46 protein-coding genes and 1 pseudogene are annotated in these 57,671 nt (G+C 71.3%); 14 read left to right on the forward strand and 33 right to left on the reverse strand.

The window, feature by feature from the left end:
- Nucleotides 1-549: 549 nt before the first annotated feature.
- Complete coding sequence (locus JS756_RS13815) at nucleotides 550-1,293, reverse strand: hypothetical protein (RefSeq protein ID WP_205383385.1); 744 nt, start codon at nucleotides 1,291-1,293, stop codon at nucleotides 550-552.
- Nucleotides 1,294-1,507: 214 nt separating this feature from the next.
- On the opposite strand from JS756_RS13815, the gene JS756_RS13820 reads away from it, so the two are divergent.
- From JS756_RS13820 to JS756_RS13830, 3 genes are read left to right on the forward strand one after another with little or no spacing between them, the layout of a single operon-like run.
- Complete coding sequence (locus JS756_RS13820) at nucleotides 1,508-2,797, forward strand: magnesium transporter MgtE N-terminal domain-containing protein (RefSeq protein ID WP_205383386.1); 1,290 nt, start codon at nucleotides 1,508-1,510, stop codon at nucleotides 2,795-2,797.
- Nucleotides 2,787-3,401, forward strand: a complete 615-nt coding sequence (locus JS756_RS13825; RefSeq protein WP_205383387.1) for a DUF1003 domain-containing protein — start codon at nucleotides 2,787-2,789, stop codon at nucleotides 3,399-3,401. Before JS756_RS13820 ends, JS756_RS13825 begins: the two co-directional genes overlap by 11 nt.
- Nucleotides 3,402-3,444: 43 nt before the next feature.
- Nucleotides 3,445-4,578 carry an Mrp/NBP35 family ATP-binding protein gene (locus JS756_RS13830; protein WP_205383388.1) on the forward strand — a complete coding sequence of 378 codons (1,134 nt, stop codon included), beginning with the start codon at nucleotides 3,445-3,447 and terminating at the stop codon, nucleotides 4,576-4,578.
- Between the two features lie 309 nt (nucleotides 4,579-4,887).
- On the opposite strand, the gene JS756_RS13835 is transcribed toward JS756_RS13830, so the two are convergent.
- The 5 genes from JS756_RS13835 to sigE all read right to left on the reverse strand — a co-directional run bounded on the left by JS756_RS13835 (nucleotide 4,888) and on the right by sigE (nucleotide 10,162).
- Nucleotides 4,888-5,598 (reverse strand): hypothetical protein, encoded by a 711-nt coding sequence (locus JS756_RS13835; protein ID WP_205383389.1) that lies wholly within the window; start codon nucleotides 5,596-5,598, stop codon nucleotides 4,888-4,890.
- Between the two features lie 190 nt (nucleotides 5,599-5,788).
- Nucleotides 5,789-6,226: a sec-independent translocase gene (locus tag JS756_RS13840; protein WP_205383390.1), complete on the reverse strand. Its 438-nt coding sequence runs from the start codon at nucleotides 6,224-6,226 to the stop codon at nucleotides 5,789-5,791.
- 193 nt (nucleotides 6,227-6,419) lie between these two features.
- Nucleotides 6,420-8,291, reverse strand: a complete 1,872-nt coding sequence (locus tag JS756_RS13845; protein WP_205383391.1) for a trypsin-like peptidase domain-containing protein — start codon at nucleotides 8,289-8,291, stop codon at nucleotides 6,420-6,422.
- Between the two features lie 135 nt (nucleotides 8,292-8,426).
- Nucleotides 8,427-9,398, reverse strand: a complete 972-nt coding sequence (locus JS756_RS13850) for an anti-sigma factor family protein (RefSeq protein WP_205383392.1) — start codon at nucleotides 9,396-9,398, stop codon at nucleotides 8,427-8,429.
- A complete protein-coding gene (sigE, locus tag JS756_RS13855) occupies nucleotides 9,395-10,162 on the reverse strand; it encodes an RNA polymerase sigma factor SigE (RefSeq protein WP_205383393.1) in 768 nt (255 codons plus the stop codon). The genes JS756_RS13850 and sigE overlap by 4 nt, the downstream gene beginning before the upstream one ends.
- Before the next feature lie 163 nt (nucleotides 10,163-10,325).
- Here sigE and JS756_RS13860 point away from each other — a divergent pair, with 163 nt between their 5' ends.
- Nucleotides 10,326-11,024, forward strand: a complete 699-nt coding sequence (locus JS756_RS13860) for an O-methyltransferase (protein ID WP_307790652.1) — start codon at nucleotides 10,326-10,328, stop codon at nucleotides 11,022-11,024.
- A gap of 814 nt (nucleotides 11,025-11,838) precedes the next feature.
- Here JS756_RS13860 and JS756_RS13865 read toward each other — a convergent pair.
- On the reverse strand, nucleotides 11,839-12,006 hold the full coding sequence (locus tag JS756_RS13865) for a DUF3117 domain-containing protein (protein WP_003966491.1): 168 nt from the start codon (nucleotides 12,004-12,006) through the stop codon (nucleotides 11,839-11,841).
- A 366-nt stretch (nucleotides 12,007-12,372) separates the two neighbouring features.
- Between JS756_RS13865 and chcB the strand changes: the two genes are divergently transcribed.
- A complete protein-coding gene (gene chcB, locus JS756_RS13870) occupies nucleotides 12,373-13,176 on the forward strand; it encodes a 2-cyclohexenylcarbonyl CoA isomerase (protein ID WP_205383394.1) in 804 nt (267 codons plus the stop codon).
- Between the two features lie 17 nt (nucleotides 13,177-13,193).
- On the opposite strand, the gene JS756_RS13875 is transcribed toward chcB, so the two are convergent.
- Together JS756_RS13875 and JS756_RS13880 are read right to left on the reverse strand one after the other, a co-directional pair.
- Nucleotides 13,194-13,781 carry a DNA-3-methyladenine glycosylase I gene (locus JS756_RS13875; RefSeq protein ID WP_205383395.1) on the reverse strand — a complete coding sequence of 196 codons (588 nt, stop codon included), beginning with the start codon at nucleotides 13,779-13,781 and terminating at the stop codon, nucleotides 13,194-13,196.
- Nucleotides 13,778-14,134, reverse strand: a complete 357-nt coding sequence (locus JS756_RS13880) for a DivIVA domain-containing protein (RefSeq protein ID WP_205383396.1) — start codon at nucleotides 14,132-14,134, stop codon at nucleotides 13,778-13,780. Before JS756_RS13880 ends, JS756_RS13875 begins: the two co-directional genes overlap by 4 nt.
- Before the next feature lie 127 nt (nucleotides 14,135-14,261).
- On the opposite strand from JS756_RS13880, the gene folP reads away from it, so the two are divergent.
- Nucleotides 14,262-15,122, forward strand: a complete 861-nt coding sequence (folP, locus tag JS756_RS13885; RefSeq protein WP_205383397.1) for a dihydropteroate synthase — start codon at nucleotides 14,262-14,264, stop codon at nucleotides 15,120-15,122.
- 208 nt (nucleotides 15,123-15,330) lie between these two features.
- Here the strand turns inward: folP and JS756_RS13890 are convergent, their stop codons facing one another.
- Together JS756_RS13890 and dapE are read right to left on the reverse strand one after the other, a co-directional pair.
- Complete coding sequence (locus JS756_RS13890; protein ID WP_205383398.1) at nucleotides 15,331-16,089, reverse strand: LOG family protein; 759 nt, start codon at nucleotides 16,087-16,089, stop codon at nucleotides 15,331-15,333.
- 239 nt (nucleotides 16,090-16,328) lie between these two features.
- On the reverse strand, nucleotides 16,329-17,408 hold the full coding sequence (dapE, locus tag JS756_RS13895) for a succinyl-diaminopimelate desuccinylase (protein WP_205383399.1): 1,080 nt from the start codon (nucleotides 17,406-17,408) through the stop codon (nucleotides 16,329-16,331).
- A gap of 147 nt (nucleotides 17,409-17,555) precedes the next feature.
- On the opposite strand from dapE, the gene JS756_RS13900 reads away from it, so the two are divergent.
- Together JS756_RS13900 and JS756_RS13905 are read left to right on the forward strand one after the other, a co-directional pair.
- Nucleotides 17,556-18,698, forward strand: coding sequence for a VldE C-terminal domain-containing protein (locus JS756_RS13900; RefSeq protein WP_438817314.1), 1,143 nt, complete (start codon nucleotides 17,556-17,558; stop codon nucleotides 18,696-18,698).
- Nucleotides 18,699-19,033: 335 nt separating this feature from the next.
- Nucleotides 19,034-19,483: an ATP-binding protein gene (locus JS756_RS13905; protein WP_205383400.1), complete on the forward strand. Its 450-nt coding sequence runs from the start codon at nucleotides 19,034-19,036 to the stop codon at nucleotides 19,481-19,483.
- Between the two features lie 201 nt (nucleotides 19,484-19,684).
- Here JS756_RS13905 and JS756_RS13910 read toward each other — a convergent pair whose 3' ends face one another.
- Nucleotides 19,685-20,776, reverse strand: a complete 1,092-nt coding sequence (locus JS756_RS13910; protein WP_205383577.1) for a bifunctional succinyldiaminopimelate transaminase/glutamate-prephenate aminotransferase — start codon at nucleotides 20,774-20,776, stop codon at nucleotides 19,685-19,687.
- Between the two features lie 180 nt (nucleotides 20,777-20,956).
- Nucleotides 20,957-21,277, reverse strand: coding sequence for a ferredoxin (gene fdxA, locus JS756_RS13915; RefSeq protein WP_205383401.1), 321 nt, complete (start codon nucleotides 21,275-21,277; stop codon nucleotides 20,957-20,959).
- A 141-nt stretch (nucleotides 21,278-21,418) separates the two neighbouring features.
- On the opposite strand from fdxA, the gene JS756_RS13920 reads away from it, so the two are divergent.
- A complete protein-coding gene (locus JS756_RS13920; protein WP_205383402.1) occupies nucleotides 21,419-22,450 on the forward strand; it encodes a GNAT family N-acetyltransferase in 1,032 nt (343 codons plus the stop codon).
- An 18-nt stretch (nucleotides 22,451-22,468) separates the two neighbouring features.
- Nucleotides 22,469-23,329 (forward strand): transglutaminase-like and tetratricopeptide repeat-containing protein, encoded by an 861-nt coding sequence (locus tag JS756_RS13925; RefSeq protein WP_205383403.1) that lies wholly within the window; start codon nucleotides 22,469-22,471, stop codon nucleotides 23,327-23,329.
- A 71-nt stretch (nucleotides 23,330-23,400) separates the two neighbouring features.
- Here JS756_RS13925 and JS756_RS38555 read toward each other — a convergent pair whose 3' ends face one another.
- Both JS756_RS38555 and JS756_RS36755 read right to left on the reverse strand, forming a co-directional pair.
- The gene (locus JS756_RS38555) at nucleotides 23,401-24,132 is read right to left on the reverse strand and encodes a helix-turn-helix domain-containing protein (protein ID WP_307790616.1); all 732 of its coding nucleotides are present in this window, start codon (nucleotides 24,130-24,132) and stop codon (nucleotides 23,401-23,403) included.
- A complete protein-coding gene (locus tag JS756_RS36755; RefSeq protein WP_240203735.1) occupies nucleotides 24,060-24,251 on the reverse strand; it encodes a hypothetical protein in 192 nt (63 codons plus the stop codon). The genes JS756_RS38555 and JS756_RS36755 overlap by 73 nt, the downstream gene beginning before the upstream one ends.
- Nucleotides 24,252-24,610: 359 nt before the next feature.
- On the opposite strand from JS756_RS36755, the pseudogene JS756_RS38560 reads away from it, so the two are divergent.
- Together JS756_RS38560 and JS756_RS13950 are read left to right on the forward strand one after the other, a co-directional pair.
- Nucleotides 24,611-25,686, forward strand: a pseudogene (locus tag JS756_RS38560) (IS630 family transposase).
- A gap of 214 nt (nucleotides 25,687-25,900) precedes the next feature.
- Nucleotides 25,901-26,158: a hypothetical protein gene (locus JS756_RS13950; RefSeq protein ID WP_205383406.1), complete on the forward strand. Its 258-nt coding sequence runs from the start codon at nucleotides 25,901-25,903 to the stop codon at nucleotides 26,156-26,158.
- Nucleotides 26,159-26,256: 98 nt separating this feature from the next.
- On the opposite strand, the gene JS756_RS13955 is transcribed toward JS756_RS13950, so the two are convergent.
- Both JS756_RS13955 and JS756_RS13960 read right to left on the reverse strand, forming a co-directional pair.
- Entirely contained in the window at nucleotides 26,257-33,243 is a 6,987-nt protein-coding gene (locus JS756_RS13955) for a polymorphic toxin-type HINT domain-containing protein (RefSeq protein ID WP_205383407.1), read from the reverse strand.
- A 119-nt stretch (nucleotides 33,244-33,362) separates the two neighbouring features.
- A complete protein-coding gene (locus JS756_RS13960; RefSeq protein ID WP_307790620.1) occupies nucleotides 33,363-37,013 on the reverse strand; it encodes a laminin G domain-containing protein in 3,651 nt (1,216 codons plus the stop codon).
- 793 nt (nucleotides 37,014-37,806) lie between these two features.
- Here JS756_RS13960 and JS756_RS13965 point away from each other — a divergent pair.
- The gene (locus JS756_RS13965; protein WP_205383408.1) at nucleotides 37,807-38,268 is read left to right on the forward strand and encodes a hypothetical protein; all 462 of its coding nucleotides are present in this window, start codon (nucleotides 37,807-37,809) and stop codon (nucleotides 38,266-38,268) included.
- A 153-nt stretch (nucleotides 38,269-38,421) separates the two neighbouring features.
- Here the strand turns inward: JS756_RS13965 and JS756_RS13970 are convergent, their stop codons facing one another.
- The 8 genes from JS756_RS13970 to JS756_RS14005 all read right to left on the reverse strand — a co-directional run bounded on the left by JS756_RS13970 (nucleotide 38,422) and on the right by JS756_RS14005 (nucleotide 46,861).
- Nucleotides 38,422-39,036, reverse strand: a complete 615-nt coding sequence (locus tag JS756_RS13970; protein ID WP_205383409.1) for a response regulator transcription factor — start codon at nucleotides 39,034-39,036, stop codon at nucleotides 38,422-38,424.
- Nucleotides 39,033-40,193 (reverse strand): sensor histidine kinase, encoded by a 1,161-nt coding sequence (locus JS756_RS13975; protein WP_205383410.1) that lies wholly within the window; start codon nucleotides 40,191-40,193, stop codon nucleotides 39,033-39,035. The genes JS756_RS13970 and JS756_RS13975 overlap by 4 nt, the downstream gene beginning before the upstream one ends.
- Nucleotides 40,190-40,930 (reverse strand): ABC transporter permease, encoded by a 741-nt coding sequence (locus JS756_RS13980; RefSeq protein ID WP_205383411.1) that lies wholly within the window; start codon nucleotides 40,928-40,930, stop codon nucleotides 40,190-40,192. Before JS756_RS13980 ends, JS756_RS13975 begins: the two co-directional genes overlap by 4 nt.
- Complete coding sequence (locus JS756_RS13985; protein WP_205383412.1) at nucleotides 40,927-41,838, reverse strand: ABC transporter ATP-binding protein; 912 nt, start codon at nucleotides 41,836-41,838, stop codon at nucleotides 40,927-40,929. Before JS756_RS13985 ends, JS756_RS13980 begins: the two co-directional genes overlap by 4 nt.
- Before the next feature lie 547 nt (nucleotides 41,839-42,385).
- Nucleotides 42,386-44,629 (reverse strand): hypothetical protein, encoded by a 2,244-nt coding sequence (locus JS756_RS13990; RefSeq protein ID WP_205383413.1) that lies wholly within the window; start codon nucleotides 44,627-44,629, stop codon nucleotides 42,386-42,388.
- A gap of 156 nt (nucleotides 44,630-44,785) precedes the next feature.
- On the reverse strand, nucleotides 44,786-45,199 hold the full coding sequence (locus JS756_RS13995; protein ID WP_205383414.1) for a DUF6113 family protein: 414 nt from the start codon (nucleotides 45,197-45,199) through the stop codon (nucleotides 44,786-44,788).
- Nucleotides 45,196-46,293 (reverse strand): N-acetyl-1-D-myo-inositol-2-amino-2-deoxy-alpha-D-glucopyranoside deacetylase, encoded by a 1,098-nt coding sequence (gene mshB, locus JS756_RS14000; protein WP_205383415.1) that lies wholly within the window; start codon nucleotides 46,291-46,293, stop codon nucleotides 45,196-45,198. The genes JS756_RS13995 and mshB overlap by 4 nt, the downstream gene beginning before the upstream one ends.
- A 373-nt stretch (nucleotides 46,294-46,666) precedes the next feature.
- Nucleotides 46,667-46,861 carry a hypothetical protein gene (locus JS756_RS14005; RefSeq protein ID WP_205383416.1) on the reverse strand — a complete coding sequence of 65 codons (195 nt, stop codon included), beginning with the start codon at nucleotides 46,859-46,861 and terminating at the stop codon, nucleotides 46,667-46,669.
- A gap of 156 nt (nucleotides 46,862-47,017) precedes the next feature.
- On the opposite strand from JS756_RS14005, the gene JS756_RS14010 reads away from it, so the two are divergent.
- On the forward strand, nucleotides 47,018-49,138 hold the full coding sequence (locus JS756_RS14010) for a S9 family peptidase (RefSeq protein WP_205383417.1): 2,121 nt from the start codon (nucleotides 47,018-47,020) through the stop codon (nucleotides 49,136-49,138).
- 142 nt (nucleotides 49,139-49,280) lie between these two features.
- Here JS756_RS14010 and JS756_RS14015 read toward each other — a convergent pair whose 3' ends face one another.
- The 8 genes from JS756_RS14015 to JS756_RS14050 all read right to left on the reverse strand — a co-directional run bounded on the left by JS756_RS14015 (nucleotide 49,281) and on the right by JS756_RS14050 (nucleotide 57,665).
- Nucleotides 49,281-50,333, reverse strand: coding sequence for a YHYH protein (locus JS756_RS14015; protein ID WP_205383418.1), 1,053 nt, complete (start codon nucleotides 50,331-50,333; stop codon nucleotides 49,281-49,283).
- Nucleotides 50,334-50,345: 12 nt separating this feature from the next.
- Complete coding sequence (locus JS756_RS14020) at nucleotides 50,346-50,972, reverse strand: YbhB/YbcL family Raf kinase inhibitor-like protein (protein WP_205383419.1); 627 nt, start codon at nucleotides 50,970-50,972, stop codon at nucleotides 50,346-50,348.
- Entirely contained in the window at nucleotides 50,969-51,688 is a 720-nt protein-coding gene (locus tag JS756_RS14025) for a hypothetical protein (RefSeq protein WP_205383420.1), read from the reverse strand. Before JS756_RS14025 ends, JS756_RS14020 begins: the two co-directional genes overlap by 4 nt.
- A gap of 421 nt (nucleotides 51,689-52,109) precedes the next feature.
- On the reverse strand, nucleotides 52,110-53,159 hold the full coding sequence (locus JS756_RS14030) for an ABC transporter ATP-binding protein (RefSeq protein ID WP_205383421.1): 1,050 nt from the start codon (nucleotides 53,157-53,159) through the stop codon (nucleotides 52,110-52,112).
- On the reverse strand, nucleotides 53,152-54,126 hold the full coding sequence (locus JS756_RS14035) for an ABC transporter ATP-binding protein (RefSeq protein WP_205383422.1): 975 nt from the start codon (nucleotides 54,124-54,126) through the stop codon (nucleotides 53,152-53,154). The genes JS756_RS14030 and JS756_RS14035 overlap by 8 nt, the downstream gene beginning before the upstream one ends.
- A gap of 10 nt (nucleotides 54,127-54,136) precedes the next feature.
- Complete coding sequence (locus JS756_RS14040; RefSeq protein ID WP_205383423.1) at nucleotides 54,137-55,117, reverse strand: ABC transporter permease; 981 nt, start codon at nucleotides 55,115-55,117, stop codon at nucleotides 54,137-54,139.
- On the reverse strand, nucleotides 55,110-56,033 hold the full coding sequence (locus tag JS756_RS14045; protein ID WP_205383424.1) for an ABC transporter permease: 924 nt from the start codon (nucleotides 56,031-56,033) through the stop codon (nucleotides 55,110-55,112). The genes JS756_RS14040 and JS756_RS14045 overlap by 8 nt, the downstream gene beginning before the upstream one ends.
- A gap of 6 nt (nucleotides 56,034-56,039) precedes the next feature.
- Nucleotides 56,040-57,665, reverse strand: coding sequence for a peptide ABC transporter substrate-binding protein (locus JS756_RS14050; protein ID WP_205383425.1), 1,626 nt, complete (start codon nucleotides 57,663-57,665; stop codon nucleotides 56,040-56,042).
- Nucleotides 57,666-57,671 lie beyond the last annotated feature (6 nt).

The following is a 57,671-nucleotide window of genomic DNA, read 5'->3' on the forward strand; positions in this document are numbered from 1 at the left end:
GCGCCGGCCTGAGCCTCTACCACGTCGTCCGCGAGCTGCAGACACTCCTCGCGACCTGGACCGGCGCCTGCCCCACCTGCCACCGCGACATACCCACCCACACACCAACCTGACCAAGCACTACTAGTGCCGCGGCAGGCAACGTTCGCCCGTCAAGGAGCGGCGTCCGGTGCGTGCTCTCGGTGTGCCGGCCGGAAGCCCTCGTACCGGGATGTACTCGGGCTTTCGTCCGGTGCAGCGAGAGTGGGTGCCGGGCGTCGCGACGGGGCGAACGTTGCCTGGTGCGGCACTAGCTTGCTCCTCGCGGCTCCTCGCAGCTCCTCGCTCCTTGCGACGTCGGGTGTCCGCCCGGCCTGCGGACGGCGCCGCCGTCGCGACCCGCCCGCCGTCGCGACCCGCCCGTCGTCGCGACACGCCCGCCGTCGCGACACGCCCCGCCGCCCGACCCGGTCCGGCCGGCGCCGGGACCCGACGGATCACCCCGCGCGAGCCCGGCGGCGCTCCGGCGTGCGGAGCCCGGCGTCGAAGTGGCCGGGCAGGGGCCGCAGGTCAGGCGTTCGGCAGCTGCTTGCCGTAGTCCACGGTGTCGTCCGGAGCCGGCTGCTCGATGGTGAAGTCCTTGCCCCAGTCGGAGAAGACCAGCGTCCCGGCCCCACTCCCGCGGACCAGGCGCAGCGGGTAGGGCCGGCCCTCCAGGGAGACGTCGAGGGTGCCCCCGGAGCCCTGGTCGCCGGTGATGCGGATGGTGCGGACGCCGGACTGCTCGTGGTGGCCGTCGGTGGCGAGGGTGCCGTGCAGGGTCAGCAGACCGTCGAGGAGGACGTCCTTGTCGGTGAACCCGCTGAACCGCTGGTACGCCGGGTCGGACCGGGGCACCTTGACGTACTTGCCCTCCAGCTTGTCGGCGGCGGCGGAGTCCGCGCTGCCGCCCTTGCCGTCCTCGTGGGTCCAGAAGTCCGCGCCTGCCTTCAGGTACAGGTGCTCGCCGACCCGCAGCAACTGGAAGGACTCCCCGTCCGAGGTGACCGAGCCGGAGCCGCCTCCGGACGTGAGGCGCATGTCGAGCTCGTAGGTGTGCGCGCCGGCGGCCACGGTGCCCGACAGGTGCACGGCGGTGCCGGAGGCCGCGGCCTGCCTGGTCCTGCTCTGGATCTGCCCCGCCGTCAACTTCCCGACCCCGTTGGTGCCCGCGTCCGGGTCCCCTCCGCATCCCGTCGCTCCCGCGGCGACCAGGGCGCACAGTGCGCCGGCCAGCGCAGCCCGACGGATACGGCCCAGGGAAATCACGGTCACAGGCGCAGCTGCCTTTCGGGTGGGGTCCACGGCGGCGTACGGCAGCGTACCGGTGCCGCCCGGCCGATACGGAGTCAGCACGTCCGGACCCCTCACCAGGGCGGACCCGATCGGGACGGGCTAGCCTGAAGCCCGACACGGCGGGCAATCGAGAAATGGCACACCAGGAACGCGACGCAGCAGGAAGCCCTCCGCACGAAAAGGAACGACCACCATGGCAGCCGGTGCCCCGCGGATCTTCGTCTCGCACCTCTCCGGCGTCGCCGTCTTCGATCCCAACGGCGACCAGGTGGGCCGCGTGCGCGACCTGGTCGTCATGCTCCGTGTGAGGCGGCGCCCGCCGCGGCTGCTCGGCCTGGTCGTCGAACTGTCCACGCGCCGCCGCATCTTCCTGCCGATGACCCGGGTCACCGGCATCGAGTCCGGCCAGGTCATCACCACCGGCGTGCTCAACGTCCGCCGCTTCGAGCAGCGGCCCACCGAGCGTCTCGTCTTCGGCGAGCTGCTCGACCGGCGCGTCACGCTGGAGGAAACGGGCGAGGAGGTCACCGTCCTGGACCTGTCGGTGCAGCAGCTGCCCGCCCGCCGCGACTGGGAGATCGACCGGATCTTCGTCCGCAAGGGGAGGAAGTCCGGACCGCTCAGGCGCAGCAAGGGGGAGACGATCACCGTCGAGTGGTCCCAGGTGACCGGCTTCTCGCTGGAGGAGCAGGGGCAGGGCGCCGAGAGCCTCCTCGCCACCTTCGAGCAGCTGCGCCCCGCCGACCTCGCCAACGTCCTGCACCATCTGTCCGCCAAGCGGCGCGCCGAGGTCGCCGCCGCCCTCGACGACGACCGCCTCGCCGACGTGCTGGAGGAGCTCCCGGAGGACGACCAGATCGAGATCCTCGGCAAGCTGAAGGAGGAGCGCGCCGCGGACGTCCTGGAGGCGATGGACCCCGACGACGCCGCCGACCTGCTCAGCGAGCTGCCCGAGGACGAGCAGGAGCGGCTGCTGAGCCTGATGCAGCCGGCCGACGCGGCCGACATGCGGCGCCTGATGTCGTACGAGGAGCACACCGCGGGCGGCCTGATGACGACCGAGCCGATCGTGCTGCGCCCCGACTCCACCGTCGCCGACGCGCTCGCCCGGGTCCGCAACGCCGACCTGTCCCCCGCGCTCGCCGCGCAGGTCTACGTGTGCCGGCCGCCCGACGAGACGCCGACCGGCAAGTACCTGGGCACGGTCCACTTCCAGCGCCTGCTGCGCGACCCGCCCTACACCCTGGTCTCCTCCCTGGTCGACCAGGACCTGCAGCCCCTCTCCCCGGACGACGCGCTGCCGGTCGTCGCCGGGTTCTTCGCCACGTACGACATGGTCGCGGCGCCCGTCGTCGACGAGTCGGGCTCCCTGCTGGGCGCGGTGACGGTCGACGACGTGCTGGACCACATGCTGCCCGACGACTGGCGCGAGACGGAGTTCCACCTCGACGAGGGCCAGGGGGTGGCGCCGCATGGCACCTGAGCGCGACGGCGGCCGGGAGGCCGCGCGGGAACGGAGCCCGGCCGGGGCCACCGCCGCCGGCCGGCCCCGCACCCGGCTCGACCAGCCGCGGTCGCCGCGGCGCCGGCTGCTGCCCGAGTGGGACCCTGAGGCCTTCGGCCGGCTCTCCGAGAAGATCGCCCGCTTCCTCGGCACGGGACGGTTCATCGTCTGGATGACCGTCGCCATCGTGCTGTGGGTGCTGTGGAACATCGCCGCGCCCCGCGACCTGCGCTTCGACCAGTACCCGTTCATCTTCCTGACGCTGATGCTGTCCCTCCAGGCCTCGTACGCGGCCCCGCTGATCCTGCTCGCGCAGAACCGGCAGGACGACCGCGACCGGGTCAACCTCGAACAGGACCGCAAGCAGAACGAACGCTCCATCGCCGACACCGAGTACCTCACCCGGGAGATCGCCGCCCTGCGCATCGGGCTCGGCGAGGTCGCCACCCGGGACTGGATCCGCTCCGAGCTCCAGGACCTGCTGAGAGACCTGGAAGGGCGGCACAACGGCCACCACGAGCCGGACGGATTCCACACAGTCCCGGCAGAACGGTCGCCGGGACGTGACGCAGAAGACCGCTGACGGGCTTTCCGGGGCACGGCTACCGAGCCGTACCATCGACCCTATGGCTAGCGAAGACGCGGTGCGCGAGGCACTGGCGACGGTGAACGACCCCGAGATCAACCGACCCATCACCGAGCTCGGGATGGTCAAATCGGTGGAGATCGGCGAGGACGGAGCGGTCGCGGTCACCGTGTACCTGACGGTCTCCGGCTGCCCCATGCGCGACACGATCACCCAGCGCGTCACTGACGCGGTCTCCCGGGTCGAGGGCGTCACCCGCGTGGACGTCACGCTCGACGTGATGAGCGACGAGCAGCGCAAGGAGCTGGCGGCGGCGCTGCGCGGCGGCCAGACCGAGCGCGAGGTCCCCTTCGCCAAGCCGGGCAGTCTCACCCGCGTCTACGCGGTCGCGTCCGGCAAGGGCGGCGTCGGCAAGTCGTCGGTGACGGTGAACCTGGCCGCGGCCATGGCGGCCGACGGCCTGAAGGTCGGCGTCGTCGACGCCGACATCTACGGCCACAGCGTGCCGCGCATGCTCGGCGCGGACGGCCGTCCCACCCAGGTCGAGAACATGATCATGCCGCCGTCGGCGAACGGTGTGAAGGTCATCTCCATCGGCATGTTCACCCCGGGCAACGCCCCGGTCGTCTGGCGCGGCCCGATGCTCCACCGTGCCCTCCAGCAGTTCCTGGCGGACGTCTACTGGGGCGACCTCGACGTGCTTCTGCTGGACCTCCCGCCCGGCACCGGCGACATCGCCATCTCCGTGGCGCAGCTGGTCCCCAACGCCGAGATCCTGGTCGTGACGACCCCGCAGCAGGCCGCCGCGGAGGTCGCCGAGCGGGCGGGCTCCATCGCCGTGCAGACCCACCAGAAGATCGTCGGCGTCGTCGAGAACATGTCCGGCCTGCCCTGCCCGCACTGCGGTGAGATGGTCGACGTCTTCGGCACCGGTGGCGGCCAGGTCGTCGCCGACGGCCTGACGCGCACCACGGGCGCGTCGGTGCCGGTCCTCGGCTCCATCCCGATCGACGTCCGCCTGCGCGAGGGCGGTGACGAGGGCAAGCCGGTCGTGCTGACGGACCCGGACTCGCCCGCGGGATCCGCCCTGCGGGCGATCGCGGGCAAGCTGGGCGGACGGCAGCGGGGCCTGTCGGGCCTGTCCCTGGGGATCACCCCGAAGAACAAGTTCTGATCAGGACGGGCCCGGTCCCTGCGGTTCGGCGGCGCCTCGAAGCGGCGCGGGGAACCGGGCGACCTGCCACGACGGCACCGCGGGCGACGGATGCCGTGTCGCGGTGCGTCCGGCGCGGAGCGCTCGGCCCCGCCGTACCCCGGTCGGGACGGACGGGTTCCGGTCCGCGTCGTTCCGGGGCGGCGCGCCCCTGCGGGCGCCGGGCCCCGGCGCCCGGGATGCCGCCCGGGGTGTCGCCCGGCCCGCAGCCGGGCCAGGGCCTCGGCCGGTACGGGAAAGGGGCGCCGCGACCGATCGGCGCCCCCGGTGTCATGCGTAGGCCGCGATGTCCTTGATCTGGGCGAAGCCCAGGCCGTAAGCGCTCATGCCTCTGCCATAGGCGCCGATGAGCACGCCCTGCCGGGTCGCCCCGGCGAGCACCCAGCCGAACTCGGACTCGCGGTAGTGGAACGGCGTCGGCACGCCGTCCACCGGCAGGGACAGCATCGACCAGTCCGAGCCGTCGAGGTCGTCGGCCAGCGCCCACGCCGTCTCCGTCTGCTGCTCCAGCCAGTCGTCCCGCAGACTGTGGTCCATCTGGCCCGGCCAGGTGAAGGACAGCAGCCCCACCCCGGCGAGCCACGCCGCCGAGGAGACCGTCGTGGCCTCCAGCAGCCCCGTGCCGTCGGCGCTGCGCCGGGACGGGTTCGCCGCGACGGTCACCACGACCGCGAACCGCTCCCGCTCCTCCGCCGTCGCCTCGGTGCGTACGGAGGGTTCGTCGCCGTGCCCGATGGACCCGTGCTCGACGGCCCCGTCGGCCGCCGTACCGACCTGCATCAGCCAGCGCGGCCCCGTGAACGCCTCGTCGAGGCCGTACCACGGGAAGGGCGCTCTCAGGTAGCCGTCGACCGTGCGCCGGGCGGAGGGGACCTGTTGTCCGCCCTCCGCGTCCGGCGCCTGCGCGACAGCCCCACTCGTCGTCTCCATGTGCCCGGACGCCTCCTCGCTCTCGTCGGACCGGCGCGGCCCGCCCCCCATCGGGCGTACTCCTCCGGTCCGCACAACAACTCGGCAGCATATCGACCCTGCTCCGGGCAGCACGGAAACCGCCCGGCGCGCGGGGCGTCCGGGCGGCGCGTTCAGGCCGTGCGAGGCTGCCGGAAGGTATGAAACACGTCACGTGGGGCGGGGGGTGCGCCCCGGTCCACGACTGCTGCGCGGTCCCGGCTCAGGTGGCGTCCGCGTCGAACGGGGGGCGATCGTCCTTGGCGGGGGCCTCGGGCTTCTTGGTCATGTCGACGCGCCCGGCCGAAGGGCCGGCGGCGGACGCCGGTGCCTCCGCTTCGCGGCTGTGGACGGCATCCGTGACCTCGGCCATCTCCTTCTTCAGGTCGAAGCCGTTGCGGATCTCCTTCAGCCCCAGCTCTTCGTTGTCCAGCTGCTTGCGGATGAAGGTCTTGGGGTTGAGGTCCTCGAACTCGAAGTCCTTGAACTCCGGGCCCAGCTCGCTGCGGATGTCCTGCTTGGCACTCTCGGAGAACTCGCGGATCTTCCGGATCGTGCGGGTCACGTCCTGGATGACCTTCGGAAGCTTGTCCGGACCGAAGACGAGCACGGCGAGGACAACGAGCGTGACCACCTCGAGCGGTCCTATGTCATTGAACACCTGAAGCTCCTTGGATGTCCTCGGCCGCATCCACGGTACCTGTCGTATCGGTGCACCCGGTACCGTCCCGAGGTGTGGGCGTGGGCGTGGCCGGACGGTTTTCCGCGTTTTTTGCCGAGGGCCGGGCGGGTGCAGGGCGGCGGCCGGGCGGGAGGCCCGCCGGCGGCGTTCTCGTCGGTCCGCGGCGGGCCCGTCAGCCGCCGCCGGACGATCCGAGCGTCAGGGAGACCTTTCGCTGCCGGCCGCCGCGTTCCAGGGTGAGCTCCAGGCGGTCGCCGGGGCGGTGGGCGCGGGTCTTGACGATGAGTTCCTCACCCGAGTGGACGCGCTGGCCGTCGACGGACGTGATGACGTCGCCCGGCTCGATGCCCGCCCGGTCCCCGGGGCCGCCGGTACTGACGGCGGGCCCGCCGTTGCTCCCCCGGTCGTCGACGCGGGCGCCGTCACCGCTGTAGTCCAGGTCGAGGGTGATGCCGATGACGGGGTGCGTGGCCCTGCCGGTGTCGATCAGTTCCTCTGCGACGCGCTTGCCCTGGTTGATGGGGATGGCGAAGCCGAGCCCGATGGAACCGGCCTGCCCGCCGTCGCTGTCGGAACCGCCGTCGGCGGAGCGGATGGCGGAGTTGATGCCGATGACACGGGCCCGGGAGTCGAGGAGGGGGCCGCCGGAGTTGCCGGGGTTGATGGGCGCGTCGGTCTGCAGCGCGTCGACGTAGGACACGTCGCTGCCGTCGCCCTTTTCGCCGCCCGCCGTGATGGGCCGTTCCCTGGCGCTGATGATGCCGGAGGTGACGGTGCCCTCCAGGTCGAAGGGGGCGCCGATGGCCACGACGGGGTCCCCGACCCGGACGTTGTCGGAGTTGCCGAGCGGCAGCGGCCGCAGGCCCTTGACGCCGGTGACCTTGACGACGGCGAGGTCGTAGCCGGCGTCGCGGCCGACGACCTCGGCGTCGGCGGTCTGCCCGCCGTTGAAGACGACGGTTATGACGCCGTCGCCACCGGCCGGTTCGACGACGTGGTTGTTGGTGAGGATGTGGCCCCGGGTGTCGAGCACGAATCCGGTGCCGGTGCCCGCCGACTCGGAGCCGCTGACGTGCAGGGTCACCACGCTGGGCAGGGCCCGTGCGGCGATGCCCGCCACACTGTCCGGGGCCCGCCCGGCGGGTTCCTTCCCGGCCTGCGGCAGCTCGATGCCGCCCACGCCGCCGTTGCGCTCCAGGTACACCCCCACGGCCCCGCCGACGAGGCCGGACACCAGCGCGAGCGCGAGCGCCGCGCCCACGACTCCCCCGCGCCGGCGCCGGCGTCGGCGCTGCTCGTTCTCGGCGCCGGCCCCGTTGTGCTGCAGCGGCGCGCTCCGCGCGACCGCCCACGGGTCGTAGCGGCGCCAGGGGTCCGTCGGGGCGCCGGGGGCGTGCTCGGTCGAGGGCGACGCCCCGGGCGCCGTGGAGGCTGCCGCCGCCGGGGAGGCCGGGGCCGCTCCTGCCGGGGTGCCGGGGACGGGGGGCTGCCCCACGGAGGCGTCGGGGCCGAACGGCTGCCCCGCGGACGCGGCAGGGCCGGGGAGGGGGCCCGCGGGGACGACCGGACCGGAGACGACCGGACCCGCGGGGACGACCGGGCCGGGGCCCGGTGCCGCGGGCGGGAGGGACTCGTGCGCCGGGGGTACGGGCAGCGGTGTGCCGTGGGCCGGGGTCGCCGCGGGGTGCTGCACGGGCGGGGCGGGCGCCCAGGGGCCCGGCTCACCGTAGGGCGGGGTGTTGTAGGGGTCGGGGTCGTGCAGGGGCACGGAACGCTCGGCGGACGCCTCGGAGACCACCTCGGAGGCCGCCTGCGCGGGTGCGGCGGCGGCGACCGGTTCCCCGCCCGCGGGCCCGTCAGCGCCGGACGGGCCCTCCAGCAGGAAGTCCCCGTCCGTTCCGTCGACGGATCGGCCGTCGGCGCCCGTGGGGCGCTCCAGGGCGTAGTCGCCCTCGGCCCGGCCGCCCGCCGTCGCCGGTTCCGGGGCCGACTCGGTGTACCCGGTGCCGGTCGGCGGGTCCTGCGTGGGCTTCCCCTCGTTCATGCTCTCCCCACAGCTGGCCGCGGCACGGCGGCGTCGGCGCCGGCCGCGGATCGTCCGTGCCGCGCCCGACTGCGTGACGGGGGCGCGGCTCACCCGGGGATTCAACCAGGTTCGCGGCCCCCCGCGCAGGGCCGGTCAGCGGGGGGAGGCGGCGGACGACGACGCCGTCGAGGAGGGCTGAGGCGCGGCGAGCAGACGGGGCGTGGCGACGTCCGGCGCCCCGGTCCGGTCGGCCAGGGGGATCGGCGCGTTCACCTCCAGCGGGCGTATGAGCGGGGACATGGCGGCGGCACCCACCATCACCGGGGTCGTGAGCGTCGGTACGACGTCCTGCCGTCCCACGGGCGGGGGGATGCCGGGCAGCAGCGGCGCGGACACCGCGGTGGACGCCGCCGGCGCCTGCCCGAGGCCACGGCCCTGACCGGTCTGGTTGAGCAGGGGGCCGACCCGGCGGCGCTGGCTCTCGGGTGCCGTGGCCGACCCGGTGCCCTGGGGGCGGGCCGGGAGGACACTGCTGCCGGTGCCGCGCGCGTCGGCGTCGGCCGGGGCGCCGGAGGTCACGCCGCCGAGCGCGAGCGCGGCGAGCGACACCGCTCCCGCGGCGGCGAAGGCGAACCTGAGTCCGCGGGAGGACGGGCGGTCGCCCTCGCCCCGGCCGACGGGGTGCACGCGGAATCCGCGGTCACCGGACACGGGCGGGAGGACGGAACCGGGCGGCCCGGCGGAGGCGAGGTCGAAGTCGAAGGGGGACCGGCCGTCACCCCTCGTCCCGAACGGCCCGGGGACCACGGCCCCCGGGGGGCGTCTACCGAAGGCGGAGCCGGCCAGCCCGCCGCCGCCCAGCGGCGTGTCGCCGTCGTCAGGACCACCTCCCGCGGGCAGTCCCTGGAGGCGGGCCAGGAAGCTCTCGGACGGAGGCGGCGGGGCCATCTCCGCGAAGACGTTCTTCAGCCGACGCTGGGCGTCCACCTCCGCCTTGCACTTCGGGCAGGTGGCCACGTGCGCCAGTACGCGCTCGCGCGCGTCATGACCGAGCTCGCCGTCCACGAGGGCGGAGAGTCGGTCTCCCAGGTGCTGCTCTGCCGGGTCAGGACGTGATCCACTCACGCGGTCGCGCCCCCTCCCCCCAGCGCCGGCACCGGGGCCATCAGCGAGCGGCGCTCGCGGGCCTGGGGCGAACGGTGGGCCAGGGCCTTGCGCAGCTGCGAGCGACCGCGGTGGATGCGGGAGCGGACCGTGCCGAGCTTCACGCCGAGCGTCGCGGCGATCTCCTCGTACGACAGCCCCTCGATGTCGCACAGGACGACCGCGGCACGGAACTCGGGCGCGAGGGTGTCCAGGGCCTGCTGCACGTCGGCGTCGAAGTGGGCGTCGTGGAAGAGCTGCTGGGGCGTCGGCTCCTTGCTCGCCAGCCGCTCCGCCGCGTCCTCGCCGAGGGCGTCGAAGCGGATGCGCTGCTTGCGGCGGACCATGTCGAGGAACAGGTTGGTGGTGATGCGGTGCAGCCAGCCCTCGAACGTGCCCGGACTGTAGGTGGACAGGGAGCGGAAGACGCGGACGAAGACCTCCTGGGTGAGGTCTTCGGCGTCGTGCTGGTTGCCGGTGAGGCGGTAGGCGAGCCGGTACACCCGGCCACTGTGCGTGCTGACGATCTCCTCCCAGGTGGGCGGAGTCCACGCCGGGCCGTCCGCGTCGGTGGAGAAGGTCGCGGTCCGGTCGTGGGCGGCGGCGTGGCCGTGGTCAGCGGTGTCGTTCACGGATGTCGGCCTGCCCGCCGACCCGAGAAAGCGCCGCAGCGCTCGCCCCCGGTCTCCGGGCGCAGCCGCACCTCCCCTGTCAGCTCTGGTGGTGTCCAGTGGAGCCCCTACCATAGCCACCTCGCCCGTTAGGACCGGATAAGCGGTTTCACGAGAATTTGATCTGGGCTGATACGCCTCATACGGCTGCGTCAGCACTTGCTCGGCGCCTCGCCCCTTTTCGTGATCCAACCGTGTCCCCCCGTCCTTGCCACCACCCCTCTAAACGCCTGGTCCCATCTGCGGGTTCCCGGCGCCAACGGATACAGTCACGCCGAAGCAACCATGGGGACAGGAGAGGGCCATTACCGGCAACCGGCAGACGAGCTGGGCGTTCGCCGACGCCTATGTCGCCGAGGACGAAGCGCTGCGCTGGGCCCGCGACCGGGCCCGCGAGGCAGGGCTGCGCTCGGTGACGCCCGGCACGGGCGCCGCACTGGGGTTGCTCGCCGCCACCGTGGACGCGAAGGCCGTCGCGGAGATCGGCACCGGTTGCGGCGTCTCCGGGATCCACCTGCTGCACGGGATGCGTCCGGACGGCGTACTGACCACCGTGGACCCCGAGCCGGAGCACCAGCAGTTCGCCCGGCAGGCCTTCCGCGCCGCGGGTTTCGCCAGCAATCGGGCCCGGTTCATCCCCGGCCGCGCCCTGGACGTGCTGCCCCGGCTGGCCGACGCCGGATACGACCTCGTCTTCTGCGACGGCGACCGTCTGGAGCTGCTGGACTATCTAGCCGAATCGTTGCGTCTGCTGCGCACGGGCGGCCTCGTCGTCTTCGAAGGGGTCTTCGCCGCCGGCCGCACGGTGGACTCCGGACCGCAGCCGACCGAGGTCATACGCATCCGGGAGCTGCTGCGGGCGGTACGCGAGAGCCAGGATCTGGTCCCGTCGCTGCTGCCGGTCGGCGACGGCCTCCTGTGCGCGGTCAAGCGCTGACGACCCCACCCCGCGAACGACGGCACGGCCCCCTCCCCGGCCCCGCCACAGGCGGCGGGCAGCGGGGTCGGACCCCACGGGCACGCCCGACCCCGCCGGAGACGGACGATCCGGCCCTCGAAAGCGCTGCCGGCCCGGACCCCACGGAGGACCGAAGGTCCGGCCTCACCAAGAACCGACGCCCCGGCCCCACGGAGGACCGAGAGTCCGGCCCCACGGAAGTCGTACAGCCCGGCCCCACGGAGGACCGAGAGTCCGGCCCCACGAAGAACCGACGCCCCGGCCCCACGGAGGACCGAGAGTCCGGCCCCACGGAAGTCGTACAGCCCGGCCCCACAGAGGACCGAGAGTCCGGCCCCACGAAGAACCGACGCCCCGGCCCCACGGAGGACCGAGAGTCCGGCCCCACGAAGAACCGACGCCCCGGCCCCACGGAGGACCGAGAGTCCGGCCCCACGGAAGTCGTACGGCCCGGCCGCCCACACGCTCCGGCCGCACGCGCACACCTGCGCACGCAGACAGTCGGACGGCCCGGCCCCGCGAAGAACGGACGGCTCGGCTCCGCCGGAGGGGGACGCCTCGGCTCCCCGAGCGGTGGACACGAGCGGCGGGCCGGCGGGAACGACCGGTGGACGGGCGCGGCAGCGGACAGGGCCGGCGGGAACGCCCCGTGGAAGGGAACGGCGGCGAGCATTGCCTGCGGGAACGTGCCTCCAGGAGGCCCTCTCTGCAGGGCTCACCGAAACAGTCGCCCCGGTACCGCATGCGGTACCGGGGCGACTGAAAGGGTTGAAAGGGTCTGGTCGCTCGCGCGTCAGCCGACGACCTTCTTGAGGGCGTCGCCGAGGGCATCGGCCTCGTCAGGGGTCAGCTCGACGACGAGTCGACCGCCGCCTTCGAGCGGAACGCGCATGACGATGCCCCGCCCCTCCTTGGTCACCTCGAGCGGGCCATCGCCCGTCCGCGGCTTCATGGCCGCCATGCTCGTTCCCCTTCCTGAAACCAGCTCATCGCCACAGCCGACGGCCCCTGAAGGGCACGCGCTGTCCCGGGTGCAGAAGAACCCCGGACACGCGACACCGGCATCGAACACATTGCTTCCAAGCCATTATCCCGCATCTCAGGACCCGATGACCAACATCGGTCGGCATCGCTTGGGCAACGCGCGCGAGCAAAACCACCCAATTCGGCGATGTGGCTGCGATACTGCGCCGCCGCGTCGCTTTTTCGCCCTTTGACGCAGGTCACACGACCGACCCGGCCCGCCGTCCCCGATCTCCGCCATGCTGTCCTTCGTACCCACGGCGTACCGTCCGGTACGCCGCTGCTCGACACCGGAGGGAACACCATGGCCGACACCGTGCTCTACGAGGTGAACGACGGGCTCGCGACCATCACGCTGAACCGCCCCGAGGCGATGAACGCGCTGAACGTCGCGACCAAGGTCGCCCTCCGGGACGCGGCCGAGTCAGCGGCGGGCGACGACGCCGTCCGGGCGGTGCTGCTGACCGCGGCAGGCGACCGGGCGTTCTGCGTGGGCCAGGACCTCAAGGAGCACATCGGGCTGCTGGTGGCCGACCGGGAGACCGGTTCGAGGCAGACGATGAGCACCGTCCGCGAGCACTACAACCCCATCGTGCGGGCGCTCACCGAGGCGCCGAAGCCGGTGGTCGCGGCGGTGAACGGGGTCGCGGCGGGCGCGGGCTTCGGGTTCGCGCTCGCGGCCGACCACCGGATCGTGGCGGACACGGCCGGTTTCAACACGTCCTTCGCGGGCGTGGCCCTGACCGCCGACTCGGGCATCTCCTGGACGCTGCCGCGGGTCATCGGCCCCGGCCGCGCCGCCGACCTGCTGCTCTTCCCGCGCAGCATCACCGCGCAGGAGGCGTTCGAGCTGGGTATCGCCAACCGCGTGGTGCCGGCCGCCGACCTGCGGACGGAGGCCGAGGCGGTGGCCCGTGCGCTGGCGGAGGGGCCGACGGTGGCGTACGCGGCGCTGAAGGAGGCCATGGCCTACGGGCTGACCCACTCCCTGGCGGAGACCCTGGAGAAGGAGGACGAGCTCCAGACCCGCGCGGGCTCCTCCGAGGACCACGCCATCGCCGTGCAGGCCTTCGTGAACAAGGAGAAGCCGAAGTACCTCGGCCGGTGAGGTGATCGGCGCCGGTCTCAGGGGCGGCGGCGTGCGACGCAGGTGCCGAGGTGGTCGTCGACCAGCCCGCAGGCCTGCATCAGGGCGTACGCCGTCGTCGGGCCGACGAAGCGCAGGCCCCGCTGTTTCAGGGCCTTGGACAGGGCCGTCGACTCGGCGGTGACCGCGGGCACGTCGGCGAGGGACCGCGGGACCGGGCGGGCGGCCGGGTCGGGGGCGTGGGACCAGATCAGCCGGTCCAGTTCCCCCGGCTCCCAGGCGGCGAGCACCCGCGCGTTGGCGAGCGTGGCGTCGATCTTGGCGCGGTTGCGGATGATCCCGGCGTCGGCGAGCAGCCGCTCGCGGTCGACGTCGGCGAACTCGGCGACCGCGGCGATCTCGAAGCCGGCGAAGGCGGCGCGGAAGCCGGGGCGGCGGCGCAGGATGGTGATCCACGACAGCCCGGACTGGAACGCCTCCAGGGACAGGCGCTCGAACAGGGCGTCGTCGCCGTGGACCGGGCGGCCCCACTCCTCGTCGTGGTACGCGACGTAGTCCGGCGTGGACAGGGCCCACGGGCAGCGCAGGACGCCGTCCGGGCCGGCGAGGGCGGTGCCGTCGCTCACTGCTGGTCCTCCCGCCGTTCGTCCTGCGGGGGCTGCTGCGCGGCGGCGGTCCGGGCGCCCGCCAGCGCGGACTCCAGGTCGGCGATGCGGGCGTCGCGCTCGGCGAGTTCGGCGGCGACGCGGTCCAGGGCGTCGTCGACGTCGGCCATGCGGTAGCCGCGGACGGCGAGCGGGAAGCGGAGGTGGTCGATGTCCGCGCGGTCGACGGGCCGGTCGGGGGGCAGCGGGTCGTGCAGCCGCTCGGGTGCCGCCTCGGGCAGCGGACCTGTGCCCTCGCCGCCGCCGACCACGGCGAGCATCACCGCGGCGGCCACGACGGCGAGCGCGACGACCAGGAACAGGAACATAACCATCGCTGCATCCCCACGGTTGGTGTGCTCGGCGTCCGGAGTGTGTCAGGGTCCGATCGTGCCATGCGGCGCAGGCGGCTAGGGTCGCAGGCGGTGGAAGACCGGGACGGACTGGGAGAGGTCACAGGGGATGCTCAGGCTGGGCAGGCGTGAATTCGGCGCGCACGAGCCGGTGATCATGGCGATCGTGAACCGGACCCCGGACTCCTTCTACGACGGTGGGGCCACCTTCCGCGACGAGCCCGCGCTGGCCCGGGTGGAGCAGGCGGTGGCCGAGGGCGCGGCGATCATCGACATCGGCGGGGTGAAGGCCGGTCCGGGCGAGGAGGTGACCGCCGAGGAGGAGGCGCGGCGCACCGTCGGCTTCGTGGCGGAGGTGCGGCGCCGGTTCCCCGACGTGGTCATCAGCGTGGACACCTGGCGGGCCGAGGTCGGGGAGGCGGTCTGCGAGGCGGGCGCGGATCTCCTGAACGACGCGTGGGGCGGGGTGGACCCGCGGCTGGCGGAGGTCGCCGCGCGCCGCGGGGTGGGTCTGGTGTGCACGCACGCCGGCGGCGCCGAGCCGCGCACCCGCCCGCACCGGGTGGAGTACGACGACGTCATGGCCGACATCCTGCGGGTGACGGTGGGTCTGGCGGAGCGCGCGGTGGCGCTGGGCGTACCGCGGGAGTCGGTGCTGATCGACCCCGGGCACGATTTCGGCAAGAACACGCGGCACAGCCTGGAGGCGACGCGCCGGCTCGGCGAGATGGTCGACACCGGCTGGCCGGTGCTGGTGTCGCTGTCCAACAAGGACTTCGTCGGCGAGACGCTGGACAAGCCGGTCAAGGAGCGGGTGCTGGGCACACTGGCGACGACGGCGGTGTCGGCGTGGCTCGGGGCGCAGGTGTACCGCGTCCACGAGGTGGCGGAGACGCGGCAGGTCCTGGACATGGTGGCGTCGATCGCGGGACACCGCCCGCCCGCGGTGGCGCGGCGGGGCCTGGCCTGACGCCGACGGGCGCCCGGGAGGCCCCCGGGGTCCGGGGCGGGCCCGGTGGGGTCCGGGCCGTGCCCCGCCCCGTCGGCGAGGGGGCCGGCTCCTCAGCCGTCCGGACCGGTCGGACGAGCGGGTGGACGACGGAGGTCACGGCGTCGCGGGAATCAGAATCAGGGGACGCAGGCGTGCGGGGGCGCGTTCCGTCGGCCGTGGGGCCGGTTCAGCGGCCCGCCTCCTTGGACACCAGGGCCAGGGCCTCCTCCACGTCGTCCGTGACGTGGAAGAGCAGCAGGTCCTTCTCCGTGGCCTTCCCCTGGGCCACCAGCGTGTTCGTGAGCCAGTCGATCAGGCCGCCCCAGTAGGCGCTACCGAAGAGGACGATGGGGAAGCGGGTGACCTTCTGGGTCTGGACGAGGGTGAGGGCCTCGAAGAGTTCGTCGAGGGTGCCGAGTCCGCCGGGCAGGACGACGAACCCCTGCGCGTACTTGACGAACATCATCTTCCGCACGAAGAAGTAGCGGAAGTTCAGGCCGATGTCGACGTAGGGGTTCAGCCCCTGCTCGAAGGGCAGCTCGATGCCGAGGCCCACCGAGATGCCGCCCGCCTCGGACGCGCCCTTGTTCGCCGCCTCCATGGCGCCCGGTCCGCCGCCCGTGATGACGGCGAAGCCCGCCTGCACCAGCCCGCGGCCGAGCCGCACCCCGGCGTCGTACTCCGGGGTGTCGGCGGGTGTGCGCGCGGAGCCGAACACGCTGATCGCCGCGGGCAGTTCGGCGAGCGTGCCGAAGCCCTCGATGAACTCCGACTGGATGCGCAGCACCCGCCAGGGATCGGTGTGGACCCAGTCCGACGGGCCGCCCGCGTCCAGCAGCCGCTGGTCCGTGGTGCTCGCCGTCACCTGGCCGCGCCGCCGGAGGACCGGTCCCAGGCGCTGCTCGTCCGGCGGCGTCTTCTTGCCCTCGGGGTTGCCGGTAGCCATGTACGCGCTCCCTCCGTCGTGCCGACTTTCCACCTCAGCGTAGATCCACGGCGGTTACGGACAGAGGATGTGAGCATGTCCGCCACCGGGGCCGGTCGGGAACGTCCCGTCCGGCCGCCCTCCGCCACGCGGCCGGAACGCCCGCGACGGGCCACTCGGGCCGGCACCCCGAACCCGCCCCGGACGCCCGGCCCCTGCCCCCGGACGCGGCCGGCGAACCGGCCGTAGGGCCCGTTCCGTCAGCCGGTGAGCCAGTCGCTCAGCCGCTCCTCCGCCGCGAGGATCTTCGCCGTCTCGACGCGCTCGTCCCGCCGGTGCGCCAGGTGCGGGTTGCCCGGACCGTAGTTGACCGCGGGGACACCGAGCGCGGAGAACCGGGAGACGTCCGTCCAGCCGTACTTGGGCTGCGGGGTGCCGCCGACCGCCTCGATGAAGGCGGCGGCGGCCGGATGGGACAGCCCGGGCAGGGCGGCGCCGCTGTGGTCGTCGACGACGAACTCCTCCACCCCGCAGTCCGCGAAGACCTCGCGCACGTGTGCGATCGCCTCCTGCTCGGTGCGGTCGGGCGCGTAGCGGAAGTTGACCGTGACCACGCACGCGTCGGGGATGACGTTGCCCGCCACGCCCCCGGAGATGCCGACCGCGTTGAGGCCCTCCCGGTACTCCAGGCCGTCGATGACCGGGTACCGCGGCTCGTACGCCGCCAGCCGCGCGAGGATGGGCGCCGCCGCGTGGATGGCGTTGGAGCCCATCCAGCTGCGCGCGGAGTGGGCCCGCTCGCCGCCGGTCCGCAGCAGCACCCGCAGGGTGCCCTGGCAGCCGCCCTCGACCTGCCCGTCCGACGGCTCCAGCAGCACCGCGAAGTCGCCCGCCAGCCAGTCGGGGTGCGCCTCGGCGACGTGCCGGAGCCCGTTGAGCTCGGCGGCGACCTCCTCGTTGTCGTAGAAGACGAACGTCAGGTCGCGGTTGGGGGCCGGGACGGTGGCCGCGATGCGCAGCTGCACGGCGACGCCGGACTTCATGTCGCAGGTGCCGCAGCCCCACAGGACGCCCTCGTCGTCGAGGCGGGAGGGGACGTTGTCGGCGATCGGCACGGTGTCGATGTGGCCGGCGAGGATCACGCGCTCGGCCCGGCCGAGGTGGGTGCGCGCGACGACGTTGTTGCCGTACCGGTCCACCGTCAGGTGGGGCAGGGCGCGCACCGCGGCCTCGATCGCGTCCGCGAGCGGCTTCTCGGCGCCGCTCTCGGAGGCGAAGTCGACGAGCTGCGCGGTCAGCTCCGCGGCGTCCAGCGTGAGGTCAAGCGGGGTGTCGGCCATGCCCGCGACCCTATCCCCCCGCGACGGCGGGAGCGCTGCGCGAACCCGGGCTCCGGGCCCTGGGCGCCCGCTTCCGGTCCGGGTCCCGGCACGGGGCCCCCGCCTCCGGACTCCCCAGTTCCGGAGGCCTCCAGTACCTTGTACCGCGTGCCAGAGCCGTCCCCCACACCTCACGCGTCACCGGCGCCCGCGGCCCCGCCCGCGGCCTCCGGACGCCGCCGGCGCCTGCTCCGGCTCGGCGCCGGGCTGGTCGCGCTGGGCGCGGTCGCGGGTTACCTCACGGTGCAGTACGTGACCGGGGGCGGGGGCTCGCCGGGCTGCCGGGTCGTCTCCGCGTCGGGCGGCGCGGCGTCGTACGCCTTCACGCCGGAGCAGGCGGTGAACGCCGCGACGATCGCGGCCGTCGGCACCGGCCGCAACCTGCCCGAGCGGGCGGTGACGATCGCGCTGGCGACGGCGTTGCAGGAGTCCGGACTGCGCAACATCGACCACGGCGACCGGGACTCGCTGGGCCTGTTCCAGCAGCGGCCCTCGCAGGGCTGGGGCACCCCGCGGCAGATCATGGACCCGACGTACGCCGCGGGCGCCTTCTACCAGCACCTGGTGAAGGTCCCCGGCTACACCGGGCTGCCGCTCACGGTCGCCGCGCAGCGCGTGCAGCGCAGCGGCTACCCGGAGGCGTACGCCAAGCACGAGTCGGACGCGTCGCTGCTGGCCGCCGCCCTGACGGGACGCTCCGCGGCCACGCTGACCTGCGGGGGCCGCAAGGACACGAGGCCGGGCGCGGGGCCCGACGGGGTGCGCGCGGCGCTCGTGCGGGACTTCGGGCGCGACGCGTTCGAGGTGGCCGGCGCGGAGGTGGGCGACCGGGCCGCGGCGACGTCCTCGCCGGCCGGCTCCCGGGCGGGCGAGGCGCCCCACTCGTCCGATTCGCCCGGATCGTCGGACGGTTCAAAGTCCGCGGCATCCGTCACACCCCGCGGCTCGGCGGATGCCGGGGGACGGACGGTGACCGTGCCGGTGGCCGAGGCGGGCCCGGACGGGCGGGCCGGGCAGCGGTCGGCACGGGAGCGGGGCTGGCAGCTCGCACACTGGGCGGTGGCCAACGCCTCCGCCCTGCACATCGAACGCGTCTCCTACGCAGGCCGGGAGTGGGTCGCCGGCACGACCGACGGCCGGTGGCGCGGCGCCGCCGGTTCCGGTTCGGGTTCGGCGCCCGACTCCGGGTCCACCTCCGGGGCCGGGTCCGGGCGGGACGGGGACGCGGTGCGGATCGTCGCCGGGCAGTAGGACCGGCCGCGCAGCAGTACGGTCCCTCACCCTGACGGGTCATGCGGGGCCGGTCGAGGGTCGTGCGGGCAGGTTTTCGCGCACTCACCCCCGCCTCCACCGAATCCCTTGGAAACACCGGGCTGTAAGGATTCGGCGGACCTTCCCACCGGGCGCCTTTTGCCCGTTTATATCCGCAGGTGATTATGCGACGCATTGCCCATTCTTTACATTGCTCCGCCGCAACCTTCGCGGTCCTCGAGCGGTAGTCACTGCGTCCGGACCCGATGATCGGCTGCTTCAACTGCCAGGCATCGCCGGACAGTTCACCGTTTCTCTCCCGTCGAAGGAGCATCATGACCCTCCCCCTGACCCGCCGGATCGCCCGTGCCGCGCTGCTCGTCGCAGCGGGAGCGGCTGCCGGGGTCGGTGCGGCCGGCTCCGCCGGTGCGGCCCCTGCTCTTCCCGCGACCCCGGACCTCGGCGGACTGACCGCCCTGGACGCCGCCGGCGCCGGCGCCACCGCGGACGGCGCGGTGCAGAGCGCCACCGGCCTCGCGGGCGGCACCGGCGGCAAGGCGGTCGAGCAGACGGTGCCGGCCGCGGGCATGACCGGCGGCAAGGCCGTCCGGAAGGCGACGCCCGCGGCGCAGAAGGCCGCCGGTGAGGCCGCCGGCTCCGCCAGCCGGATGCTCGGCGACACCACGTCCACCGTGACGAAGGGCGGGCTGCCGGCGGACGGGCTGCCCAAGGGCGCCGGGGCCGCCCAGTCCCTGCCCCTGAAGGGCCTGCCGCTGGGCGGCTGACGCCCCCTGTCCCCGCACGCCGACGGGGCCCAGGTCCACCACCTGGGCCCCGTCGTCACGTCCGCGGCCGGCCGGAGGACCGGCGGCACGGTCACCGAGCGGCGGGCGGCGGGCGGCGGGCGGCGGGCGGCGGGCGGACGGTGACCTGCGGGCACCCAACGGCAGGCAGCAGCGGACGGCAGGTTCTCGTTCCCGCCTTCGCTACAGGCGCCGTACGGCCGCTTCGATCCGCTCGTCCGTCGCCGTCAGGGCCACGCGGACGAACGTCTCGCCCGCCGGGCCGTAGAAGTCGCCGGGGGCGACCAGGATGCCGAGTGCGGCCAGGTGGGACACGGTGTCCCAGCAGGACTCGCCGCGCGTCGCCCACAGGTAGAGGCTCGCCTCGCTGTGCTCGATGCGGAAGCCGTGGCCCAGCAGCGCCGCCCGCAGGGCCTCGCGGCGGGCCGCGTAGCGCTCGCGCTGGACGCGGACGTGCTCGTCGTCACCGAGGGCGGCCACCGCCGCCGCCTGGGTCGGCGCCGAGGTCATCATGCCGCCGTGCTTGCGGATCTCCAGCAGCGGGCCGAGGACGGCCGGGTCGCCGGCCACGAAGGCGGCGCGGTAGCCGGCCAGGTTGGAGCGCTTGGACAGGGAGTGGACGGCGACGATGCCGTCGTACGAGCCGCCGTTGACGTCGGGGTGCAGGACCGACACCGGGTCGGCCTCCCAGCCCAGCTCCAGGTAGCACTCGTCGGAGACGACCAGGACGCCGTGCTCGCGGGCCCAGGCCACGATCCGGGTCAGCTCCTGCCGGGACAGCACCCGGCCCGTCGGGTTGGACGGGGAGTTCAGCCACAGCAGCCTGAGGTTCGCCGGGTCCAGCTCGGTCGGGTCGTCGTAGGCCTCGTGGTCGGCGCCGGCCAGGCGGGCGCCCACCTCGTACGTCGGGTATGCCAGGCGGGGGTGGGCGACCCTGTCGCCGGGGCCGAGGCCGAGGTGGGTGGGCAGCCAGGCCACCAGTTCCTTGGAGCCGACGACGGGGAGCACGTGCCGGTGCGTGACCCCGCGGGCGCCCAGACGCCGCTCCAGCCAGCCGGTGATCGCGTCCCGCAGCGCCGGGGTACCCCACACCGTCGGATAGCCCGGCGAGTCCGCAGCGTCGACCAGCGCCTTCTGGATCAGCTCGGGGACCGGGTCGACCGGAGTGCCGACGGAGAGGTCGACGATGCCGTCCGGGTGGGTGGCGGCCGTCTTCTTGTACGGCTCCAGCCGGTCCCACGGGAAGGCCGGGAGACGGTCGCGGAGCGACGTCACGGACGGGTGGGCGGCCGGGCGGGCGGCCGGGCGGGCGGAGTCTGCGGACACGGGGAACGTGCTCACTTTCGTCGGTACGGCAAACGCCTCGGTCCCGTGCGGCGACCGGATCCGATCCGAGCGATCGTGGCCGTACGGGACCGAGGCGGCGCGGCTGAGTCGTGCAGGCCGCTTACGGGGTCACTCGCCCTGCGGCGGCAGTGCCTCGATGAGGGGGTGGTCGCGCTCGATCAGCCCCAGCTTGCTGGCGCCGCCGGGCGAGCCCAGCTCGTCGAAGAACTCGACGTTCGCCTTGTAGTAGTCCTTCCACTCCTCCGGAGTGTCGTCCTCGTAGAAGATCGCCTCGACCGGGCAGACCGGCTCACAGGCACCACAGTCGACGCATTCGTCCGGGTGGATGTACAAGGACCGCTTGCCCTCGTAGATGCAGTCGACCGGACACTCCTCGATGCACGCCTTGTCCTTGACGTCGACACAAGGCTCTGCGATGACGTAGGTCACGCTGTCGTTCCTCCTCGATAGGGCGCTGGCGGGCCTCCCACAGGCTCCGCCGCCTGGCGCGCGGGAGCGCGGCGTCGTCGATGCCCGCCCCTAGTATCTCCGTTCCCGGGCATGATCCGAACAGGAGGGGTGAACTGACCTGTGGAAATCTCTGCCGCCGGGCGCCTTGAGGTCCGTATCACCGCTGCTGACGTGGGCAAACGGGTCTCCGTACGCCGTCTGAGCAGCCCTGGGGACGGTGGGTCGAAATTCACCGACACGGTGGGTGTTCTCACATCCTGGGACGACGGTGTGTTGGTGATCACACAGAAGAACGGGGCGGGTGTCCGGATTCCGGAGTCCGTACTGGTCGCGGGGAAAGTCGTACCGGCGGCGCCGGCGCGCCGCCGCGGTCCGGCCGCCTCCTACGAGGAGCTGGCCCGGGTCACCGCCCGCGCCTGGCGGCCCGTGGAGAGCGAGCGGCTCGGCGCCTGGGAGCTGCGCGCCGCCGCCGGGTTCACCCGGCGCGCCAACTCCGTCCTGCCGCTCGGCGACCCCGGCCTCCCCCTCGACGACGCCCTGGACGCCGTACGGCGCTGGTACGGCGCGCGCGGCCTGCCCGCCTACGTCCAGACCGCGACCGGCGCCGAGGGCAGCCAGGAGCCGCTGTGCGCGGAACTGGAGCGGCGCGGCTGGGAGCGCGAGGTGACCGCCGAGCTGTGGGTGGGCGCGCTGGCCCCGGTGGCCGACCGCGCCGACGCCGGCGGGGTCGTGCTGTCCCGGCGGGCGGACGAGGCGTGGCTGGCCCGCTACCAGCGCAAGGGCGTGAGCGAGGTGGCGCTGCGGGTGCTCGGCGGCGGGCCCTCGGTGTGGTTCGCCACCGTGCCCGGCGAGGACGCCCCGGCCGCCATCGGGCGGTGCGTCGTGGACGGGCGGTGGGCCGGTTTCGCCGCCGTCGAGGTGGACCCGCTCAAGCGGCGGAGCGGCCTCGCGACCACCGTGATGGCCGCGCTGGCCCGGCAGGCCCTGGACGAGGGCGCCTCGGCGGCCTGGCTCCAGGTGGAGGCCGACAACGAGGGCGCCCGTGCCCTGTACGCCGGCATGGGCTTCGCCGCACACCACGCGTACCACCACTACCGCGCACCCGCTCCCGGCTCCGGTTGCGACTCCGGTTCCGGTTCCGGGGCTGGGTGAGGAGGGCAGAGCACCATCGTGGACCCGCACCGACCGCCCCACCCCCCGAGCCCGGAGCGCTCCGCCGCACTGCACCGGCGGTTCGCCGCCGAGGCCCGCTCCGAACGCCCCGACCTGTCCGCGCTGTGCCTGCTGATCGGCGCGGCCGGGGACGGCTCCCTCGACGAGTCCGGCATGGACGCCGCGCAGATGGAACTGGACCGGCTGGCCGGCGAGGTGCCGTTCCGGCCGGGTGGCCCGCAGGCCTGGGCGACCGCCCTGCACCGGCTCCTGGGCACCCGCCACGGCTTCCACGGCACCCCGGCCGACTACCGGCGCCTGGAGTCGTCCCTCCTCCACGAGGTCCTCCGGCGTCGGCGCGGGCTGCCGATCCTGCTGTCGGTGGTCTGGCTGGAGGTCGCCCGGCGAGCCGGGGCGCCCGTCCACGGCGTCGCCCTGCCCGGCCACTTCGTCGTCGGCTTCGGCCCCGAGGAGCGGCAGGTCCTCGCCGACCCCTTCGACGGCGGCCGGGTCCTCACCGGCACGGACGCGGAGCTCTTCGTCGCCGGCGCCACCGGAGCCCCGCTCGACCCCGCGCACCTCGCCCCCGCCGACCCCCTCGACGTCGTCCTGCGCATCCTGAACAACATCCGCGCCTGGGCCGCCGCCCGCCCCGAGCGGTCCGACGTCGCCCTGTGGGCCGTGGACCTGTCCCTCCAACTCCCCTCCCACCCGGCCCGCCTGCGCCACGAACGCGCCCAGCTACTGGTTGGCCGCGGCGAGTTCACCGCGGGTGCCGCGGAGCTGGAGGCGTACGCGGAGGTGGTCGCCAAGGTCGACGAGGAGGCCGCCGACCGACTCCGGGGGGAGGCACGGGCGGCGCGGGCACGGCTCAACTGATGGTGGCGAACTGCTCGTCGGTGAGGTCCTCGCGGTTGCGCAGCAGGCGCCGTCGGGCCTTCCACTCCGGGTCACTGGCGCGTCCGCGCCGGCCTCAGACCTCGGCGGTGGTGCGGCGCCGGACCATGGACAGCAACTTGTTGGCGAGCTGGACGACGTGGAAGTGGTCGACCACGACGGCGGCCTGCGGCAAGGTGATCCGGGCGGCCGCACGGGTAGGTGGCGGACATGTCGATGGCCACGTACTTGATGCTCTTGCGCCAGGTCAGCGGGGTGGCTGACAGCCAGACGAGCACGTCCGCGACGGTTCGGCCCTCGATCTGCCCGAGCAGGCAGCCGCTGCCGAGTGCGTCGACGAAGCCGGTGTGCCACCGGTCGCGGACAAGGTGCCGCTTTCCGGTGACGGGGTCCTGTTCCCAGCGCGGCCGCCCTCGCCGGGTCTCGTCGATGCCCAGCACCTCGACCTCGGGCAGAGGTGCGTCGATGACCTCGCGGGCCTGGGCACGGAAGGCGTCCATCACGGTCGGCCAGGACAGGTGCAGGTCGCGGGCGGCCTGGACGACGGTGGAGCATGCGTCCCTCACCCGGCGTCCGGCCCAGGCCCGCAGCCGGGTGGTGATCCGGGCGCGGGCCCGGTATCTGCGGGATCTGCTCAGTGAACGAGGGGCGCGGGCAGGCGGACTCCCCGCAGAACCAGCGGCGCTTGTGCCAGCGGAACTCCAGCCCCGTCTCACGGAAGGTCGCGGGGCCGGGTCGTCGCTGAGCCCTTGACCCGGGTGGCGAACACCCCGCAGACCGGGCACGCCCGGGCGGTCTCGTGGGCCGTGACCAGGTGGACCCGGCGTCTGCCATCGGCCAGCCGCTCGACCCGAACGACGGACACTCCGTCGAGGTCGAGCAGCAACCTCGTATCGTTGAGCAAGCCCGTGGCTCCTGCTTGATCGTTCTGCGTAGAGAACAGAAATGATCACTCAGGACCACGGGCAGTCTGTGTTCAGGGCCGAGCTGTCCAGCACAAGACCACGGAACGTGACGCCACGTCAGCAGCTCAGGTCGGCGCACCGCTCAAGTTCGAAGACCCGTCTATGCCCATGTCCGACTCCGTCTCCAGCGCGACGCCATCAACACCCTCGGCAGCGCCCTCGACAGCCCGACAACCACCAAGGCCGAGAGGACCGACGGCGACGAACCGCCACCTTGCGCTGCTGGCGTCCGCTGACGTTGCCGCTGAGGTTGAAAGGGTGGGGTGACAGCGGGCGTTGGCGGTGCTACATCCTCGTCATGAGGTATGCGGATGGTGGCGGTCTGACCGCTGCGGGGCGGGCGAGGCGTGAGGCGGTGCGTTTCGAGGCCGCGGAGATGTTCGGGCAGGGGATGCGGCCGCCGGAGGTGGCCCGCCGGTTACGGGTGTCACGGAAGTCGGCGTACGCCTGGCACGCTGTCTGGCGTGAGGGCGGCAGCATGGCCCTGGCTTCCAAGGGAGCCGGCGGCTTTCCGTGCCGGCTGGGCGATGTCCAGGCGGAGCGGTTGCAGGCCGAGCTGGAGGCGGGACCGGCTGCGCACGGCTGGATCGAGGATCAGCGGTGGACCCTGGCGAGGGTCGCGGAGCTGATCCATCGCCTGTTCGGCTACCGGTACACCCCGCGCGGGGTGTCGTATCTGCTGCACCGGCTGGGCTGGTCACCGCAGGTCCCGGTGCACCGGGCGGTCGAGCGGGACGAGCAGGCCGTTGCCCGGTGGCGGACGGAGCAGTGGTCACGGGTAAGAGGGCGGCCCAGCTCCTGGGCGCGTGGATAGTTTTCGAGGACGAGGCCGGGCAGGATCTGAAGCCCGGCAAGGGCCCGGACCTGGTCGCGGCGGGGCCGGACGCCGCTGGTCAGGGTGACCGGGAAGGGATCGGGCCGGGTCTTGATGGCCGGGTTGGTCTGCGTCAGACCGGGCCGCGAGACCAGGCTGATCTACCGGACGCAGACGTACCGGGGCCGTACCGGCGAGAAGAAGGGCTTCGGGCCCGTGAGTTCGCGGACCTGCTGACCTCCGCCCGCCGGCAGCTCGGCGGTGCCCCGCTGATCGTGGTGTGGGACAACGCCAGCACCCACCACGCCAAGCCCTTACGGGAGTTCTGCAACCGCAACAGCGACTGGCTCACCATCGTCAAGCTCCCGCCCTACGCACCCGACCTCAACCCCGTCGAAGGCGTATGGGCCCACCTGAAGAAGTCCCTGGCCAACCTCGCACCCCGCACGATCGACGACCTCACCCCGCTCGTGAAGAACCGCCTACGCGCCATCCAACGCCGACCGCAGATCCTCAACGGCTTCGTAGACGAGACCGGACTCGGACTGGAGCCCCCGTAGCCCCGTCACCCCACCCTTTCAACCTCAGCGTCACCGTTGCCGTCAAGAGACATTTGGGCCCCTCCGAATTCTCCCGGAGGGGCCCAAGTGTTGCGCTGGGGGAATATCTCAGGAGCTAACCACCTGAGGTCGCTCCATCGTTACTAGTTCGCCAGTCCCATGACGGATCTCGATGGAATCTCTCTAGGACCGCGTCATAGCTCAGAAGCTCGCCGTGATTCGTATCGAGAACTCCGCGAACCCCAGGAATTACCTCGATCAAAAGATCGCGGATGCACGGCATGCCAGGGTACTCGACCAGGACTGCATTGAACTCACCGAGTTCCTCGCGAATCTCGGCAATCTCCTCCTCGTCAAACTCGCCGATAACGTCCCCGGAAACGTCCACCCCGAAGCGACACTCCCTCCAATCCAAATGATCGAAGATCGCACCTTCGCGATAAGAGCCGACTCCGCGCAGGCGAGCCACTAGCTCCTGGAGATCACTGGTCGGGCTGAGAAGCACGATGGTAGGACGCACTGCGGCTCCTTCCTGTCAGCAACGCTGACCCACGTAGAGACCGTCGGGGGCTAGGGAGCCAGGACATCAAGTAGCAGGTTCTTGTCCCGTGTCACCATGATGCCAGCCTGCTCCAGACTCTTAATCACACTTCCACGCCCCTGTGGAAGATAGACGATGACCGGATAGTCCGTCAGGCTTTGCGTATTTAGCGCCTGCTTGAGAGCACCCTTTCCTGAGCCACTCTTCACCTGCACCACCGCATTTCGGGTCACGATGTCGAAGTCCGTGAGCGCACTGCCGTCCGGCCCATTTATTGTGACGCCTTCAGCTCGCACATGCCCGGGGTAGCGAGCATTGATGTCGTTGATGAGTTCCGGAACTAGCGGGTCATCGCCCTTGCCTGTGACATGAGTAGGGGCGCCTCCGCAATTGTGAACGAGAACCGGCGTGGCCCCCGCCAGCACATAGTACGCGTGGATGTCATCGATCGTCAGGTCATGTGTGCGCTGGCGTTTGGCGTAGTGACGGACTGCAGTGATCTGGACATACGTGCCGGCGTTAGTGCGGAGCATCTGGCCGACCTCGAGGTCACCAGCCTTGATCCACTTCTTCAGGTCGGGAACCCAGAACGGGTGCGTGTCCGTGGCGACGATGCTCGACTTCTTGCCACCTGGCGCTATGGAAATCTCAGTGAAGTCTTTGTCATCCTCGGTCGCGATGGTCTGGACAACGGTCTTCTTGGTCGTCACTCCCGTGACAGAATCGGTAGTAACAACGACATCGCCGACTACCACCTCTTCAATGGCCTTTTCCGTACCGTCACCCATAAGCACACCGGTTCCGGGAAGGAAACTGTGGCACTTAGCCAGAATCCCTGCCATTTTCGCAAGAGCCAAGTATTCCACAGCGCCACTCGCCGCGCTCCAGACGGCGGCCACTCCCTGATCCTTGAGCTGGCCAGGAAGGCTGTGGTCGGCGTCGTCTGAGAGTGCGTTCTTCACGGCCGCGCCAGCTGCGCCCACAACAGCGCTACATCCCGTTGCCGCGTAGAAGCCGGCTCCTCCGGTGGCGAATCCTGCACTTGCCGCAGAGCCGTAGCAGGCCACACCAACAACAGTCTCAGTAACCACTTGAGCAATCGTGCTGTGATCCGACAGCCAGTCTGTTGTTGCATCCCAGGCATTACCCAAGCCGCATATGCTGAGCCAGCCGCAGTCGCTGTCATCCTTGGCCGTACCACTGGAATCAGTGCTGACCGTGCCACAAGGGGCTACGCATCCCGTCCCGGGTGCAACTCCCTCATTGGGTCTTCCGTTTCCTTGGGAGCCGTCCGGCCGCTGAGGGCATCCGGCGGCAGAGTCTCCGTGGCCTCCACAGGCCAGGCCCATACCCGTGGGATCACTGTCGGTGAGCGGGTTTTGTGCGGCGTAGCTGTAGCCGTTCAGAGTCTGCGCCTTGTCGCTCTCCAGGAGCGGGTCGACGCTGATGAACTGGCCGATACCCGGGTCGTATTCGCGGGCACCTATGTGAGTGAGTCCCGTGGTGACGTCTCGGGTTTTGCCGAGGAAGCCCTTGTCGTCGGGCCAGGGGCCGTAGAGGGGTGTTCCTCGGTCAGCGCCGAAGGGGGTGGTGTAGCGCTTGGTGTAGGTCTGGGCGGCGTCGGTGTTGATCGCCAGGGTGGCAGTACTGTGATGGTCACCGATGAGGAAGGTGGTCTTGGTGGTCCCGGACTCGTTGGAGCGCATGGCCACCGTGGTGCCACCTGTGGCGTAGCGGCGTTGGGCCCAGGTGGTGCCGTCGGTCCGGAGATGGAGTTCGGCGGTGCCGGCGTAGAGGACGCGTTCGCCGTTCTCGGTGGTGCGGATGAGCAGGCTGCCGTCCGCGTCGTAGAGGTAGTCGGTGGTGTTACTGCTCTCGGTGAGGTTGGCCAGTTTGCCCTCGGGTGACCAGGTCAGCGTTTGCGTGCCCGCCGGACCGGGGCGCTGGGTGGTGTTGCCGGTGGCGTCGTAGCCGTAGTTGTGTTCCGGGGTGGTGCAGTCGGCCTTGGTGGTGGTGCCGGTAAGGGTGTGAGGCTGGCTGCTGTTGGTGTAGCAATACGTAGTTGTGGTGTCACCACTGCTGCTGTGTGCGGTTTCGGTGGTGCGCTGGCCTGCGGAAGTGTAGGTGTAGCTGGTCCAGTAGGGAGCCGGGCCGGACAGACCGGAGCTGCTGCGGGTGTCGGTGCAGTCTTGGGAGGCGGGGGTCCAGGCTTCGGCCAAGCGCTGGTAGCCGTCGTAGGCGAAGCACTGGGTGTCCGGCGAGCTCGCGCCGCCAGCGGTGGTGGTGTCGGCGATGGCCGTGACGTTGCCGGTCTGGTCGTAGCTGTAGTGGAGTTCCTGCAGTTTGTAGGCGTGCGTGTCGTCCGAGACCCGGCTTTGGGTCAGGCGGCCGGTGCCGGGTTCGAATTCGTTGTAGACGTAGCTGTCGTTGTTGTCGACACCCAGTGCGAGGAGTTGCGGCTGGGTCAGGGCCGAGTACGTCACGCCCTTCAAGTAGCCAGGGATCTCAGTGAGGTTGCCGAGGCCGTCGTAGCGGAAGTTGTTGGTCTCCGCCTGCAGGCCACCGAGGGCGGGCTCTGAGGTGTATTGAACGGTGCCGTCGGTGTTGTAGTGCGTCTCGTAGGCCAGAGTGGAGGATTCGCCCGCGCTCACAAAGGGCTCGCTGTCGGGCAGCTGGAGCTGGGTGGCGGTGGGCCGGCTCAGGGCGTCGTACGACGTGACGCTGTGGGTGTAGGCAGCGCCGGTCTTGCCTCCGACGTAGCGTGTGGAGGATGCGGGCAACCCCTTGAAGACGGTGTCGTATGTGAAGGCGGTGAGCTGATTGGCGTCCGTCTTGGAGCCCGCCCAGGTGCCGGTGGTGCGGCCGAGTTCGTCGTAGGCGGTGAGGATCGCGCTGCCACGAGCGTCAGTGGATTTGATGACCTGGTCGAGGCTGTTGTACTCGCTGGTCGTGGTGCCCTTGTCCGGGTCCACGGCGGTTGTCTGACGGCCAAACAGGTCGTACGTGTAGGACCAGGTGGTGGCGCCGTCCGGACCGGCGATGGACTTCTGCTTGCCGTCCACGGCGTAGCTGAAGGTGGTGGACGTGTGAGGGGTGCCGGGGCCGGTGCCGAAGTCGGCGTCGGCCGGGTTGGTGCCAGCATAGCTGCGGGTCTCGGTGGTCCGGCCGCGGATATCGGTGATGGTCCGCTGGGCGGAACCACCTTCGAGGGCGGTGGTGGCTGTGGAGTCACCGGTGTAGGTGGTGGTGGTGGACCACTTCTCGGTGCCGTAGATGTACAGGCTGCTGGTGGTGGGCCTGCCTGCGCCGTCGTAGACGGTTTCGGTCAGCTGTGGAGCGCTGCCGAAGGAGGAGCGGGCGTACGTGCCGTTGGGAGTGCTGGTCGTGTCGAAGATGTCGGCGTAGGTCCGATAGACCAGGCCGCGCGTGTCGTAGCGCTTGTCGGTCAGCAGCCGACCGCCCTGCGGGGTGGGTGTCTGGGTCTGCAGGGGGCGCAGCAGCGCGTCGTAGAGGGCGTAGCTGGTGTTGTAGGTCTCGCCGTTGGTCAGCGTCGATGTGGACACCCAGGAAGCGCTGGTGTTGTCCAGGTGGTAGGCGAACTTCTTGTTCGGGCTCTGTGTGCCGGCGTTGCGGTTGGGCAGCCACACCCCCGTCGCACGGCCGAGCGCGTCGTAGGACTGCTCGGTCTTCTTGAGATTCAGGTCGTAGGTGCGCAAGGGGAGGCCGCGGCGAGGGTCAAGGAAGCTGGCCGTTCGGAAGCCCTTGGGGTCGGTGTTGATGGTTCTGGTCAGCGGACCGGCGTCGGCAGGGCTGTAGCTGGTCGCGGTGGTGTGGCCCGCGGTGTCGGTGACGGCCAACGGGCGGCCGAGGCCGTCGTATGTGGTGGTGGCCAGGGTCTGCCAGTCGGTCGGCAGCCGGTCACCGTTGGAGTCGGCGGTGGAGGCGTACCCGGTGGCCCGGCCCGTCCAGGTCGGTTCGCCCTTCGTCGGCTGCTGAACCGCAGACCAGCCGGTCGCACCAGCCTCGTCGTAGACAGTGGCCGTGTCGGACAGGACGTCGCCGCGAGTCGCCGTGTTGGTGGGCAGGCTCAGCGATGTGTCCGAGGTCGAACAGCTGCGGGCGACGGTGCGGGTGCGGGAGACGAGGTTGGTGATGCCAAGAGCGGCGTTGCGGGCGTACCAGGTGCGGGTGCAGCTCTCGTCGCCGCCCAGACCGCGCTGGCCGTAGTCGTCGGAGCTGGTGACCATGCCCAGGTCGTCGTAGTGGGCCTGGGTCTCGTGGGTGCGCCAGTTCGCCGATGCTGTCAGGTAGGTGCTGCGGTAGGTGGTGGTGCCGCGGACCCACTGGGCGACCTGGGTGGCGGCATCCGGGACGGCCTGGCTCGCCGTCTGCCGATAGGCGTAGTTGTTGAAGACGCTGCCGATGGGCTGGCTGCCGTTGTAGGTGATCTGCTGCCGCAGCATTCCCTTGTACCGGTCGCTGTCGGTCGCGATGGGGAAGTCGACGTCCGTGTCCAGGAGCGGGGCGACAGTGACGGCCTTGGTGGTGCCGTCCTTCTTCTTGTCGCCGTCCATGCCCTGCAGGTACAGCGACACCGTCTTCGAGCGGGTCACACTCGTGGCACCGGTGTAGGCGGTGACCTTCTGGTAGCCACGCCAGTCCGACCAGGTCCGCTCGTCCTTCGGGGTGAACGGGTTGTCGCTGAAGTGCCACGCGGCGCCGGTGTAGGAGTAGGCGTGCTCGACGGCAGGGTTGTTCGCCGCCGGGTCGGAGACGGTCACGCCCAGGACGCGGTACTTGTGGAACCAGTCGATCGAGGCTTCCGCGGCGCCGTTGATGTGCCAGTACTGCGGGTAGCAGGAACGGGTGTTGGTGTCTTCGGCCGCGCCGGAGAGTTCGCTTCGAACGCATTCCGGGGGCGAGAGGTTCACCGACGTGATCGCACCTGTCTCCGAGGTGATCGTGGAGATGCGGGGACGGGTCAGGGGCAGGATGTCGTCGGTGGCGTCGACACGGTTCGGCCGCATCTGGTAGGTGAAGGAGATCGGGTTGAGCGTGATGCTCGCGGCGCCCGCCTTGCCGGTCCGCGTCAGCGACTTCAGCGTCAGCACCTGGTCGGAACTGTCACCGATGTCGTTTCCGTCGAGGTACTCCTGAGCCAATGACCAGGAGTCGACCGGGTCGTAGGTTGCGGTGCCCGCGTTGTACGAATAGGTGTTGACGCCCGTCAGCCGCTTACGGGTGAAGAAGGACGGGCTGGTCGCGTTGCAGTCGGTGTCACCGCTGCTGCAGATCGCGTCGAAGGGCACGTCCGGCCAGTCGTCCGCCGTGTCCTTGGTCAGACTGGAGCAGTCCGACGCTGTGCACCGCTCCGCGTAACCGAAGGTGACCTTCGCATCCGGCTTGTCGGTGAACAGGGCTCCCTTGCGCAGGCCGTACTCGACCCGGTTGAGGTAGCCGCTCCGCGTGTAGACGGTATTCGCCGTGGTTGCTTTGTTCTTCTTGTAGTAGTTCGTTTCCTTCGTGTACCAGTAGGTGGCCGCGTTGCCACGAAGGTCCTCGACATAGTCGAGGTTCCAGCGCCAGGCCTGGGTCAGCGAACGGTCCGCAAAGCTGCTTCCGCCCGAGTAGCCGGGCTCGCCGGAGTCATCGCCGAACACCGGAGCGGTCCACACCGAGTTGGTGCGCTGGGTGTCCGCACCGGCCAGCTTGTTCAGGCCGAAGACGTACTTGGTGCCGTCGCCGGTGACGACGGTCCAGTACTCGCCGTTGTCATCGCCGTTGTCCGCACCCGTCGAGTGCGTCACCTTGGAGGCGTCGTCGTCCTGCAGGTGCCACACCCCGGTCGAGTCGTCCTTGACCAGAGACGTGGATCTGCCGTTGAGGACCAGGGTGGCGTTGTCGTACTTCCAGCACTGGTCGAAGACGTCTGCGTGGCCGTCGTCGTCGCAGGAGCCATAACTGCGCTCGACGTAGGAGTCGCTCAGCGTGAACCCCTCGCCGACCGACGTGCCCTGGTTGTTCGTCGTCGCGGTACGGCCGTCCACGCTGCCCGAGTCGTACGACAGGGTCATCGTCGGGACCGGGCCGGCTGCTGCGGGCGGCAAGGTGAAGCCGTACGACCAGGTGAAGGAGCCGGAGTTGCCGCCCGCCGACCACGCCGAGGACTCGGACAGTTCCGTCGCCGAGTAGTCACCGGCACCGTTGGGTGACTGGCCCGAGCCTGCCGAGGTGGCGGTGAGGGCGAGCACGGTTGCACCCGAGGAGGAGGCGGTGGCGGTGCGCATCAGCTGCGCGGAGACCCCGGTCGGCGACTGGGGCAGTCGCACGTCGGCGGAGACGGTCTGGCGGGCCGCATCGTTTGCGGAGGTCAGCGGCCGCTGCTTACGGCACTCCTCCTTCTGAGGAGTGGTCAGCGCGCAGGCGGGCAGTTCCACCAATCGCAGACGCTGCGCCCAGCCGCCGCCCACCGCGGAGGCGAAGCGACTGTAGTCGACTCTGACGCGGGCGGAGCCGGCACGCTCTGCCTCGGCCGTGAGCAGGACGCCGGTGATGCCGGCCTCCTGGGCGGCCTTCTGGTCGAGGACGGTCAGGTGGACGTCCCCACCGGGCAGGGCTGCCTTGCCGGACGGCCGGGTCACGGTGACCGGAAGCCCGCCCGGCGCGGACTCGGGGGCCGTGCCGTCGGTCAGGGCGACGGTCGCCTCGCCCTGCTTGGGCCAGGCATTCGTGCGTTCGCTCCGGGCTCGCCGAGCCTGGGCAGCGTTGGCCTTCTTGTCCTCGGCGACCTTCTGGCGGGCCTTCTTCGCACCGGGCGCATCGAAAGGCTTGACCTTGCTCGCACGTGAGGAGGGCACATCGGGACGGCCCAGGCCGGCGGGTCCGGCCGCCTGAGCCACCTGGGCCGCACCCAGGGGTACGACGAGCGCCAGGGTCAGCGACTGGGCCAGCAACCGACCCGTGCGGCGCCGTGTACGCCCTCTCCCTCTTCTTGAGGTGCCTATGCCAAATGCCATGGTGTCCGTTCCACCCCGTCCGGAAAGCTTGATCCGTTTGCTGGTCGCGGGCCGCCTCGGCGGCCGCATCCGGTGGGTGGGGGCAGCCCATGCCGCGACCACCCCCACCCGTGACATGCTCAGGTGCCGACGGCCTCGCCGACCTGTTCGGCGGTCTCCATCGCCCCGGCCCACAGGCGCACCTCGGCGACCCGGCCGGTCAGATAGTGCTGCCAGGAGCCACCAGTGAAGCCCTTGCCGACCGCCAGGTCGCCCGAGCCGACGGTGGCCGTGAACGCCTTGGGGTCCTCGTCGGACGATTTGCCCTGGTAGAGCCTGATCGTGCCGTCCTGCGCGTCGAACACGCCGGTCAGCCGGACCATCGCGTCCGTCACTTCACTCTCCGGAGTGCCTACCGCGCTGAAGGTGCCGTCCGCGTTCAGTCGCCCGAAGTACCAGCGTCCGAGCGGGACGGTCTTCTCCTCGAAGGTCTCCGGGTCGATCTCGGGCTTCGTGCCGGTCTTCTTGTACCAGATGCCCCACGAGGAGCCGTCGGCTGCCTGCTGACCGACCACCTGCCCGGTGTAGCCGGTCGGCTTGGACAGGAGGTCGGCGCCGTTCACGGACGCGAGGGCCGTGACGCTGAACGAGCCGGTGTCGTCGACCACCGGCCCGCTGGCAGTGGCCGCATCGTCGACGCCGTCCAGCGTGATCGCCTCGCCGTCCTGCGCGGCACCGCCGGCCAGTGTCAGCGGTCGGCCGTAGCCGGAGGTGTCCCCGATACCGCTCCCGGTACCCCCGTCGGCCGACCATGCGCCCACCAACTCGACCGCGTTGAACTTGCCGTTGATCGCCTGCTGAGCCCCTTCGGCGATCTGGTCGGACGTCAGGGCGCTCTGCCAGACCGCCACCTCGTCGATCGAGCCTGGGAAGTAGTCGTAGTAGGCACCGGCCCACAGCACCCGCCCGATCTGCAGCGGCCCCTGGGCCTTCCAGGAGGGGGCCGCCGTGTGGCTGCCCTGCAGCTTGCCGTTCACGTAGAGGCGGATCTCGTTGGCCGGCTTGTCGTAGACGGCGGCCAGGTGTGTCCACACTCCAGCCGTGGCGGGCTGCTTGGCCACCACCACCTGATCGGTGATGTTGCCGCTCCCGTCGTCCTTCGGTGACGTCCGCAGGGTCCACGTGCCGACGGAGCCCTGGTAGGAGAGGTAGAAGCCGCTGTAGAAGGTGCCGTCCTGTCCGAGCACGGTCCTGTTGTCACTGGGCAGGCGGTCCAGCCGGGCCCAGGCCGAGACGGTGTAGGAGTCACTGGTGTCGACGACCTGACCGTCGGTTGCGGCGTAGCCGGTGGTGCCGTCGAGAGCCATCCCCTTGTCCAGGTGCGACTCTTCCATGATGTTGTTCTGGGCGTCGCGGGTGATCTCTCCCAGACGTCCGCGGTCGTCCCGGCTCGCGCCCCCGTGCAGCGTGGCGTTGTCCTCGCCGTCGGTGGTCTCCGCGTCGAGGGCAGCCCCCGTGGCCTCGTCGAAGTGCCAGAGCCCGACCGGCCCGGGACCCTCGGCGACGTTGAACTCGATCGTGGCCAGCGCGCCCCACTTGCTGTCGTCCTTGGCCCGCACCGACAACACGTTGGCGCCCGATCGGGTGGGGGGTATGGAACGCGACACCGTCAGTCCCGGTAGTTCGGACGACCAGTCGTCGTCGGACCACGTGCCGTCAGCGGCCGACAACTTGTACTGGTAGGCCTTGATGTCCACGTCCCCGTCCCCGGGAGCGAACACGAACTCTCCTGGTACGCCGGGGCCGCCGTGAGCCGTGCAGTCCTTGTCGCAGTCCGTGTAGACCGAGTTGATCGTGATCTTCGGAGCCTTCGGCGCCGGCGGGTCCACCTTGAAGTAGCAGAAACCGTCCGAGGCGGCGCTGCTGAGATGGTTGGACTGATCGTCGTAGTAGGACCACGTCCACGCGTGATACCGGTACAGCGTGCCCACGGCCAGGCCCGACCACGTCATGCTGATCGCCTGACCGTCCTTACGGAAGCCGGTCGTGGGGTACGCCGACACGCCGCCCGGCGGCGTGGTGTCGACCCAGGTGCCGTCGCTGTGGAGTTCGTCCAGGTCGAAGTAGACGCGCAGGTTCTCCTGGCCGGTGGCTCCGCCGGGCATGGTGTGCGCAGTGGCCTTCAGCTGCGGTGCGACATCGGACACGATCTGCGGATCGGAAGCGCTGCGGATGCACGCCGAAGCCCCACCGTCCACCACGTGCAGGTCACTGGGCTTGGCAGGCAGCGACACGTACTGCACCGAGAGGATGGCGTCGTTCCTGAAGCGCTTCCAGGCGGCGGTGTCCGACTCGTCGTGGGCCCTCAGTTCCAGGGTCAGCCGGGCGAAGTTGCCCGCGGCGAACGACTGCACCGTCGGCGTCAGGTTCTCGTTCGACTCGGCGGGGTTGTCGTGGAACTCGATCGGCGCGGCGGGCTGCGACGGATCGCAGGCCGAGCCGCGGCCCGCCGACACCCAGCGGTCGACCATCCAGTCCAGTTCCGCCGGTCGCGACGACCAGGTGGTCGAGGACGAGATGTTGTTGGTGCGGACCAGGTCCACCCACTTCGCGTCACAGGTGAACGACCAGGTCTCCGTGGCCCGGAAGGTGGCGTCGAGGACCTTCTTGCCGCTCAGCTGGGAGGGGGAGAACTCGAAGTAGAGCCGCTGCGTGTACCCCGGGCCGCAGTAGTAGCCGCCGTAGCTGCTGCAGTGGCCCATGCCCTTGCCCTCGTTGTCCGAGCCGTTGCTCCAGCCGTACGAGGTGTAGCCGTCGCTGCGCAGCAGGGTGCGCTCCGACACCCCGGCGGCCACCGCCGGGTCGATGAACAGCGGGAAGTCGGCGGCGTCCGTCTCGCTGAGCATCTGGGCGTCGGGCACCACCGACAGGGAGTCCTTCGTGACGTCCACGTCCATGCGGGTCACCGCGTCGCCCTGCCCGGGCTCGACACCGGACCCCGAGGGCGCCGACTCGGACGGGTCGGACGGCGCGGCCTCGCCGGTGCCGGCGGCCTCGGTCCTCGCGAGTTGGGTCTGCGGTCCGGCGTCCTCGCCGGCGGAGTCCCACATGCGTGCGGGCGGCGCCTTGAACACCGTGCGGCCCGCGTCGTCGACCGCCGCGAGGCTTCCGGACGCGCCCTCACGGACGTTCAGGTTCACGGCCTTCAGGTCGAAGGTGAGCTTCTTCAGCTCCTTGTTGGCCGCGGCCTCAGGCGTCTTCACCACGAACACCGGCTGGAAGCTCTCCGGCGTCGTGTTCACCCGCAGGTCCACACCCGGCAGGACCTCCGCGTACGAGGCGGTGGTGCCGTCCAGCGTGGGGGCGGGCAGCGTGCCCGGCCACCCCAGTTCCAGCGAGCGGCCGTGGTCGGTGATCCGGGCCAGAGGTGCCTTGTCACCGCCGCCGGAGAACGCCATCTGCACGGCCGCCGCCTTCGGCGCCACCGATCCGTCGGGACGCTTCTCCAGCGTCGCGTCCGGCGCCTGCCAGCCCCCGTCCGGCGCGGGCACCCGTACCGGGGCCGTCGACTCCTCCAGGGTGAAGGTGTGGCCGTCCGGATTGGCGAACACGGTCGACCGCTCGGACCGCTTGCCCGTCACCTCCACCCGCTGGCCGGACTGCTTGGCCTCGGTCAGGGCCCGCTGGTCCTCCGACACGGGTGCGGGATCCGACTCGGAGGGGGAAGCGGAGACCTGATGCACGGGGAACGCGAGTGTCGCCATCACCGTGGCGAGGACGACGGCCCCCACCCTCGCTCTCGCGCGGTCCCCTTGTCTTTGACGCCCTTTCACGCCATGACCGACCCACCCCGACGACACAGGAACTCGCCCCCCGATTTCACAAGATCACCACAAAGTCCCCGAGACTTTAACTCCATTCTCATAATCGATCAAGAGTGCGACATGCGATTCACCTGCAACTGCGTCACTCGAACGTGCGTCATTCACAGAAGTCGAACCGGGCGCCATCACTGTGAATTCGGAGTCGACCACCCCCATCCCGAGCGCACGCACAGGGTCACGGGAAGCCGAGGGACAGGACCCCGAAAACAGAGAATGAAGCACCATGGAGAGAGAAAAATGAACTAGCGGCAGATCGATTGCCTATGCCGAAATCAGAGCATATTCTGTATTTTCGAGCGGTTGGCAATTGTCTGTCGCATTTCGACCGCTTCCCGAGTGGCCCCTCCGGATGAAAACTCCGCGTCACATTCGGAGCGAGTTGACATCGAACGGGATGAAAGCCGCCGAGACGTCATCCGGCCACCCCGAGGGGCGCGGGTCGGCCGTCACGCCCGAGCGAGTCACGCTCCGGCACCACGACGGACACAGCCCGCACCTCCAGGGGCGGGAATCGGGGCCGATCCACGGAGCCTCCCGGAGCAGCCCCGAGCGATGAATTCCGGACAGGGTGACTGGAAATTGACCCTACGAGGAGTCCTATAACCGGAATCCCCTCTTTCCCTATGTGATTCGTCTCACCATGAAGATCGCGCGAGAAAGCAGCCCTCTACCCTTTCCGGAAACGGGGAGAGGAACTCGCATGCCGTCCTTGTGCCGGGCCACGGCCGTTGTCGTGCTGGCCGTCGCAGCAGCAGGGTGCACCGACCACGGCCCTTCCGGGGCCGCTCCGAGCCGCTCCGCGACGACAGCCAGGAGTACGGCTCCCGCAAACCTGCCGTCCTTCTCGCCGGACGGGGTCGGCGACACGTTGCTGGAGGTGACCGGTCGGGGAACCGGTCGGCATCGCACCCCTGCCGTCCCGGCGGGCGACGTCACCGCCGAGATCGTCTGCACGGGGACGGGCGTTCTGTCGGCGGACTTCGACGATGCGGCCGGCAAGGTGCTGTACCAGGTGGTCTCCCAGCCCTGCGGCACCGCGGTGAGCCACAAGGTCACCTTCGGCGTGCCCGCCGAGCCCGAGGGGATCGTGGTCGCGGTCACGGCACGGAACGACGGCAGGTACGGCGTCCGCCTGGGGACCGGGGGCGGGGACGGCACGTGAAGCCGGAGCCGGCCGGCCGGATGAAGCCGTGCCCGGGCCGTGGGGCGCGATCCCCCGGCACCGGACCACCATGGCGATACCCCGGCAGGGATCAGCGGCGCCGGTCGGTGGCACCGGCCGGCCGGGCCGCGCCCGCCGCGCCGGAACCCGGCGCTACAGCCAGCCCTTTTCGCGGGCGATGCGGGCCGCTTCCGTTCTGTTGCGTACGGCGAGCTTCTGTATCGCCGTCGACAGGTAGTTCCGGACGGTGCCCTGGGACAGGTGGAGGGCCGCCGCGAGTTCGGCGTTCGTGGAGCCGTCGGCGGCTGCGCGCAGGACCTCGCGTTCGCGGTCGGTGAGGGGGTTGGCGCCCTCGGCGAGGGCCGCCGCGGCCAGGGTCGGGTCGATGACGCGCTCCCCCGCCAGCACCTTGCGGACGGCCGCGGCGAGTTGGGCGGCGGGGGCGTCCTTGACCAGGAAGGCGTCGGCGCCGGCCTCCATCGCGCTGCGGAGGTAGCCGGGGCGGCCGAAGGTGGTCAGGACGACCAGTTTGACGTCCGGCAGTTCGCGGTGCACCTGGGCCGCCGCCTCGATGCCGGTCGCGCCCGGCATCTCGATGTCGAGGAGGGCGACGTCCACGCCGTGCTCCCGGGCCGCGGCCAGGACCTCGTCGCCGCGCGCGACCTGGACGGCCACCTCGATGTCGTCCTCCAGGCCGAGCAGCGCGGCGAGCGCCTCGCGGACCATGGACTGGTCCTCGGCCAGCAGGACCTTGATCATGCGCGTCATGCACCGGATCCTACGGGTGCCGGCTGCGCGGCGGGGACACGGGCGACCAGCAGGAAGCCCGTGCGGATCCGGCCCGCTTCCAGGCTCCCGCCCGCCTTCTCCAGGCGCTCGGTCAGGCCGGTGAGGCCGTTGCCGGGGCCCGTGCCCGCCCCGCCGGAGCCGTCGTCCTCGACGGAGAGCTCCAGGACGGGCCCGTCGAGGGTCTGGCGGAGGAGGACGTCCACCGCGCAGCGGCGGGCGCCGCTGTGCCGTACGACGTTGGTGACGGCCTCGCGCAGCGCCCAGGCGAGGGCGGACTCGCTGTCCTCGGGGACGCCGTCGAGGCCGGTCTCGGCGGGGAGTTCGGCGGTGACGCCGGCCGCGGTCAGGGCGGCCTTGGCGCCGGCGAGTTCGGCGGCGAGGCGGGGGCGCCGGTAGCCGGTCACGGCCTCGCGGACGTCGACCAGGGCCTGGCGGCTGACCTGTTCGATGTCGGCGACCTGCTGGGCCGCCTTCTCCGGGTGGCCGGGCAGCATGCGGCCCGCCAACTCGCTCTTGAGGGTGATCAGCGACAGCGAGTGGCCGAGCAGGTCGTGCAGGTCGCGGGCGAGCCGCAGCCGCTCCTCGTTGGCGGCGAGCTGGGCGACGGTGGCGCGGGCCTCGCGCAACTCGACGGTGGTGCGGATCAGTTCCCGCACGCCCGTCATGGAGAAACCGCCCAGCAGCGCCGGCAGGAGCAGGCCGGCCAGGAAGGCCTCGCCGCCGGGGACCGTCAGGGCGACGGCCGTCAGCAGGGCGGAGACGCAGGGGATCGTCCAGCGGGACAGGCGCATCGGCAGGGCCGCGCCGGAGGCGACGGCGACGTACACGTACAGGACCATCCAGTCCCGGCCCAGGGTGAGGGACAGCACCGTGGCCTGGGCGGCGAGGACCCCGAGCGCGCCGAGCACCAGGGCGTTGCGTTCGCCGCGCCCCGCGCGGAAGATCAGGGCGAAGTACCAGGCGACGAAGGCGGCCAGGCCGAGCCAGCCGAGGAGCCGTACGCCGTCGCTGTGTCCGCCGTGCAGCAGGTCGTCGACCGGCGCCTGGAGGTAGGCGAGCCAGATGCCGGTCCACAGCACCTTCATCACGCGTTGCCTGCGGTTCTGCGGGCGCTGCCCGAAGCCGATGCCCTTCACGCCTTCAGCGTGTCCTTCCGGTAGAGCCAGGCCGCTCCGCCCGTGAACAGGGCGAAGAAGACGGCCAGGACGGCGATGTCCTTCACGTGCGGGGCCTGGCTCTGCTCGATCGCCTGCCCGAGCGCAGCGTACGCGTGCGTGGGCACCCAGCGGGCGATGTCCTGCAGCCAGCCGGGGAAGGTCGTCGTCGGCATCCACAGGCCGCCGAGGATCGACAGGCCGAAGTACGTGATCATGGTGATCGGGCGGACCGCGTCGCCGCTGGCGAGGTAGCCGATGGCGACGCCGAGCGCGGCGAAGACCAGGCTGCCCGCCCAGATGACGCCGGTGAGCGCGACCCACTGCCAGGCGTCGAGGCGTACGTCCTTCACGAGGGCGGCGACGGTGAAGACGACGACGATCGACGGCAGGCTGACCACGGCGGCGCCGGCGGTCTTGGCGAGGACGTAGCCGCGGCCCGGGAGGGTGGTCAGCCGCAGCTGCCGCACCCAGCCGCTCTCGCGCTCCTTGGCGATGCGTTCGCTGTTGCCCATCAGGACGGCGGTCAGGGCGCCGAAGGAGGCCATGGAGACCATCATGTAGGTCGGCAGGGTCAGGCCGGTGCCGTCGATCTCGGTGGTGGCGTCGGCGGTGCCCGCGATGAGCAGGAAGAGCACCGAGGGGTAGATCACCGAGAAGAACAGGAACTTGCGGTTGCGCAGGGCGCGGGTGAGTTCCAGCTTGATCAGGCTGTTCACGACTGCTTGGCCTCCTCGGCGGCGGTGATGGCGACGAAGGCCTGCTCCAGGCCTAGCCCGGCGACCTCCAGGTTGCGGGGGTAGAGGCCGAGCCCGTAGAGCGCGTGGACGGTGGCGTCGGCGTCGGAGGACTGGATGCGGACGGTCTGGCCGGACACGTCGATCGTGGTGAGGAACGGCAGCTCGCGCAGCGGGGTCTCGTCGATCGTGCCCTCCAGGTCGAACGACACGCGCCGGGCGCCGGCCTTCGCCTTGATCTCGGCGGCCGTGCCGTCGGCGAGCAGCCTGCCGCGGTGCAGGACGAGCACCCGGTCGGCGACGGCGTCGGCCTCTTCGAGGTAGTGGGTGGCGAAGAGGACGGTGCGGCCCTGGTCGGCCTGCTCGCGCATGGTGGCCCAGAAGGCCTGGCGGGTGGTGACGTCCATGCCGGTGGTCGGCTCGTCGAGGACGATCAGGTCGCTGTCGCCGGCGGTGGCGAGGGCGAAGCGGACGCGCTGGGCCTGGCCGCCGGAGAGCTTGTTGACCTTGCGGTCGGCTATCTGCGCGACGCCCGCGCGGGCGAGCACCTCGGAGACCCGGTACGGCCTCGGGTGCAGGTCGCAGGCGAGGCGGACCAGCTCGGCGACGGTGACCTCGTCCATCAGGCCGCCGGTCTGGAGCATGGCGCCGACCCGGCCGCCCACGATCGCCTCGCGAGGGGTGGCGCCGAACAGGCCGACGGAGCCGTTGTCGGCGGCCTTGAGGCCGAGGAGGAGATCGAGGGTGGTGGACTTGCCGGCGCCGTTCGGGCCGAGCAGGGCCACGGTCTCACCGGGGTGCAGGGTCAGGGTCAGGCCGTCCACGGCCCGGACTTCGCCGTAGGCCTTGCTCACCTGGTCGAACGCGACCACCGGGGCTGTCGTTGTCATGCGGCCATGGTGGCCCGCGGGGCACGGGCGGCGGCAGTGTCGGCCGTCCGGAGTGCCGCATGACAGATGTCATGCGTCCGGTGCGGCTGCGTGTCATGCCGCCGGGCCTCACGGGTCGGTCGAGGCGAACGAACCGTTCGGCCCGCCCGGAACGGTCGAGCCGTGGCAACCGGTCGAGCCGGACGAACCGGGTTGATCGGAACGAACCGCTCAGCCGTTCCGGACTGCTCAGCCTTTCCGAACCGCTCAGCCCTCCGGACCGGTCGGCCCGGATCCCTGGCCGTCGCCCCGGCGACCCATCTCCCGCCGGCCCATCGCCCCGGCAGCCGCTCGGCCAAGTGGTCCGGCCCGGCGGGCGGTCCCTCGGTCCGGCAGCATCGCGGCTCGGTACGGTCGCCCCGGCAGCCCCGGCAACCCCGGCAGCCTTCGCCGCCCCCTACCCGCAGGCCCGCGGCAACCGACCCGGACCGGCACTGCCCCGGAGCGGCGGACCCCGGACCCGGCCCGGCGGCGACCGGCCCGGCGGCGACCCGGATCCGCCGCCCCGTCAGCTCGGGTCGGTCTCGATGACGGCCACCCGGTCGGTGGTGCTCTTCAGGGCCAGCCGCAGGGCGCCGTAGACGTCCTGGACGGTCACCGGGGTCTTCTGGCCGTCGGCGCGGGTGATGAGCACGCCGTCGAAGGTGGTGCCGTACAGCTTCTTCAGGGCGTCCGTGTCGGGGGCGTCGACGAGCTTGCCGTCGACGGCCTTGACCCGCAGGAACTTCCACAGGGACTTCTCGGGGCTGAAGACGATCTCGTGGGCGCCGTCGGCCGTCTTGAGGGTGACCCGGGCGGACATCGCCGGCTGGGCGAACTCCTTCATCATCCGGTCGACCTCGGCCTTGCCGACCGTGGGCTGCCGGGTGGTGGTGGACATGGCGACAGGCCTGCTGGTCCCCGTCTCCACCTGGGTGCGGTAGGCCTGCTCGACGGCGTACTTGGAGCGGGCGACGTCGATGCCCCGGGAGGGCTTGCCGTACACGGCGACGGCCTTGCCGGACTCGAAGCGGATCGTGCCGTCGGACGCCGAGCCGGCGCTGCCCGCGGCACTCTCCAGAGCGGCCTGGAGCTTCTCCTCGTCCACGGGCATGACCGGCTGGACGACGCGCTGCTGCCCGAAGAGGGAGCCGATCACGGAGACCGGGTTGTAGTCGCTGCGCGCGGCGGCGCTGACGGTGGCGTCCTTGTCGAACTGCAGGCCGGCCTGGTCGGGCTTGAGCGTGACGGTGGTGCCGCCGACGGACAGCTTCAGGGGCTGGCCGACCCGCTGGGCGAAGGCGTCGTCGAGCTTCTTGACGGCCTGGTCGCGCGTTCCGCCGCCGATGTCGACGCCGAGCACGGTGGTGCCCTTGGGCACGTCGGAGTGGTTCATCAGCAGTCCGGCACCGTACGCGCCGGCGGCCAGCACGATCACGCCGGCACCGAGCAGGGTGAGCTTGCTGCGGCCCTTCTTCTTCGGGGCCGGGGTGCTCTTCGGCGCCGGGGCGGGCGCGGTCCGTCGGCTGTCCGCAGGCCGGCGTGGCGGCGGGCCGTCGGGGTGGACGCGGTCCGCGTCGAACGACGCGTCGGGGTGGGGGCCGCCCCCGGCGAACGGGCCGCCGCGCCCGTCGGCCGGCGGGACGACGGGGATGCCGCTGGTGACGGTGTGCCCGGAGACGTTGTCGTGGGGCGGCGCGGCGAAGCTGCCGGGGGGCGGCTCGGGGGCGGGGGGCTGCGGGGTGAGGATGGCGGTGTCGTCGCTCAGCGAACCGCCGGGGACACCGGGGCCGGACGAGACGCCGCCGACCGGGGTCACCATCGGGCCGTCGCCGGTGACGGGGCCGCCGGTCGGGCCGGAGGGGCCGTTCGGGCCGCCGGGGCCCTGAGGGCCGTTCGCGCCGTTGAAGCCGTTCGGGCCGCCGGGGCCGCCCTGGGCACCCGGGGCGCCGTAGCCGTCGCGGCCGTCGGTGCCGTTGCCGGTGAAGTACGGCAGGTCGTCGCGGCTGGGTTCGCCGGAGTGGCCGGGGCCGGGGCGGGTGCCGCCGCCGAGCGGGCCGGCGGCCAGCGCCTCGGTGACGTCGAAGGAGCCGGTACCGCCGCCGTGGCCGGGTGCGACGGGGCCGCCGGTGGCACTCGGCAGCCCGGCGCCGCTCTGGCCGCCGGGGCGGGAGGTGCCGGGCACCTTCATGGAGCCGACCACGCCGCCGGGGCGGCCGGGCGCGGCGGGGCCTGCTCCCTGCGCGCCGGGAGCGGACGGAGCAGCGGGACCGGCCGGGGCACCGCCCGCGGCCGGCGCGGTGCCGTTCGCGGCCGAACCGCCGGGCGCGCCGGTCGCGTTGGACGCGTCGGGGTTCTGTGGGGCCTTGTTCGCCGCGGACTTGCGGGGGGCGAACCAGTCGCTGGTCGGCTTCTCCTGCGCCGCGGGCTCGGGTTCGGCCGCCGGCTCGGCGGGAGTGGAGGCGCCGGGGGCGGGGGCGGGCCCGGTGCCCGGCTGCTGCGGCTCGGCGGTCTCGGGCTCGGCGGCTTCGGACTCACCGACCGGCGTGCGCATGACGACCGGCGGAATCGGCCGGGATCCGGGGATGTTGATCCGGATGCGGGTCGTCAGCGTGGTCTCGGTCTTGCGCTCCTCCGGCTGTCCGGCCGCGCGGCCGGCGGCCGGGCCGCCGTCGGAAACCATCGGCGTGCCGTACGGCGGCGTCCCGGAGGGGTAGGCGGCTCCGCCGCGCCCGTCGGGCCCGGAGGACGGAGTGTCAGTTTCACGACTCAAGGCAGGTTCTCCCGGTTGGCTCCGCCGCCCGCATCAGTTCCTCTCGGGCAGCTCGGCGGCGCGCACCACCATACTGGCCGCCTCCGGCGTGTATCCCACGGCCGTCGGGGAAACCCCCACCACTCCCGCACGTGCGTGTTATGGCGAAGTGGTACGTCACTTGCCAAGTCGGGCGGAACCGGCGTCCGGTTGCCCTCCCGCGCCGACAGTGGCGCAGATCACAGCGAGGGCCATGCCGCCGAGCAGGAAGAGGTAGGAGCCGCTTCCCGCGCCGAACAGGAAATCGCCCTCGGGACGGCCGACGGTGAGCGCGATGACGGTGATCACCCAGCCCGCGGCGGGCGCGACGGCCCCCGCGCGGCCGCGGGTGGCCCGGGACCCCCCGAGGAAGAGCCCGGCCGCGCCCGCGAGGGCGAGCAGCAGCCCGCCGGGGAACCAGCCGGCCTGCACCAGCGACCCGGCGACACCGGTGATCGCGCCGAGCAGGAACAGTCCGAGATACGCGGCGAAGCGTGCGGCGGAGGGCGGCTTGAGCGGCTGGGCGAGCGAGGAGGTGATGCGGTCGCTCACGATGCCCTCCCCTTCCCGGACGGGGTCCCAGCGGAGTCCTCGGCGGAGCCGCCGGGCGAGTTCCCGGTGGAGCCGCCGGCGGGGCCGTCGGCAGGACGTCCGACCGAGCTCCCGGCAGGACTCCCGGCGGAGAGCCCGGCCGGACCCCCGGCGGCGCTCGCGGCGGAACTCTCGGCGGGGATCCCCGCGAACAGATCGGTCTCGAACCGGGCCCCTTCCGGCCCGTCCGCCTCGGGACCGTGCGCGCGCTCCCCGTGCACCAACTCGTAGTACTCGGTGGTGAACAGGGGCTGCGCGAGTTCGTTGGAGAGGGCGAAGTAGGGTTCGGCGACCTCGATCTGGGTGGCGTGCGCCCGCATCGCGGCGGCCTTGGCCGCCGCGTACGCGGTCCCGTCGATCGCCGCGGTGACCTGTTCCTCCCCGACCACGCCGGGGACGTCGTCGACGGCGGCGCTCCTGCCGAAGGGCAGGCCGGGCAGGTCACCGGCGAGGCGGTCGAAGGCGGCCTCGGCGACCGGGCGCGGGACCCGGTTCCAGTAGATCCTGGGGATCGTCCAGCCGGCCTCGGCGGCCAGCCGCGCCGCCCGCATGGCGACGCGGTGGGCCTGGATGTGGTCGGGGTGGCCGTAGCCGCCGTTGTCGTCGTACGTGACCAGCACCTGGGGGCGGGTCTCGAGGATCACCGGGACGAGGTGCCCGGCGGCCTCGTCCACGTCGGCCCGCCAGAAGCAGTGCGGGTCCTCGTTGTCGGGCAGGCCCATCATCCCGGAGTCGCCGTAGCGGCCGGCGCCGCCCAGCAGGCGGAAGTCGGTGACCCCGAGGGCGCGCATGGCCGCCGTCAGTTCGCTCAGCCGCCACTGGCCCAGTGCGGCGCCGCTCAGGTGCGCCAGCTCGGGCGGAACGACCTCCCCGCGCTCGCCGAGCGTGCAGGTCACCAGCGTCACCCGGGCGCCCTCGGCGGCGTACCTGGCCATGGTCGCGCCGTTGTTGATCGACTCGTCGTCCGGGTGCGCGTGCACCAGGAGCAGACGCCGCGCGGCGCGAGGCAGGGGTTCCCCCGGCTCGGTGAGCGCGGGGGCGGGCTGTTCGGTCATGCCACCCACCCTAAGGGCCGTCCCGCGGTCCCCGGCGGGCGCACGACGACAGTCACGGCATCTCGCCGGAGCCGGCACGCCCGCCCCGGAGCGCCCGCCCCCGGCACGGTCGCCGGTTGCGGCGCCCCGCGTCGACGCCCCCCTCCGCCGTGCGGCCGGACCCGTCCGGCCCGCACCCACCGGCGAAGGCAGGCGGCGGCGGGCGAACGCGGGTGCGCCGCGACCTGATCCGCAGGTCACGGACCGAGGGCTGCGGCACAGGCCCCGACCCGTCGTCGCCTCTGCCGACTCTGCCGCTTCCGACGCCTCCGTCCGCCCGGTCCCGGGGCTCCCGATTCCCGGTCGATCCCGTCCCCGGGCACATCGGCGCAGGTCAGAACTTGAGGTTGCCGATCATGCCCGCGATGTTCGTGGTCAGCTCGCTGATCGTGGGGGCCACCGTCGACGACGCGAGGTAGAACCCGAGCAGCATGCAGACGACCGCGTGCGCCGCCTTCAGTCCGGACTTCTTGATGAGAAGGAAGACGATGATCGCCAGCAGCACCACCGCCGAAATCGAGAGTGCCACGGCGGTTCACCTCCAAACAGAGCAGGGCACGGTGTAAGTCCACGCAGGAGCCAGCAGGTTGATACCCACACAGCGTTAGTGATCATAGCTATCCGTACGCGCGCATCGGTCGGCGCACGGACGCGCAAGGGGGCGCATGGCCAATATGGTCGAGGCATGACGACCGAGCCTGACTCCTTTCCCCGGCGGCACGCCCGCACCCAGCGTTTCAGCCTCGGCGCGCCGCGTTCCTTCACCGTGGCGCCCGACGGCACCCGTGTCGTGTTCCTGAGGTCGAGCTCCGGTACGGACCGGGCCGGCGCCCTGTGGGTGCTGGACCCGGCGGACGGCACCGAGCGCACGGCGGCCGACCCCGTCGCCCTGCTGGGCGGCGCCGACGAGGACCTGCCGCCCGAGGAGCGGGCGCGCCGCGAACGGAGCCGGGAAGGCGGGGCCGGCATCGTCGGCTATGCCACCGACACGGCCGTGGAGCTCGCGTCTTTCGCCTTGTCAGGACGACTGTTCACGGCGGAGCTGCGTGCCGGCACGGCCCGCGAACTGACCGCCGCCGGGCCGGTGGTGGACCCGCGCCCCTCCCCCGACGGCCGCCACGTCGCCTACGTCGCGCGGGGCGCCCTGCGGGTGGTGGGCGCCGAGGGCGACGGGGACCGGGCGCTGGTGGAGCCCGAGGCCGAGGGGGTCACGTACGGGCTGGCGGAGTTCGTCGCCGCCGAGGAGATGGCGCGTTCGCGCGGGTTCTGGTGGGCGCCGGAGTCGGACCGGCTGCTGGTGGCGCGCGTGGACGACACGCCGGTGCAGCGGTGGTGGATCGCGGATCCGGCCAGGCCGGAACGTGAGCCATCCCACGTGGCGTATCCGGCGGCGGGCACGGCCAACGCGGACGTACGGCTGTTCGTGGTGGGTCTGGACGGGGCCCGCACGGAGGTCTCCTGGGATCGGGCGCGCTACCCGTATCTGGCGCGAGTGCACTGGTCAGCCGCGGGTGCGCCGCTGCTGCTCGTGCAGGCCCGCGACCAGCGCAGCCAGCTGTACCTGGCGGTGGACCCGGACACCGGGGCGACCCGGATGGTGCACGCCGACGAAGATCCGATTTGGCTGGAACTTTTCGCCGGGGTGCCGTGCTGGTCGCCCTCCGGACAGCTGGTCCGGATCGCGGACGAGGGCGGGGCGCGCGTCCTCGCCGTGGGTGAACGCCCGCTGACCAACCGGCAGTTGCACGTCCGTGCGGTCCTCGACGTCGGGGACGAGGACGTGCTGGTCTCGGCCTCGGCCGGCCCGGACGCGGAGGCCCCGGAGATCGGCGAGGTGCACGTCTACCGGGTGAACGAGCTGGGCGTGGAGCGCGTCTGGGAGGAGCCCGGCGTGCACACCGCGGTCCGGGCCGGGGGCGTGACCGTCCTGGTGTCGGCCGTGCCGGCCCGACCGGGCACCCAGGTGCGGGTGCTGCGCGACGGCAAGCACGTGGCGCCGGTCCACAGTCACGCCGAGGACCCCGGTATGACCCTCCGCGTGACACTCGCCGAGGGGGGCGCGCGCCGCGTTCCGTGCGCCGTGCTGCTGCCCCGGGACTATGACGGGAGCGCACCGCTGCCCGTCCTCATGGACCCCTACGGCGGCCCGCACGGACAGCGGGTGGTCGCGGCGCACAACGCGTACCTGACGTCGCAGTGGTTCGCCGACCAGGGTTTCGCGGTGGTCGTGGCGGACGGCCGCGGCACGCCGGGCCGCTCCCCCGGCTGGGAGAAGGCGGTCCGGGACGACATCGCCGCCGTCGTCCTGCAGGACCAGGTCGACGCCCTCCAGGGGCTGGCCGCCGGTTTCCCGCTCGACCTGAACCGGGTCGCCGTGCGCGGCTGGTCCTTCGGCGGCTATCTGGCGGCGCTGGCGGTCCTGCGCCGCCCGGACGTCTTCCACGCCGCGGTGGTGGGCGCCCCGGTCACCGACCTGCGCCTGTACGACACCCACTACCAGGAGCGATACCTGGGCCACCCGGGCGAGCAGCCGGAGGTGTACCGGCGCAACTCGGTGATCGACGACACGGGCCTGGTCGACGCCGCGGAGCCGCACCGCCCGATGATGATCATCCACGGCCTCGCGGACGACAACGTGGTGGTCGCCCACTCCCTGCGCCTGTCCTCGGCGCTGCTGGCCGCCGGCCGCCCGCACGAGGTGCTGCCGCTGTCCGGTGTCACCCACATGACGCCGCAGGAGGAGGTCGCGGAGAACCTGCTCCGGCTCCAGCTGGACTTCCTCCAGCGGTCGCTGTCCCTGACCTGAGCGCCCGACCGGACGTACCGGGACGCGCCGCCGATCACCGGCGGCGCCGTCACGGCCGGTCGCGCGGTTCCCGCGCTCCCCAGCGGTTCCCCGCGCTCGTCGGCACAGTGCCTCCGATCCGCTGTGGAGTTCACGGGTGCCGTCAGCTTTCGACTGCGGTACTGGAGCCCGGTGTTCCGGTGCGGGTGCCCTCCCGTGCGTAGGTCTCGGTCGTCACCGTTCCCTGGGGATCGGTGAAGGTGAAGCGGACGCTCGATGAGGTGACGGTGTACGCCACCTCGCCGGTGGCGCCGCCGAGAGAGTACTCAAGCCGGTAGGAGCCTGGTTCGGGGGACGTGAAGCCTGTGACGGTCGCTCCGGCCAGCGGCGTCCGGGCGGGCCGGAACGCGGTGGTGACGGGCTGGGGGTCCACCTGGTCGTCCACGACGCTGACCACTCCTCGCAGGCCTCCGTTGATGTACGGGTAGGTGCGCGTGCCGTGGTAGTGGTAGGTACCGCCGGGCGACTCGTGACCGTTGAACTCGTCCAGGCCGGTAACGGTGCTGCCATCGGGCTCGGTCTCGCCGTAGAGGGGATAGCCGTCGAGCGCGTAGGCGATGGGGTGCTTCCTGCCGACGGAGTCCTGCAGGTGCAGGGGGGCGATGTGGTAGTGGTAGTCGTCGCCGCGTCCGGCGTGGCCGCCCCACTTGTCGAGCTCGCCCGCCAGGTATGCGTCGTCGCCTCGGTTGTTGAGCGCGTTGAAGATCGGCACGCCGTTCACCGCCAGAGCGATCGCGCCGCGGTAGAGCGCCGTCCTTCCCGACACCGGCTCGTCCGCCGGCGCCGGCGCCGAAGGGATGCGCCAGGCGTTGGTCCCGGTGTAGGGCTGGGACACGGGTACCTGCTGCTGCCAACTCGTTATGCCCACCATCATGTCGTGGGTCGGCAGGCCGTTGCTCTCGACGAGCCAGAACTCGCCGTCAGTGACGACCTTGACGGTGTCGGCGAACTCCTCGAAGCCGCTCAGCGTGGTGAGCGGCGCCCCGCTTGTCTGTTCGGCTGTGCCCGTACTCCGGTTCCCGGAGGAGTCGCTGCATGCTCCCAGGAGGACGGCACCCAGGCCGGCCGCCCCCGCTCGCAGCAGCCGACGCCTGGTCACCATGTGTGCAGGAAGCCGGATGTAGCCGTGTTCGTGGTGCTCGCGCGGGTCAGACACGTGAAACCACTCCTATGAGCTGCGCGCGTAGGTGACAGTGATGGAGTCGCGGGCAAGTGTGATGTCGTCGACAGCGGCCAGCAGTGCCTCACGGTCGGCAGCCGCCGGGTCGGGCAGGTCGGCCGGCCCGGACAGGGCGTACACGGTGATGGTGTAGGCCTTCTCCCCCGGTCCCTTCGAACACGGAGGGGCGTAGCCGAGTTGATCGTTCACACTGTTGGTGCCGACCGTCGCATCGCCGTTCGAGCCGGCCGCGATGCCTGTGACGGACGGGTCGATGCCCCACAGCGTCCAGTACCAGTGCCAGTCGTCATCGGGGGCGTGATGATCCATCAACACCGCGAGGCTTCTCGTCCCGTCGGGCACGTCGGCCCACCCGATCGGTGGTGAGATCGCCGAACCGTCGCAGGTGAAGTCGACGGGTAGTTCTCCGCCGTCGGCCATCGCCGGACTGACGATGCCGAACCCGGTCGAAGTCGCTGTGCCGCTCGGATGCGAGGTCACCTCGGCGCCGGCCGTGGCCGATCCGGTGGGTGCTGCTGATGCTGTCGTCGATCCGCCGCCGCTGCCGCAGGCGGTAGTGATCAAGGCGAGTGCCAGAACGACGGACATGTGCGCGCCGCGGCGGAGTGATGTCATGCGGTGATCTCTTTTCGAAAGAGGATCGTGTTGTCGATCTTGAGGTCGGAACCCCAGATCAGCTTGGCGCCGTCATCCCATTCGATTTCGGCGTAGCCCCCTTTCGGCCCGACGTCGGCGGAAGTCCATTCGGTTGCCGACGCCCATGACCTGTCGTTGAAGTCGGCGCTCGTCCATTCCTTCGGGGTGTCAATGATCTCGGACTCACAGGTGGTGTCCGGGTCGGCGCTCTTCTCGCATTCGGTGTTCAGCGGGGCACGGTGCACGACAAGCGCAGACCAGGAGTCGTCCGTTGCTGCGACGACTTTTCCCCTCCCAGTGTCGGTGACTTGCGCAATCATGCCGCCGTCGCCCATCTGCTGCCTGTCCGTGCCGATGTACTCAAGACCGGAATCAGACTCCTTGAAGTCCTTTGCTTCGATCGCCACAGTGAAAGGAGCTGCAGCCCTGAATGTGAACGTCTCTGCGTTGAAGGAGCGTTCGGTCGTGATCGGCACCGAGTCCTCCCCGATCAGTTCACCGTCGACATAGACAGCCATCCAGTTGTCCGCCCAGATGTCGATCTGGTACTCGGTCGAGTCGCCGGCGCTTTCGTCGGCGGTGCCGGCTCCACCCCCGTCTGCCTGGCCGACGCCTTGAGAATCGGATCCCGAGGTGCAGGCGACAGCCGAAGCGGCAAGCATGAGAGACAGAAGGGCAGTACGGATGCGACGCATAGGACGGACACCTCGCCGGAAGACGGAACGTGGGGTGAACCAGTCAGCGCGGGCCCCTGCTGCAGGGGGCACCCCGATCAGCACCGAGCCCGGTGAACTGATCGAGAGCGCCAGAACAACCGGTCTCCGGTACGCCTTGCTTCGGACCCTCCCCCGCGAGTCCACGCCGGCAGCACGAAAGCCGGTTCACCGGACCACCGAATTGGCATGGAACATACACCGGCCCGACCACGCCGTGAAATGCATGGATGGAAATCCACAGGAAAACCAATGGAAATCACAGGAAGGCTTGAGGTGGCTGCCTCTCAAACATGTTTACACACAGGCAACTCGACGGAAGCGGCACCGATATACGGACACAGGAGGCTGAAGAGCGTACGGCCGTGCGGGTGCCGTAGTGGACGGGCCGGGGTGGGTCATGTCACCCCGGCCCGTTTCCGGTCTCCTCCGGCGGCACGACCTGCCGCTCCTCCGCGAAGTGGCACGCCGAGTCGTGGACCGCCGGGCCCTGCGCACCCCGGAACGCCTCCGGCACCGCGAGCTCCGGCACTTCCAGGGCGCACCGCTCCTTCGCCTTCCAGCAGCGGGTGCGGAAGCGGCAGCCGGACGGGACGTTCGTCGGCGACGGGACGTCACCGGCGAGGATGATCCGCTCGCGCTCCTCGCGCGCCTCCGGGTCGGGGACGGGTACGGCGGAGAGCAGCGCCTGCGTGTAGGGGTGCGTGGGGTGGTCGTAGATCTGCGCGTCGGAGCCGATCTCCACGATCCGCCCCAGGTACATCACGCCGACCCGGTCGGAGATGTGACGGACGATCGACAGGTCGTGCGCGATGAAGACGTACGAGAGGTCGAAGTCCTTCTGGAGGCTCTCCAGCAGGTTGATGACCTGTGCCTGGACGGAGACGTCGAGCGCGGAGACCGGCTCGTCCGCCACGATCACCTCGGGGCGCAGGGCCAGCCCGCGGGCGATGCCGATGCGCTGGCGCTGGCCGCCGGAGAACTGGTGCGGATAGCGGTTGATGTACTCGGGGTTGAGACCCACGACGTCGAGCAGTTCCTGGACCCTCCGGCGCCGGTCGCCCTTGGGGGCGACCTCGGGGTGGATGTCGAAGGGCTCCCCGATGATGTCGCCGACCGTCATACGGGGGTTGAGGGAGGTGTAGGGGTCCTGGAACACCATCTGGATGTTGCGGCGCACGGCCTTCAGGGCCCGGCCCGACAGGCGCGTGATGTCCTCGCCCTTGAACCGGATGGTGCCCGCCGTCGGCCGTTCGAGGTTGACCAGCATCTTGGCGACCGTGGACTTGCCGCAGCCCGACTCCCCGACGATGCCGAGGGTCTCGCCCTGGTGCAGGACGAGGTCGACGCCGTCCACGGCCTTCACCGCGCCGACCTGCTTCTTGAAGAGGATGCCCCGGGTGAGCGGGTAGTGCTTGACGAGCCCGCTGACCTCGAGAATCGGCTCAGCCATCGAGGCACTCCCTCCAGAAGTGGCAGGCGCTTCCACGGGTCTCGGAGACCTCGTACAGCGGCGGCACGTCGGTGCGGCACACGTCCTGGGCCATCGGGCAGCGCGGGTGGAAGGCGCAGCCCGGCGGGATGTCCATGAGGTTGGGCGGCAGGCCCTTGATGGCGTACAGCTCCAGGCCCTTGTGGTCCAGACGCGGAATGGAGTCGAGCAGCCCGCGGGTGTACGGGTGGGCGGGGGCCTTGTAGATGTCGTGCACGGGGGCGGTCTCGACGATCCGGCCGGCGTACATCACGGCGATGCGGTCGGCGACGTCGGCGACCACGCCGAGGTCGTGGGTGATGAGGATGAGCCCCATGTTGTACTCGCGCTGAAGCTCCGCGAGCAGGTCCATGACCTGGGCCTGGACGGTCACGTCGAGGGCGGTCGTGGGTTCGTCGGCGATGATGAGCGCGGGTTCGAGCGCGAGCGCCATCGCGATCATGATGCGCTGGCGCATGCCGCCGGAGAACTGGTGCGGGTACTGCCTGACCCGTTCCGCGGCGGCCGGGATGCGTACCCGGTCCATCAGCTCCACGGCCTTGGCGCGGGCGTCCTTGCGGGACATGCCGCGGTGGACGACGAACATCTCCCCCAGCTGGTCGCCGACGCTCAGCACCGGGTTCAGGGACGACAGGGCGTCCTGGAAGATCATCGCCATCCCGGCGCCGCGGACCTTCCGGCGCTCGTCCTCCTTCATCTTCAGCAGGTCCTCGCCCTGGAAGAGGATCTCGCCGCCGGTGATCTTCCCGGGTGGGATGTCGAGGATGCCCATGATCGCCTGCGCGGTGACCGACTTGCCGGACCCGGACTCGCCCAGCACGGCGAGCGTCTCGCCGGCGTCGACGCTGTAGTTGACGCCGTTGACGGCCTTGGCGACCCCGTCCCGGGTGTGGAACTCCACCTGCAGATCACGCACTTCGAGCAGCATGGCGTTCAGGTCACCTCAGCTTCGGGTCGAGGGCGTCGCGCACCGCGTCGCCGAGCATGATGAACGCCAGTACGGTGACCGCCAGGGCGCCGGACGGCCACAGCAGCGCGTGCGGGGCGTTGCGGACGTAGGGCGAGGCCGCGGAGATGTCGATGCCCCAGGACACTCTCGGGGGCTTGAGACCGACGCCGAGGTAGGACAGGGTCGCCTCCAGGGCGATGTAGGTGCCGAGCGCGATGGTCGCGACGACGATCACCGGGGCGACCGCGTTGGGCGCGATGTGGCGCAGCAGGATGCGGGAGTGGCCGGCGCCCAGGGCGCTGGCGGCGTGGACGTAGTCGTTCTGCTTGGCGGTGATCACCGAGCCGCGGGCGATGCGGGAGATCTGCGGCCAGCCGAGCAGGACCATGAACCCGATGACCGGCCAGATGGTGTTGCTGGTGACCACCGACAGCAGGACCAGTCCGCCGAGGACGACCGGGATCGCGAAGAAGATGTCCGTGAGGCGGGACAGGAGGGAGTCCCAGCCGCCGCCGAAGAACCCGGCCAGACCGCCGAGGGCCGAGCCGAACAGGCCGACGCCGAGGGTGGCGAGGACGCCGACGGCGACGGAGGTGCGGGCGCCGTAGACGGTGCGGGTGTACACGTCGCAGCCCTGTCCGTCGAAGCCGAACGGGTGCCCGGGCTGGGAGCCCTCCTGGGCCTTGGCGAGGTCGCACTGCAGGGGGCTCTCCCAGGTGATGGCCGACGGCCACAGGGAGATGAAGACCAGGAACAGGATGATCAGCCCGGAGATGATGAAGACCGGGTTGCGGCGCAGGTCGCGCCAGGCGTCCGACCACAGACTGCGGGGCTTGCCGGCCGGGCCGGTGCCCTCCGGCCCGTACGGGGTCTTCTCCAGCGTCTCCGCCTCACTGGCGCCGAGGTCCATGGCTCCGCCGGCGCCGGTGCCCGCGATGGCGCCCTCCTGGTCGTTCGGCTGCTCAGGCATAGCGGATCCTCGGGTCGAGTACGGCGTACAGGAGGTCCACGAGCAGGTTCGCCACCAGGAAGACCAGGACCAGGACGGTCACGAAGCCGACCACGGTCTGGGTGTTCTGCCGGAGGATGCCCTGGTAGAGCTGGTAGCCGACGCCGTGGATGTTGAAGATGCGCTCGGTGACGATCGCGCCGCCCATCAGCGCGCCGATGTCGGTGCCGATGAAGGTGACCACCGGGATGAGGGAGTTGCGCAGCAGGTGCCGGGTGACGACCCGGTGGCGGGGCAGTCCCTTGGCGACGGCGGTGCGGACGTAGTCGGCGCGCTTGTTCTCGGCGATGGAGGTGCGGGTCAGCCGGGTGACGTAGGCGAGGGAGACGGAGGCCAGCACCAGGCCGGGCACGATCAGCTCGTTGAAGGGGGCCTCCGGCGACACCGACGGTTTGATCCAGCCCCACTGGACGCCGAGCAGGAGCTGCAGCAGCAGGCCGGTGACGAAGGTGGGCACGGAGATGACGACGAGGGTGGCGAGGAGGACCCCGGTGTCGACGGGTCGGCCCCGGTGCAGGCCCGTGACGACGCCGAGGGTGATGCCGATGACGATCTCGAAGAGGATCGCGACGATGGTGAGCCGGATGGTCACGGGGAACGCCGACGCCATGAGCTCGGTCACCGGCTGGCCGTTGAACGCCGTCCCGAAGTCGCCGGTGAAGACGTTCCCCATGTAGGTCACGTACTGCTGCCACACGGGCTTGTCGAGGCCGAACTCCTTCTTGAGCTGGGCGGCGGTGGCCGGATCGCACTGCCGATCACCGCACAGCCCCGCGATGGGGTCGCCCATCACGTTGACCATCAGGAAGATCAGCAGCGTGGCTCCGATGAACACCGGGATCATCTGGAGCAGCCGCCGGACGACATAGCGCCCCATGGCGGATCAGCCCACCTTGATCTCGTTGTAGACCGGGACGGAGAAGGGGTTGAGCTTGACGTTGGACAGCCGCTCCGAGAAGCCGGCGCTGCCGTTCTGGTACCAGAGCGGGATGGCCGCCATGTTGTCCCGGACGACCTCCTCGGCCTGCTGGAAGGTCTGGACGGCCTTGCTGGTGTCGGTCTCGGCGTTGGCCTGGTCGACGAGCTTGTCGAACTGCTGGTTGGACCACTTGCCGTCGTTGGAGGAGGCGTTGGTGTAGTACAGCGGCTGGAGGAAGTTCTGGATGAGCGGGTAGTCCATCTGCCAGCCGGCGCGGAACGGGCCGGTCATCTTCTGGTCGCCGATCTGGTTGCGGAAGTCCGCGAAGGTGCCGATGGGGTTGCCCACGCACGCCTTGTTGTTGCCCAGGGCGTTGTTGATGGAGTTGCAGACCGCGTCGACCCACTGCTTGTGGGAGCCCGTGTCGGCGTTGTACGAGATCTTGATCTGCCCGTTGGGCAGGCCGCCGCCCTCCTCGATGAGCTTCTTGGCCTCGCTCGGGTTGTACGTGCAGGCGTCGCCGCACAGCCCGTCCTGGAAGCCGCCGTCCTTGCCCAGCACCGGCGAGGTCCAGTCGCTGGCCGGGGTGCGGGTCTTCTGGAAGATCGTGTCGGTGATCTGCTGCCGGTTGATGGCCATCGACATGCCCGTGCGGACCTTCTGCGCGCCGGCCGTGTCCCAGTCCTTGTCGTAGAACGGGAAGGCGAGCGTCTGGATGATGCCGGCCGGGGTGTTGAGGTAGCGGTCGCCGAGGTCGTTCTGGACGTTCTTCAGCTGGGAGGCGGGGATGTCGTCGACGAGGTCGAGGTTGCCGGCCAGCAGGTCCGTGTAGGCGGTGTTGTTGTCGGTGTAGACCTTCAGGGTCACACCGCCGTTCTGGGCCTTGTCGTCGCCGGGGTAGCCGTCCCACTTCGTGAGCTGCATCTGCGAGCCCTTGGAGTACGACTGGATGGTGTAGGGCCCGTTGCCGATCGGCTTGCTCAGCCAGGCGCTGTGGTCGTCGAAGAACGACTGGGGCAGCGGGGCGAAGGCGACGTAGCCGAGGGTGTCGGGGAACGTCGAGAACTTCTGCGTGAGCTTGACGGTGAAGGTCATGTCGTCGACGACCGTCAGGCCGGAGAGCGTGTCGGCCGTCTGGGCGCTGCCGTCCTCGGGGTGCACCTGGTCGTAGCCCTGGATGTAGCCGAAGAAGTAGGCGTTCTTCTGGTTGTTCTTCAGGCTGGCGCCGTAGTTCCAGGCGTCGACGAAGGACTTCGCCGTCACCTTCTCGCCGTCGCTGAAGGTCCAGCCGTCCTTGACCTTGATCGTGAAGGTCTGCGAGTCGGAGGTGTCGATGCTGTCGGCGAGCATGTTCTGCGCCTCGCCGGTCTCCGGGTCGTAGCGCTTGAGCCCCCGGAAGATCATGTCGAGGACCTTGCCGCCCTGCACCTCGTTGGTGTTGGCCGGCTCCAGCGGGTTCTGCGGGTCGCCCCAGGAGGCACTGAGCACCGCACTGCTGTCGCTGCCGCTGCCGCCTCCCCCGCAGGCCGTCGCCACAAGGGCTACGGACGCCGCGCAAGCGGCCCATTTGGCGTGCGTGGCTCCGCGCATGGAGTG

It is taken from the genome of Streptomyces actuosus (assembly GCF_016921115.1).
In the GTDB taxonomy this organism is placed as follows: domain Bacteria; phylum Actinomycetota; class Actinomycetes; order Streptomycetales; family Streptomycetaceae; genus Streptomyces; species Streptomyces actuosus_A.

What these genes read in the sequence shown, in the direction of transcription:
- folP (WP_205383397.1), top strand. Translation starts at nt 14,262, where the DNA reads ATGCTCAGGCTGGGCAGGCGTGAATTCGGCGCGCACGAGCCGGTGATC.
- JS756_RS14010 (WP_205383417.1), top strand. Translation starts at nt 47,018, where the DNA reads ATGACGACCGAGCCTGACTCCTTTCCCCGGCGGCACGCCCGCACCCAG.
- JS756_RS13970 (WP_205383409.1), bottom strand. Translation starts at nt 39,036, where the DNA reads ATGACGCGCATGATCAAGGTCCTGCTGGCCGAGGACCAGTCCATGGTC.
- JS756_RS14045 (WP_205383424.1), bottom strand. Translation starts at nt 56,033, where the DNA reads ATGGGGCGCTATGTCGTCCGGCGGCTGCTCCAGATGATCCCGGTGTTC.
- JS756_RS14050 (WP_205383425.1), bottom strand. Translation starts at nt 57,665, where the DNA reads ATGCGCGGAGCCACGCACGCCAAATGGGCCGCTTGCGCGGCGTCCGTA.
- JS756_RS13820 (WP_205383386.1), top strand. Translation starts at nt 1,508, where the DNA reads ATGGCAGCCGGTGCCCCGCGGATCTTCGTCTCGCACCTCTCCGGCGTC.
- JS756_RS13835 (WP_205383389.1), bottom strand. Translation starts at nt 5,598, where the DNA reads ATGGGGGGCGGGCCGCGCCGGTCCGACGAGAGCGAGGAGGCGTCCGGG.
- JS756_RS14025 (WP_205383420.1), bottom strand. Translation starts at nt 51,688, where the DNA reads ATGCGTCGCATCCGTACTGCCCTTCTGTCTCTCATGCTTGCCGCTTCG.
- JS756_RS13865 (WP_003966491.1), bottom strand. Translation starts at nt 12,006, where the DNA reads ATGGCGGCCATGAAGCCGCGGACGGGCGATGGCCCGCTCGAGGTGACC.
- JS756_RS13985 (WP_205383412.1), bottom strand. Translation starts at nt 41,838, where the DNA reads ATGACAACGACAGCCCCGGTGGTCGCGTTCGACCAGGTGAGCAAGGCC.
- JS756_RS13890 (WP_205383398.1), bottom strand. Translation starts at nt 16,089, where the DNA reads ATGGCTACCGGCAACCCCGAGGGCAAGAAGACGCCGCCGGACGAGCAG.
- JS756_RS13955 (WP_205383407.1), bottom strand. Translation starts at nt 33,243, where the DNA reads ATGGCATTTGGCATAGGCACCTCAAGAAGAGGGAGAGGGCGTACACGG.
- sigE (WP_205383393.1), bottom strand. Translation starts at nt 10,162, where the DNA reads ATGGTAGGGGCTCCACTGGACACCACCAGAGCTGACAGGGGAGGTGCG.
- JS756_RS14020 (WP_205383419.1), bottom strand. Translation starts at nt 50,972, where the DNA reads ATGACATCACTCCGCCGCGGCGCGCACATGTCCGTCGTTCTGGCACTC.
- JS756_RS13965 (WP_205383408.1), top strand. Translation starts at nt 37,807, where the DNA reads ATGCCGTCCTTGTGCCGGGCCACGGCCGTTGTCGTGCTGGCCGTCGCA.
- JS756_RS14040 (WP_205383423.1), bottom strand. Translation starts at nt 55,117, where the DNA reads ATGCCTGAGCAGCCGAACGACCAGGAGGGCGCCATCGCGGGCACCGGC.
- JS756_RS14030 (WP_205383421.1), bottom strand. Translation starts at nt 53,159, where the DNA reads ATGGCTGAGCCGATTCTCGAGGTCAGCGGGCTCGTCAAGCACTACCCG.
- JS756_RS13830 (WP_205383388.1), top strand. Translation starts at nt 3,445, where the DNA reads ATGGCTAGCGAAGACGCGGTGCGCGAGGCACTGGCGACGGTGAACGAC.
- JS756_RS13880 (WP_205383396.1), bottom strand. Translation starts at nt 14,134, where the DNA reads ATGGTTATGTTCCTGTTCCTGGTCGTCGCGCTCGCCGTCGTGGCCGCC.
- JS756_RS14035 (WP_205383422.1), bottom strand. Translation starts at nt 54,126, where the DNA reads ATGCTGCTCGAAGTGCGTGATCTGCAGGTGGAGTTCCACACCCGGGAC.
- dapE (WP_205383399.1), bottom strand. Translation starts at nt 17,408, where the DNA reads ATGGCCGACACCCCGCTTGACCTCACGCTGGACGCCGCGGAGCTGACC.
- JS756_RS13825 (WP_205383387.1), top strand. Translation starts at nt 2,787, where the DNA reads ATGGCACCTGAGCGCGACGGCGGCCGGGAGGCCGCGCGGGAACGGAGC.
- JS756_RS13845 (WP_205383391.1), bottom strand. Translation starts at nt 8,291, where the DNA reads ATGAACGAGGGGAAGCCCACGCAGGACCCGCCGACCGGCACCGGGTAC.
- mshB (WP_205383415.1), bottom strand. Translation starts at nt 46,293, where the DNA reads ATGACCGAACAGCCCGCCCCCGCGCTCACCGAGCCGGGGGAACCCCTG.
- chcB (WP_205383394.1), top strand. Translation starts at nt 12,373, where the DNA reads ATGGCCGACACCGTGCTCTACGAGGTGAACGACGGGCTCGCGACCATC.
- JS756_RS13905 (WP_205383400.1), top strand. Translation starts at nt 19,034, where the DNA reads ATGACCCTCCCCCTGACCCGCCGGATCGCCCGTGCCGCGCTGCTCGTC.